At 66.4% G+C, this 56,058-nt stretch carries 55 protein-coding genes and 2 pseudogenes (2 of these 57 cut by a window edge); 26 read left to right on the plus strand and 31 right to left on the minus strand.

The window, feature by feature from the left end:
* From ahcY to ACW170_RS04010, 4 genes are all read left to right on the plus strand, one after another.
* Positions 1-677: the final stretch of an adenosylhomocysteinase gene (gene ahcY, locus ACW170_RS03995; RefSeq protein ID WP_492088396.1), read on the plus strand. Its footprint begins 715 nt before the window's first position; 677 of the gene's 1,392 nt are visible here — the last part of the coding sequence; its start codon lies off the left edge, out of view; its stop codon occupies positions 675-677.
* A 75-nt stretch (positions 678-752) separates the two neighbouring features.
* Positions 753-1,907 (plus strand): BaiN/RdsA family NAD(P)/FAD-dependent oxidoreductase, encoded by a 1,155-nt coding sequence (locus ACW170_RS04000; RefSeq protein ID WP_492089134.1) that lies wholly within the window; start codon positions 753-755, stop codon positions 1,905-1,907.
* Between the two features lie 206 nt (positions 1,908-2,113).
* The gene (locus ACW170_RS04005; protein WP_492088397.1) at positions 2,114-2,809 is read left to right on the plus strand and encodes a LolA family protein; all 696 of its coding nucleotides are present in this window, start codon (positions 2,114-2,116) and stop codon (positions 2,807-2,809) included.
* A gap of 235 nt (positions 2,810-3,044) precedes the next feature.
* Entirely contained in the window at positions 3,045-3,842 is a 798-nt protein-coding gene (locus tag ACW170_RS04010; protein WP_492088398.1) for an exodeoxyribonuclease III, read from the plus strand.
* A gap of 1 nt (position 3,843) precedes the next feature.
* Here the strand turns inward: ACW170_RS04010 and yczR are convergent, their stop codons facing one another.
* Entirely contained in the window at positions 3,844-5,289 is a 1,446-nt protein-coding gene (yczR, locus tag ACW170_RS04015; protein ID WP_492088399.1) for a MocR-like transcription factor YczR, read from the minus strand.
* Between the two features lie 60 nt (positions 5,290-5,349).
* Here yczR and yczE point away from each other — a divergent pair, with 60 nt between their 5' ends.
* Positions 5,350-5,946 carry a membrane protein YczE gene (gene yczE / locus ACW170_RS04020; protein WP_492088400.1) on the plus strand — a complete coding sequence of 199 codons (597 nt, stop codon included), beginning with the start codon at positions 5,350-5,352 and terminating at the stop codon, positions 5,944-5,946.
* 3 nt (positions 5,947-5,949) lie between these two features.
* On the opposite strand, the gene ACW170_RS04025 is transcribed toward yczE, so the two are convergent.
* Together ACW170_RS04025 and ACW170_RS04030 are read right to left on the minus strand one after the other, a co-directional pair.
* A complete protein-coding gene (locus tag ACW170_RS04025) occupies positions 5,950-6,636 on the minus strand; it encodes a response regulator transcription factor (RefSeq protein WP_492088401.1) in 687 nt (228 codons plus the stop codon).
* 80 nt (positions 6,637-6,716) lie between these two features.
* Positions 6,717-7,415 (minus strand): YggS family pyridoxal phosphate-dependent enzyme, encoded by a 699-nt coding sequence (locus tag ACW170_RS04030; protein ID WP_492088402.1) that lies wholly within the window; start codon positions 7,413-7,415, stop codon positions 6,717-6,719.
* Between ACW170_RS04030 and ACW170_RS04035 the strand changes: the two genes are divergently transcribed.
* Positions 7,414-8,055, plus strand: coding sequence for a thiamine phosphate synthase (locus tag ACW170_RS04035; protein WP_492088403.1), 642 nt, complete (start codon positions 7,414-7,416; stop codon positions 8,053-8,055). The two genes, ACW170_RS04030 and ACW170_RS04035, sit on opposite strands and share 2 nt — an antisense overlap.
* A gap of 40 nt (positions 8,056-8,095) precedes the next feature.
* Here the strand turns inward: ACW170_RS04035 and ACW170_RS04040 are convergent, their stop codons facing one another.
* Positions 8,096-8,488 carry an NtrZ family periplasmic regulatory protein gene (locus ACW170_RS04040; protein ID WP_492088404.1) on the minus strand — a complete coding sequence of 131 codons (393 nt, stop codon included), beginning with the start codon at positions 8,486-8,488 and terminating at the stop codon, positions 8,096-8,098.
* Between the two features lie 368 nt (positions 8,489-8,856).
* Between ACW170_RS04040 and ACW170_RS04045 the strand changes: the two genes are divergently transcribed.
* The 4 genes from ACW170_RS04045 to holA all read left to right on the plus strand — a co-directional run bounded on the left by ACW170_RS04045 (position 8,857) and on the right by holA (position 13,571).
* On the plus strand, positions 8,857-9,309 hold the full coding sequence (locus ACW170_RS04045; protein ID WP_271164932.1) for a DUF3576 domain-containing protein: 453 nt from the start codon (positions 8,857-8,859) through the stop codon (positions 9,307-9,309).
* A 184-nt stretch (positions 9,310-9,493) separates the two neighbouring features.
* Positions 9,494-12,043, plus strand: coding sequence for a leucine--tRNA ligase (gene leuS / locus ACW170_RS04050; RefSeq protein ID WP_492088405.1), 2,550 nt, complete (start codon positions 9,494-9,496; stop codon positions 12,041-12,043).
* On the plus strand, positions 12,043-12,522 hold the full coding sequence (lptE, locus tag ACW170_RS04055; RefSeq protein ID WP_492088406.1) for an LPS assembly lipoprotein LptE: 480 nt from the start codon (positions 12,043-12,045) through the stop codon (positions 12,520-12,522). The genes leuS and lptE overlap by 1 nt, the downstream gene beginning before the upstream one ends.
* On the plus strand, positions 12,519-13,571 hold the full coding sequence (gene holA, locus ACW170_RS04060; RefSeq protein ID WP_492088407.1) for a DNA polymerase III subunit delta: 1,053 nt from the start codon (positions 12,519-12,521) through the stop codon (positions 13,569-13,571). Before lptE ends, holA begins: the two co-directional genes overlap by 4 nt.
* A gap of 6 nt (positions 13,572-13,577) precedes the next feature.
* Here the strand turns inward: holA and ACW170_RS04065 are convergent, their stop codons facing one another.
* Complete coding sequence (locus tag ACW170_RS04065; RefSeq protein ID WP_492088408.1) at positions 13,578-15,989, minus strand: DNA translocase FtsK; 2,412 nt, start codon at positions 15,987-15,989, stop codon at positions 13,578-13,580.
* Positions 15,990-16,078: 89 nt separating this feature from the next.
* Positions 16,079-17,170, minus strand: a complete 1,092-nt coding sequence (locus tag ACW170_RS04070; protein ID WP_492088409.1) for an Acg family FMN-binding oxidoreductase — start codon at positions 17,168-17,170, stop codon at positions 16,079-16,081.
* A 129-nt stretch (positions 17,171-17,299) separates the two neighbouring features.
* On the opposite strand from ACW170_RS04070, the gene ACW170_RS04075 reads away from it, so the two are divergent.
* Positions 17,300-18,553, plus strand: coding sequence for a UbiH/UbiF/VisC/COQ6 family ubiquinone biosynthesis hydroxylase (locus ACW170_RS04075; protein ID WP_492089135.1), 1,254 nt, complete (start codon positions 17,300-17,302; stop codon positions 18,551-18,553).
* Here ACW170_RS04075 and ACW170_RS04080 read toward each other — a convergent pair.
* From ACW170_RS04080 to dapF, 5 genes are all read right to left on the minus strand, one after another.
* On the minus strand, positions 18,550-19,365 hold the full coding sequence (locus tag ACW170_RS04080; protein ID WP_492088410.1) for a transglutaminase family protein: 816 nt from the start codon (positions 19,363-19,365) through the stop codon (positions 18,550-18,552). The genes ACW170_RS04075 and ACW170_RS04080 overlap by 4 nt on opposite strands.
* Positions 19,362-19,793, minus strand: a complete 432-nt coding sequence (locus tag ACW170_RS04085) for a YraN family protein (protein WP_492088411.1) — start codon at positions 19,791-19,793, stop codon at positions 19,362-19,364. The genes ACW170_RS04080 and ACW170_RS04085 overlap by 4 nt, the downstream gene beginning before the upstream one ends.
* Positions 19,790-20,662, minus strand: a complete 873-nt coding sequence (rsmI, locus tag ACW170_RS04090) for a 16S rRNA (cytidine(1402)-2'-O)-methyltransferase (protein WP_492088412.1) — start codon at positions 20,660-20,662, stop codon at positions 19,790-19,792. Before rsmI ends, ACW170_RS04085 begins: the two co-directional genes overlap by 4 nt.
* 2 nt (positions 20,663-20,664) lie before the next feature.
* The gene (locus ACW170_RS04095) at positions 20,665-23,022 is read right to left on the minus strand and encodes an NADP-dependent malic enzyme (protein ID WP_492088413.1); all 2,358 of its coding nucleotides are present in this window, start codon (positions 23,020-23,022) and stop codon (positions 20,665-20,667) included.
* 142 nt (positions 23,023-23,164) lie between these two features.
* On the minus strand, positions 23,165-23,995 hold the full coding sequence (gene dapF / locus ACW170_RS04100; RefSeq protein WP_492088414.1) for a diaminopimelate epimerase: 831 nt from the start codon (positions 23,993-23,995) through the stop codon (positions 23,165-23,167).
* A gap of 40 nt (positions 23,996-24,035) precedes the next feature.
* Here dapF and ACW170_RS04105 point away from each other — a divergent pair, with 40 nt between their 5' ends.
* The 4 genes from ACW170_RS04105 to ACW170_RS04120 all read left to right on the plus strand — a co-directional run bounded on the left by ACW170_RS04105 (position 24,036) and on the right by ACW170_RS04120 (position 30,252).
* Complete coding sequence (locus ACW170_RS04105; RefSeq protein WP_492088415.1) at positions 24,036-24,827, plus strand: potassium channel family protein; 792 nt, start codon at positions 24,036-24,038, stop codon at positions 24,825-24,827.
* Positions 24,828-24,920: 93 nt separating this feature from the next.
* Positions 24,921-27,080: a prolyl oligopeptidase family serine peptidase gene (locus ACW170_RS04110; RefSeq protein ID WP_492088416.1), complete on the plus strand. Its 2,160-nt coding sequence runs from the start codon at positions 24,921-24,923 to the stop codon at positions 27,078-27,080.
* Positions 27,081-27,227: 147 nt separating this feature from the next.
* Positions 27,228-29,432 carry a prolyl oligopeptidase family serine peptidase gene (locus ACW170_RS04115; RefSeq protein WP_492088417.1) on the plus strand — a complete coding sequence of 735 codons (2,205 nt, stop codon included), beginning with the start codon at positions 27,228-27,230 and terminating at the stop codon, positions 29,430-29,432.
* 67 nt (positions 29,433-29,499) lie between these two features.
* Complete coding sequence (locus ACW170_RS04120; protein ID WP_492088418.1) at positions 29,500-30,252, plus strand: DUF1223 domain-containing protein; 753 nt, start codon at positions 29,500-29,502, stop codon at positions 30,250-30,252.
* Between the two features lie 79 nt (positions 30,253-30,331).
* Here ACW170_RS04120 and rplS read toward each other — a convergent pair whose 3' ends face one another.
* From rplS to ACW170_RS04135, 3 genes are read right to left on the minus strand one after another with little or no spacing between them, the layout of a single operon-like run.
* On the minus strand, positions 30,332-30,754 hold the full coding sequence (rplS, locus tag ACW170_RS04125; RefSeq protein WP_492088419.1) for a 50S ribosomal protein L19: 423 nt from the start codon (positions 30,752-30,754) through the stop codon (positions 30,332-30,334).
* 1 nt (position 30,755) lies between these two features.
* Complete coding sequence (trmD, locus tag ACW170_RS04130; RefSeq protein WP_492088420.1) at positions 30,756-31,481, minus strand: tRNA (guanosine(37)-N1)-methyltransferase TrmD; 726 nt, start codon at positions 31,479-31,481, stop codon at positions 30,756-30,758.
* 44 nt (positions 31,482-31,525) lie between these two features.
* Positions 31,526-33,373 carry a DUF885 domain-containing protein gene (locus ACW170_RS04135; protein WP_492088421.1) on the minus strand — a complete coding sequence of 616 codons (1,848 nt, stop codon included), beginning with the start codon at positions 33,371-33,373 and terminating at the stop codon, positions 31,526-31,528.
* Between the two features lie 186 nt (positions 33,374-33,559).
* On the opposite strand from ACW170_RS04135, the gene ACW170_RS04140 reads away from it, so the two are divergent.
* Complete coding sequence (locus ACW170_RS04140) at positions 33,560-33,697, plus strand: entericidin A/B family lipoprotein (protein WP_271164950.1); 138 nt, start codon at positions 33,560-33,562, stop codon at positions 33,695-33,697.
* 78 nt (positions 33,698-33,775) lie between these two features.
* Here the strand turns inward: ACW170_RS04140 and ACW170_RS04145 are convergent, their stop codons facing one another.
* From ACW170_RS04145 to ACW170_RS04165, 5 genes and pseudogenes are all read right to left on the minus strand, one after another.
* Positions 33,776-35,539 (minus strand): AmpG family muropeptide MFS transporter, encoded by a 1,764-nt coding sequence (locus tag ACW170_RS04145; RefSeq protein ID WP_492088422.1) that lies wholly within the window; start codon positions 35,537-35,539, stop codon positions 33,776-33,778.
* 34 nt (positions 35,540-35,573) lie between these two features.
* Positions 35,574-37,112, minus strand: a complete 1,539-nt coding sequence (locus tag ACW170_RS04150; protein WP_492088423.1) for a response regulator — start codon at positions 37,110-37,112, stop codon at positions 35,574-35,576.
* Positions 37,113-37,200: 88 nt separating this feature from the next.
* Positions 37,201-37,896: pseudogene (locus ACW170_RS04155) on the minus strand (ATP-binding protein); the annotation flags it as partial.
* Between the two features lie 571 nt (positions 37,897-38,467).
* Positions 38,468-39,064: a DUF6338 family protein gene (locus ACW170_RS04160; protein WP_492088424.1), complete on the minus strand. Its 597-nt coding sequence runs from the start codon at positions 39,062-39,064 to the stop codon at positions 38,468-38,470.
* Positions 39,065-39,115: 51 nt separating this feature from the next.
* Entirely contained in the window at positions 39,116-39,397 is a 282-nt protein-coding gene (locus tag ACW170_RS04165) for a DUF3892 domain-containing protein (protein WP_492088425.1), read from the minus strand.
* A gap of 622 nt (positions 39,398-40,019) precedes the next feature.
* Here ACW170_RS04165 and ACW170_RS04170 point away from each other — a divergent pair.
* A complete protein-coding gene (locus ACW170_RS04170; protein ID WP_492088426.1) occupies positions 40,020-40,526 on the plus strand; it encodes a hypothetical protein in 507 nt (168 codons plus the stop codon).
* Positions 40,527-40,962: 436 nt separating this feature from the next.
* Here ACW170_RS04170 and ACW170_RS04175 read toward each other — a convergent pair whose 3' ends face one another.
* Entirely contained in the window at positions 40,963-41,931 is a 969-nt protein-coding gene (locus tag ACW170_RS04175) for an IS1595 family transposase (RefSeq protein WP_492088427.1), read from the minus strand.
* Positions 41,932-42,042: 111 nt separating this feature from the next.
* Between ACW170_RS04175 and ACW170_RS04180 the strand changes: the two genes are divergently transcribed.
* From ACW170_RS04180 to ACW170_RS04190, 3 genes are all read left to right on the plus strand, one after another.
* Positions 42,043-42,396: a DUF6471 domain-containing protein gene (locus tag ACW170_RS04180; protein WP_492088428.1), complete on the plus strand. Its 354-nt coding sequence runs from the start codon at positions 42,043-42,045 to the stop codon at positions 42,394-42,396.
* Between the two features lie 303 nt (positions 42,397-42,699).
* Positions 42,700-43,308: a hypothetical protein gene (locus ACW170_RS04185; RefSeq protein ID WP_492088429.1), complete on the plus strand. Its 609-nt coding sequence runs from the start codon at positions 42,700-42,702 to the stop codon at positions 43,306-43,308.
* Positions 43,309-43,388: 80 nt separating this feature from the next.
* Complete coding sequence (locus ACW170_RS04190) at positions 43,389-43,691, plus strand: hypothetical protein (RefSeq protein ID WP_492088430.1); 303 nt, start codon at positions 43,389-43,391, stop codon at positions 43,689-43,691.
* 675 nt (positions 43,692-44,366) lie between these two features.
* On the opposite strand, the gene ACW170_RS04195 is transcribed toward ACW170_RS04190, so the two are convergent.
* Positions 44,367-44,618, minus strand: a complete 252-nt coding sequence (locus ACW170_RS04195) for a hypothetical protein (RefSeq protein WP_492088431.1) — start codon at positions 44,616-44,618, stop codon at positions 44,367-44,369.
* Positions 44,619-44,694: 76 nt separating this feature from the next.
* Between ACW170_RS04195 and ACW170_RS04200 the strand changes: the two genes are divergently transcribed.
* From ACW170_RS04200 to ACW170_RS04210, 3 genes are all read left to right on the plus strand, one after another.
* Positions 44,695-44,901 (plus strand): helix-turn-helix domain-containing protein, encoded by a 207-nt coding sequence (locus ACW170_RS04200; RefSeq protein ID WP_492088432.1) that lies wholly within the window; start codon positions 44,695-44,697, stop codon positions 44,899-44,901.
* 320 nt (positions 44,902-45,221) lie between these two features.
* Positions 45,222-45,824, plus strand: coding sequence for a hypothetical protein (locus ACW170_RS04205; protein ID WP_492088433.1), 603 nt, complete (start codon positions 45,222-45,224; stop codon positions 45,822-45,824).
* Positions 45,825-45,912: 88 nt separating this feature from the next.
* The gene (locus ACW170_RS04210; RefSeq protein ID WP_492088434.1) at positions 45,913-46,344 is read left to right on the plus strand and encodes a DUF3761 domain-containing protein; all 432 of its coding nucleotides are present in this window, start codon (positions 45,913-45,915) and stop codon (positions 46,342-46,344) included.
* A gap of 183 nt (positions 46,345-46,527) precedes the next feature.
* Here the strand turns inward: ACW170_RS04210 and ACW170_RS04215 are convergent, their stop codons facing one another.
* From ACW170_RS04215 to ACW170_RS04250, 8 genes and pseudogenes are all read right to left on the minus strand, one after another.
* On the minus strand, positions 46,528-46,698 hold the full coding sequence (locus tag ACW170_RS04215) for a hypothetical protein (protein ID WP_492088435.1): 171 nt from the start codon (positions 46,696-46,698) through the stop codon (positions 46,528-46,530).
* Complete coding sequence (locus ACW170_RS04220) at positions 46,695-47,135, minus strand: hypothetical protein (protein WP_492088436.1); 441 nt, start codon at positions 47,133-47,135, stop codon at positions 46,695-46,697. The genes ACW170_RS04215 and ACW170_RS04220 overlap by 4 nt, the downstream gene beginning before the upstream one ends.
* 70 nt (positions 47,136-47,205) lie before the next feature.
* Positions 47,206-48,126: pseudogene (locus ACW170_RS04225) on the minus strand (YifB family Mg chelatase-like AAA ATPase); the annotation flags it as partial.
* 56 nt (positions 48,127-48,182) lie between these two features.
* Entirely contained in the window at positions 48,183-49,139 is a 957-nt protein-coding gene (gene gshB / locus ACW170_RS04230; protein ID WP_492088437.1) for a glutathione synthase, read from the minus strand.
* Between the two features lie 83 nt (positions 49,140-49,222).
* On the minus strand, positions 49,223-49,417 hold the full coding sequence (locus ACW170_RS04235) for a Trm112 family protein (protein WP_183197330.1): 195 nt from the start codon (positions 49,415-49,417) through the stop codon (positions 49,223-49,225).
* 61 nt (positions 49,418-49,478) lie between these two features.
* Positions 49,479-50,135, minus strand: a complete 657-nt coding sequence (locus ACW170_RS04240) for an LON peptidase substrate-binding domain-containing protein (protein WP_492088438.1) — start codon at positions 50,133-50,135, stop codon at positions 49,479-49,481.
* A 16-nt stretch (positions 50,136-50,151) separates the two neighbouring features.
* Complete coding sequence (locus ACW170_RS04245; protein ID WP_492088439.1) at positions 50,152-51,060, minus strand: tetratricopeptide repeat protein; 909 nt, start codon at positions 51,058-51,060, stop codon at positions 50,152-50,154.
* A 631-nt stretch (positions 51,061-51,691) separates the two neighbouring features.
* Positions 51,692-52,216 carry a prolyl-tRNA synthetase associated domain-containing protein gene (locus ACW170_RS04250; RefSeq protein ID WP_492088440.1) on the minus strand — a complete coding sequence of 175 codons (525 nt, stop codon included), beginning with the start codon at positions 52,214-52,216 and terminating at the stop codon, positions 51,692-51,694.
* Between the two features lie 38 nt (positions 52,217-52,254).
* On the opposite strand from ACW170_RS04250, the gene ACW170_RS04255 reads away from it, so the two are divergent.
* A complete protein-coding gene (locus ACW170_RS04255; protein ID WP_492088441.1) occupies positions 52,255-53,022 on the plus strand; it encodes a DUF6065 family protein in 768 nt (255 codons plus the stop codon).
* A 25-nt stretch (positions 53,023-53,047) separates the two neighbouring features.
* On the opposite strand, the gene rph is transcribed toward ACW170_RS04255, so the two are convergent.
* The gene (rph, locus tag ACW170_RS04260) at positions 53,048-53,773 is read right to left on the minus strand and encodes a ribonuclease PH (RefSeq protein ID WP_492088442.1); all 726 of its coding nucleotides are present in this window, start codon (positions 53,771-53,773) and stop codon (positions 53,048-53,050) included.
* A 53-nt stretch (positions 53,774-53,826) separates the two neighbouring features.
* Here rph and hrcA point away from each other — a divergent pair, with 53 nt between their 5' ends.
* Positions 53,827-54,921, plus strand: a complete 1,095-nt coding sequence (gene hrcA, locus ACW170_RS04265; protein ID WP_492089136.1) for a heat-inducible transcriptional repressor HrcA — start codon at positions 53,827-53,829, stop codon at positions 54,919-54,921.
* Between the two features lie 44 nt (positions 54,922-54,965).
* Positions 54,966-55,553, plus strand: coding sequence for a nucleotide exchange factor GrpE (grpE, locus tag ACW170_RS04270; RefSeq protein ID WP_492089137.1), 588 nt, complete (start codon positions 54,966-54,968; stop codon positions 55,551-55,553).
* Between the two features lie 100 nt (positions 55,554-55,653).
* Here the strand turns inward: grpE and ACW170_RS04275 are convergent, their stop codons facing one another.
* Positions 55,654-56,058 carry the end of a S8 family peptidase gene (locus ACW170_RS04275; RefSeq protein ID WP_492088443.1) on the minus strand. It continues 1,680 nt past the right edge of the window, so 405 of the gene's 2,085 nt are visible here — the last part of the coding sequence; the start codon falls outside the window, past its right edge; it ends in the stop codon at positions 55,654-55,656.

Here is a 56,058-nt window from a genome sequence, read left to right on the forward strand (position 1 = left end):
GCACCGACGTCATGCTGTCGGGCAAGGTCGCCGTGGTCTGCGGCTACGGCGACGTGGGCAAGGGCTCGGCCGCCTCGCTGCGCCAGGGCGGCGCCCGCGTGATCGTGACCGAGATCGACCCGATCTGCGCCCTGCAGGCCGCCATGGAAGGCTATGACGTCCAGACCCTGGACGACGTCGCCGACAAGGCCGACATCTTCGTCACCGCCACCGGCAACAAGGATGTGATCACCGTCGATCACATGCGCCGGATGCGTCACAACGCCATCGTCTGCAACATCGGCCACTTCGACTCCGAGATTCAGGTGGCCGGCCTGAAGAACTTCAAGTGGGACGAGATCAAGCCTCAGGTCCACCACATCGAATTCCCCGGCGGCAACAAGATCATCCTGCTGTCGGAAGGCCGTCTGGTGAACCTGGGCAACGCCACGGGCCACCCGTCCTTCGTCATGTCCGCCTCCTTCACCAACCAGACCCTGGCGCAGCTGGAGCTCTGGACCAACAAGTCGGCCTATGAGACCAAGGTCTACACCCTGCCCAAGCATCTGGACGAGAAGGTCGCCGCGCTGCACCTCGGCAAGCTGGGCGCCAAGCTGACCGTGCTGAACAAGGAACAGGCCGATTACATCTCCGTGCCGCAGGAAGGCCCGTTCAAGCCCGAGCACTATCGCTACTAAGGCCCATATCCCGGAGCCGGTCTCGTGAGCCGGGCGTCTTTCGACGTCCTGGTGGTCGGGGCCGGCGCTGCGGGCATGATGTGCGCCGCCGAGGCCGGGCGGCGCGGCCGTCGGGTCCTGGGCGTCGATCACGCAGCCAACCCCGGCGAGAAGATCCGCATCTCCGGCGGCGGACGGTGCAATTTCACCAATCTGGGCTGCGGGCCGGCGAACTTCCTGGGTGAGAACCCCAGGTTCGCCACCTCGGCCCTGCGCCGCTTCACCCAGCACGACTTCATCAAGCGCGTGGACCGGGCCGGTATCGCCTGGCACGAGAAGACCCTGGGCCAGCTGTTCTGCGACGACAGCGCCAAACAGATCGTCCGCATGCTGACCGACGACATGGCGGCGGCGGGCGTGACCCTGAAGATGAAGACCGGCGTCGAGCGCCTGGCCAGGTCCGGCGAGGGCTGGACCATCGACCTGTCGGACGGAACCCAGGTCACGGCGGCGGCCCTGGTCGTGGCGACCGGCGGCAAGTCGATCCCCAAGATGGGCGCGACCGGCTGGGCCTATGAGGTCGCGCGCCAGTTCGATATCCGCCTCACCGACATCCGTCCGGCCCTGGTCCCCCTGACCTTCGAGGCGGGCCTGTTGGAGACCTTGACGCCGCTGGCCGGCGTGGCTGTAGACGCACGGGTCGCCTCGGGGCCCGACGCGAAAGCGCGCAAGGCGGCCTTTAACGAGGCCATGCTGTTCACCCATCGCGGCCTCAGCGGCCCGGCCATATTGCAGATCAGCTCCTACTGGCGCGAAGGCGAGGCCATCGTCGCGTCCATGGCGCCCGGCCGCGACGTCTTCAACGAACTGAAAGCGGCCAAGACCGCAAACGGGCGTCAAGCCGTGCATACGGCCCTGGGCCATGTGGTGCCGCGACGGCTGGCGGAAAGCCTGTGCGCGCGCGAGGGCGCGGCGGGCAATCTGGCCGATCTGTCCGACGCGACGCTGCGGCGGCTGGATCAGGCGGTCAACGCCTGGAGCGTCAAGCCGGTCGGGTCCGAAGGCTATCGCACCGCCGAGGTGACCCTGGGCGGGATCGACACCGCCGCCCTGGACCAGCAGACCCTGGCCGCCAAGGCGGTTCCCGGCCTGTATTTCATCGGCGAGGCGGTCGATGTCACCGGCTGGCTGGGCGGCTATAATTTCCAGTGGGCCTGGTCGTCCGGCTGGGCCGCCGGGCAGGTCTGCTAGATCGTCGGACATTGCCGATCAGTCGGTCGGGAACGGCTGGCGGGCGAGCCCGTTTATCCCGCCTCTGTCTTCCTAAGCTTCAGTATTGCGATGAACAGGGCTTCATCGGAGCGCCGGAATATGGTCAGGCTCGCGTCATTCCGACGCCAAGCCGGCCGGGCAAGACAGCAGGACCGCTGACCATTCCCGACTGGGAGACTGACTTGATGACCGAACGCACCCACTCCACGACCCAAGCCGCCGTCGCCGACGCTGCGGACCTTGACCGGCGCCGGCTGCTGCTTGGCGCGGGCCTCTTGACCGGGGTTGCGGCCCTCGGCCTGTTTGACGCGGCTGAGGCGCAATCCAGCCTTTCGGCCGAAGATCGCGCCGTGGTGCAGCAGGCCCAGGCCTATCTGCAGGCCCTGACGTCGGCCCAGGGCGGCTTCGTGGAGACGGGACCAGGCGGCCAGCGTCGCGAAGGCCGCTTCTATCTGCAGCGCCCCGGCAAGATGCGGTTCGAATACACCAATCCGGCCGGGCTGCTGGTCGTGTCGGACGGCTATAACGTCAAACGTTATGATCCGCGTCTGAACAATTTCCAGCAGGTCCCGCTGGGTCGGACGCCGCTGTCGACCTTCCTGGCGCGCAATGTCCGTCTGGATCAGGGCGTGCGGATCGATCGCGTCACCCGCATGAATGCGGGGGCATTTACGATCACGGCGCGGGATTCGGGACGGCCCACTGACGGGTCTGTGGTCTTGGCCTTCGCCGGCAGTCCGATCCGCCTGAGCGAGTGGACCATCACCGACGCCCAAGGGGCCCGCACCCGGACGCAGCTTAACAACTTGAGGCCGGCGTCCGGCCTGTCGGCCAGCCTGTTCCAGCTGCGCGATCCGACGCGTCGTCCGGGTCGCAACTGACGCGTTTTTCGCCGATCACGGGTATCTATCCGTTGCCGGATGATCACGGCCAAACGTCAAATATGACAATTTGACCTTTTCTGTCGGGCGTGACATCAAGAGCACAGGACGGCGGCGGCCGTTCTACCGCCTCGGATGCATCCCCCTCCCGGCGGCGAGAGAGACGATCACCTTCATAAGCCCGGCCCGTAGCGGCCGGGCCTTTTTTATGCGCCAAGGCCTGCTACAGCGGGGCATGACTCTTCGCCTCGCCACCTGGAACATCAACTCCGTCCGCCTGCGCATCGATCAGGTCGCCCGGTTCGTCGCCGAACGCGCGCCCGACGTCCTGATGTTGCAGGAGATCAAATGCACGACGGACCAGTTTCCGCGCGCTGATTTCGAAGCCATGGGCCTGCCGCACCTGCGGGTGGCGGGTCAAAAGGGGTGGCACGGCGTGGCCATCGCCTCGCGCCTGCCGTTGGAGGACAGCGACACCTTCCAGGTCTGCAAGCTGGGCCACGCCCGGTGCGTCTCGGCGCGGGTCGCCGGGATCGACGTGCAGAACTTCTACATCCCCGCCGGCGGCGACGTGCCGGATCGCGCGCTGAACCCGAAGTTCGATCACAAGATGGACTTCTACGAGCAGCTGACCGCCATCGTGGCCAAGCAGGACAAGGCGCGCCCCCTGGTCATGGCCGGCGACTTCAACATCGCCCCGGGCGAGGGCGACGTCTTCAACCATCGCTACATGTCCAAGATCGTCAGCCACACGCCGATCGAGGTGGAGACCCTGAACCGGCTCCAGGCCGTCGGCGGCTTCGCCGACGTGCTGCGGGACCGCTTCCCCGAGCCGCAGAAGCTGGCCAGCTGGTGGAGCTATCGCGCGGCGGACTTCCGCAAGTCCAACCGCGGCCTGCGCCTGGACCACATCTGGACATCGCCCGGCCTGACCCCCGCCGTGGTCAAGGACACCGCCCGGATTCACGACGACGTCCGCGAATGGGACCGCCCGTCGGACCATGCGCCCGTGACGGTCGATCTGGACGTCTGAGTTAATAGACGGCGACGGGCTTGCTCGCGACCGGCGCTGTTGATTTGCGCCGGCCCAGCGCCTTCGCCGCCTTCGCGAGTCGGTCTACAGCCGCATCTAGTTCACTCTCCGGCAGGGTGTAGGGCAGGCGGAGGCGGCGTTCGAAGGCGCCGTCCACGCCGAAACGCGGGCCGGCGGCCAGGATCAGGCCTTGCGCCGCCTGGGCGGTCAGGCTCGAACTGATCGGTCCCGGCAGCTTCACCCAGAGTGACAGGCCGCCGGCCGGTCGGGGACAGGACCAGTCGGGCAGGCGCTGCGCCAGTTGCGCCCGGAGATGATCCCGTCGCGCCCGCAACAGGGGGCGGCGCGCCGCCAGCGCCGCGCCGCCGTCGTTCAACAGTTCCACGGCGGCGAGTTGCTCGAGGATCGGGACTCCCAGATCGAAGCTGGCGCGGCTTTGGGCCAGGCGCTGGATCACGGCCCGGTCGGCGCGAATCCAGCCGATGCGAAGACCGCCCCAGACGCTCTTGGACATGGAGCCCAGCCGCACGACGCGTGGGGCGTCCACCGCCGAGGCGGTGAGCGCCGGCGGGCCGCTGAGCGTCAGCTCGACCAGGGTCTCGTCCAGCACCAGCAGAGTCTCCGAGCCCTTCAACCCGGCCAGAAGTCGGGCGCGGTCCGGGGCGCGCATCATCCGGCCGGTCGGATTGTTATGGTCCAGCACCAGATAGGCCATCGGCGCGCTGCTGCTGCGGCAGGCCGAGACCAGACTGTCCACGTCCCAGCTGTCGCCGTCGTCGGGCAAGGCGACCGGCGTCGGCCGCCCCCCAGCGGCCAGGATGGCGTCGATCGCTTGAGGATAGGTGGGGTGATCAAACACCACCGGGGCGCCGGGCCGAACGGTCAGGCGCAACAGATGAACCAGCCCGTTGTGGGCGCCGTGGGTGATCAGGATCTGACCCGGCGACGTCGCCAGGCCCCGTCGTCGATAGCCCTGGGCCACGGCCTCGCGGAGTTCCTCGAGGCCCTCCGGCTCATAGCCATGGCCGGGCAGGTTGGCGGGAAGTCGCTCCAGCGCCCGCACATAGGCGGCGTGGACATTGGGGTCGGCGGGAAGGACGGCCGCCGTCAGATCGATCATCCCCGGCTTTGGCGACCCGTCTGGCTGCGGCTGGCGAGGGGCGGGCCCGGCCGGGAGACTAGTGCGCGCCGCCTCCCCCTGTCCGCCGACCAAGAACCCGTCATCCCGGAGTCGTCCATAGGCGGCCGATACGGTCGTACGGCTCAAACCCAGGGCCTGAGCCACTTCGCGCTCGCCCGGCAGGCGGGCGGCGAGCGGCAGACGCCCGTCGAGGATCAGAAGTCGTACCGCTGCGGCGAGCTGCCGGTAGGCTGCGCCCGCCCCCGACGAACGCCAGACGCCGAGATGGCGGACAAGGGGGCCTAGGCCAATGGAGCGAGGGGACATGAGGCCAGAATGCCATAACTGGCCCTTTTTTGCGCGTCCAGTTATGCGCAAACCGTCGAAATGATCCGCCGCCTTCTCCAACTCTTCGCCGGCCTCGTCCTCTACGGCCTGTCCATCGCCCTGATCGTTCGCGCCGATCTGGGGCTGGATCCCTGGGATGTGCTGAACCAGGGCGTGTTCGAGCGGTTCGCCGGCCAGGCCGGAATCAGCTTCGGCCTGGTGGTCAATCTGATCGGTATGGCCGTGCTGCTGCTATGGATTCCCCTGCGCCAGCGGCCTGGAATAGGGACTGTGGCCAATGTTCTGGTGATCGGCACAGTGGCGAACTTCGGTCTGGACTGGATCCCGTCTGACCTGGGCCTACCGGTCCGGGCGGGCCTGTTGGGCGCGGGCATCGTGCTGAACGGCGTCGCCAGCGGGGCCTATATCGGCGCGGGCCTGGGTCCGGGTCCGCGCGACGGCCTGATGACGGGCATCGTCGCGCGCACCGGTTGGCCGGTGAAATGGGTCCGAACGGCGATCGAGCTGAGCGTCATCGCCTTGGGCTGGCTGCTGGGCGGCTCGGTCGGCGTGGGCACGGTGCTTTACGCTTTGACCATCGGCCCGCTGGTCCACCTGTTCCTGCCGATGCTCACGATCCCTGCGACGAAGCGCTGACGTCTAGGGCTGCAGTCGATACCCGCCCGCGTCGGTCAGCAGCAGGCGGGCCTGGCCGGGCTCGGGTTCGATCTTCTGGCGCAGGCGATAGATGTGGGTTTCCAGCGTGTGGGTGGTGACGCCGGCGTTATAGCCCCAGACCTCGGTCAGCAGCTCCTCGCGCGACACGGGCTTGGCGCCGGCGCGGTAGAGGTATTTCAGGATGTTGGTTTCCTTTTCGGTCAACCGCACCTTCTTGCCCTTGGAGTCCATCAGGACCTTGGCGGCAGGACGGAACTCATAGGGACCGATGGAGAAGACGGCGTCTTCCGACTGTTCGTGGCTGCGCAGATGGGCGCGGATGCGGGCCAGCAGGACGGCGAACCGGAAGGGCTTAGTGACATAGTCGTTGGCGCCGGCGTCCAGGCCCAGGATGGCGTCGGCGTCGGCGGATTGGGCCGTCAGCATAATGACCGGGGTCGAGACCCCGTCCTTGCGCAGCAGGCGGCAGGCCTCGCGGCCGTCCATGTCCGGCAGATCGACGTCCAGCAGAATCAGGTCGGCGCGGATTTCGCGCCCCATGCGGACGCCCTCCGCTGCGGTTGCGGCCTGCTGAGTCTTGAACTCCTCGTGGAGATTCAACTGCTCGGCCAGGGCCTCGCGCAGGTCGTCGTCGTCGTCGATGATCAGAATGGTCTTGGGCGTGGGCATGGACAGACAATGGCGAGGCTTGGCCCCCGCGCCAAGGCTTGGGGGTGCGAATTCACGTCGGGTTACGGCCTAGAGGGTGTTTAAGGACGATTTCGTTCCCCGAACAACGCCGTTCCCACCCGAACATGGGTGGCGCCGCAGCGAATGGCGGACTCGTAGTCGCCGCTCATCCCCATCGACAGGACTGAAAGTTGGTTTCTGTCAGCGATCTGCTTCAGCAGGACGAAATGGGGCGTCGGGTCTTCATCCGCCGGCGGAATGCACATCAGGCCGTCGACCTTCAGGCCGTAGGTTTCGCGTGCGGCCTGGATCAGGGCATCGGCGTCGGTTGGCAGAACCCCCGCCTTCTGGGGCTCTGCGCCGGTGTTGACCTGGATCAGGAGCCGCGGCGCGCGGTTGAGCTTTTTCGCCGCCTCGGCCAGGGCGCACGCCAGTTTTTCGCGGTCAAGGGTCTCGATTACGTCGAACAGGGCCACGGCGTCCTCGGCCTTGTTGGTCTGCAAGGGGCCGATCAGACGCAGTTCCAGGTCGTTCAGATCGGGGAGACGCGCGGTCCAGCGCCCTTGCGCCTCCTGCACCCGGTTTTCACCGAACACCCGCTGGCCGGCCGCCAGTATGGCGTCGATGGACTCGGGCGGCTGGGTCTTGGACACGGCGGTCAGGGTTACGGCGGGGGGATCCCGTCCGGCCGCGCGGCAGGCCGCGTCGATTCGCGCGCGAACCTCGGCCAGGTTTTCGGCGATGGACGCGGACGAGGAAGCGGGGGAAGTAGGGGTCATGATCCTGTCGGCCGATTACAGCGATGATGCGCGCGCGCTCTGGGATGCGGCGACCGCTCTAAACCGCGCCGCCGCCGCTGTCAGCCCGCGCGCCGCCGGTTTGCCGCCGCTGTTGTTCTTTACCGACCCGGATCGCACGCCCCGGCCTTGGGAGACCGCGGCGCGCTTGCCGGCCGGATCGGCGGTCGTCTATCGCGCCTTCGGCGTCGAAGATGCGGCCGAGACGGGGGCGAAGCTGCGGCGCGCCACCCGTGATGCGGGCGTGAAACTGCTGGTCGGGCGGGACCAGGTCCTGGCCGAGGCCGTCGAGGCGGACGGCCTGCACCTGCCCGAGCGCGAGGCGGCGCGGGCGGCCTCGGTCCGCCGGGCCCATCCCGGTTGGCTGCTGACGGCGGCCTGGCATGGCGGAGGCCATCAGACCCAGGATCTGAACGCCCTGGTGCTGTCGCCGATTTTTCCGGCAGGCGGGGCGTCAGTGGTCAAGCCGCCTATGGGCGTCGAGGCCTTGCGCCGATGCGCGGACGCGGCGGACCTGCCCGTCTATGCGCTCGGCGGCGTGGATGCGCAGACGGGTCCAGATCTGATCGGCTCAGGCGCGTGCGGCCTGGCGGGCGTCGCCGCGATCCAGTCCGCGTTTTGATGACGCCCGTCGCGCTCGGATTTGATCCGAACGGCGAAGGTCAGAACTTGAAGATGGTTTCGAGCCGGACGCGGGGCTGGGCGCGGCCGTTCGTTTCGGGCGCGCGAGCCGGGTCAGCCTCGGGCGAGGCCACCGCCGCCGCAGCGCCGACACGCAGACGGTCGTTCAGGCGGTAGTAGGCGCCCGCCTCGACGTCGCCCCAGTCGGTTTCACGGCCCACCGGCTGGTTCAGATTGAAGTCGAGGCCCCAGCGGCCGTTGTCATTGAGGCGCAGGCCCCGGCGTTGTTGAGCCGGGGCGTTGCGCTGTGCAGCCTGAGCCTCTGCCAGAGAAACGGTGGGCGCGCGCGAAGGCGCGGTCTGGGCAAGCGCGGGGGCGCCGACGGCGAACGCCATCGCTGCAACCACCACCACGGAAAAATCGCCGAGACGCATCCTGCACCCTTTAGACGCCTTCGATTGAAGACGTCTTAACCTGAACCGACCTTTTTGGTCGTGAACGCCGCGATTAGACACCGGGGGTCCTCCCGGTCAACGCAACGTGGTCCAGATCACCCGGTTCCTCGCATTGTTGCGGTGCGATGTGGCTCAAGCGTCACGGGAATTGGCGAAAAACGACCCTCGCTGTCAGCGCTCTGTCACAGAACGCTGACAGCCGTATCGTCTTCGTCGGGCGGTTCGCCTTGTCATCGCCCCTTTTGCCCGTGTTATAGAGCCACGCAGCGTCGCCCCCCGAAGGCGAAATGTCGTTCGCGCGTGTGGGCGAGGGCCCCCACGTCCCTGAGTTTACGGAGACTTCCTTGATGAGCCTCAACAAGGCCCTGGTTCGCGGCGTCGCTGTCGCCCTGGTCTCGGGCGTCGCCCTGAGCGCCTGCTCCAGCATTCCCTTCGTCGGCGGCGGCGACAAGACGCCCAAGACCGACGTGCAGCAAGGCATCGGCGTCAACGGCTATCTGTGGCGCGCCTCGCTGGACACCCTCAGCTTCATGCCCCTGCTGACCGCCGATCCGTGGGGCGGGGTCATCAACTATGACTGGTACACCAACCCCCAGACGCCGAACGAGCGCTTCAAGGCGACCGTCTTCATCCTGGACACCCGTCTGCGCGCCGATGCGCTGAACGTCACGGTGACCAAGGAAGTGAAGGGCGCCGATGGTCAGTGGACCGCCGCCCCGGTCGCCGCCCAGACCGAGGCCGATCTGGAAAACGCCATCCTGACCAAGGCGCGCCAGCTGAACCTGTCTAACGCGGGCTAAAGCAGGCGAACGCCTGCTTTAGCTTTCCTTGTAGGTGCTACCGCCCTTCGGGCGCTTGGCGCCGTTTGGCTTAGACTCAGCCGCCGTTCTCGGACAGCCGAGACGCATTACTTCTTGGGCGCTGTCGTCCTTCGGGCTAGTTGAGCACGGAGGGCGGCAGCGCCCTTTTGACTTCAGGACGACCGTGGCCCGTTACGAACCCAAGACCGCCGAACCCCGCCAGCAGGCTCGCTGGGCGGACGCCTCCGCCTTCGTGACGAAGGACACCGGCAGGCCGAAATACTATGTGCTTGAAATGTTTCCCTATCCGTCGGGGAACATCCACATGGGCCACGCCCGCAACTATGTGATGGGCGATGTGGTGGCGCGGTCCAAGCGCGCCCAGGGCTATGACGTCCTGCACCCGATGGGCTGGGACGCCTTCGGTATGCCGGCCGAGAACGCGGCCATGGAGCGGGGCATCCACCCCAAGGGCTGGACCTACGACAATATCGCCCAGATGCGGGACCAGCTGAAGCTGTTAGGCCTGTCGCTGGACTGGTCGCGCGAGTTCGCGACCTGCGACCCGGAATATTACGGCAAACAGCAGGCCTGGTTCCTGGAGCTGTATCGGCGCGGCCTGGTCTATCGCAAGGACGGGGTGGTCAACTGGGACCCGGTCGACAACACCGTCCTGGCCAATGAGCAGGTCATCGACGGGCGTGGCTGGCGCTCGGGCGCCGTGGTCGAGAAGCGCAAGCTGAACCAGTGGTTCCTGCGTATCACCGACTATGCCGACGACCTGATCGACGGCCTGAAGACCCTGGAGCGCTGGCCCGAGAAGGTCCGGCTGATGCAGGAGAATTGGATCGGCCGCTCCAAGGGTCTGCAGATGACCTGGCAGTTCGCAGGCGCGGTCCCAGAGGGGTACGAAGCCGGCGTCGAAATCTACACCACCCGGCCCGACACCCTGTTCGGCGCCAGCTTCCTGGGTCTGGCCCCGGATCACCCGATCTCGAAACAGCTGGCCGAGGCTGATCCGGCGGTGGCGGACTTCGTCGCCAAATGCCGCGCGGGCGGCACGTCCCAGGCCGATATCGACCAGGCCGAGAAGATCGGCTGGGACACGGGCCTGAAGGCGGTCCATCCCTTCACCGGCGCCGAGGTTCCGGTCTGGATCGCCAACTTCATCCTGTCGGAATACGGCACGGGCGCCATCTTCGCCTGCCCGGCCCATGACCAGCGCGACCTCGACTTTGCCCGCAAATACGGCCTGCCGGTGATCCCGGTGGTCCGTCCCGAAGGCGCCGGCGACGACTTCGCCGTGGGCGACGAGGCCTATACCGGGCCCGGCTCCATCTTCCATTCCGACTTCCTGGACGGCCTGGACATCGAGGCGGCCAAGGCTGAGGCGGTCCGCCGCATCGAGGCGGCCGGCACGGGCCAGGGCGCGACCATCTATCGCCTGCGCGACTGGGGCGTTTCGCGCCAGCGCTACTGGGGCTGCCCCATCCCCATCATCCACTGCCCGTCCTGCGGCCCGGTTGAGGTTCCCGCCGACCAGCTGCCGGTCGTCTTGCCTGACGACGTCACCTTCGACATTCCCGGCAACCCGCTGGACCGTCACCCCGGCTGGAAACACGTCAAATGCCCGTCCTGCGGCCAGGACGCGACGCGCGAGACCGACACGCTCGACACCTTCGTCGACTCCAGCTGGTATTTCGCCCGCTTCACCGACCCAACGGCGGCCGAGCCGATCAATAGCGAGGCGGCGAACCGCTGGCTGGCGGTGGATCAATATATCGGCGGGGTCGAACACGCGGTCCTGCACCTGCTGTACGCCCGCTTCATCACCCGCGCCCTGTCGGACGCCGGCATGCTGTCGGTCAAGGAGCCGTTTGCCGGCCTGTTCACGCAAGGCATGGTGGTTCACGAGACCTATCGTCGTGAGAACGGCCAGTGGGTCGAACCCACCGACGTAGATCTGACCAATGACAACGGGGTGCGGTCCGCGCGCCAGCTGTCGACCGGCGAGACCCTGATCATCGGCGACATCGAGAAGATGTCCAAGTCCAAGAAGAACGTCGTCGCCCCCCAGGAAATCCTGGAGAGCCACGGCGTGGACGCTGGCCGTCTGTTCGTCCTGTCCGACAGCCCGCCCGAGCGGGACGTGCAATGGACCCCCGGCGGGGTCGAGGGCGCCAGCCGGTTCGTGCAGCGGACCTGGACCCTGTTTGACGCTTATGACGCGGGCTTCGCCGGCGAGGACAAGGCCAACACCGAGCTGCTGCGCGAGACGCACAAGGCGATCAAGGCCGTGTCCGAGGGGGTCGAGGGCTTCCGCTTCAACTCGGCCATCGCCAAGCTGTACGCCTTCGTCGCCACCGTCCGCGACAGCGCCCAGGCCGGCGGCGACGCCAAGCGTCAGGCCCTGTCGGCCCTGGCCCGCCTGATCGCCCCCTTCACCCCGCACCTGGCCGAGGAAGCCTGGACGCGGCTGGGTGAAGACGGGATGGTTCTGGACGCGCCGTGGCCCGTGTGGGACGCTGCACTGGCGGCCGACGACGAGGTGGTCCTGCCCATCCAGATCAACGGCAAGCGTCGCGCGGAAATCCGCGTGCCGCGTGGCATGGAGCCCGCCGAGGTCGAGGCCCTGGTTCTGGCCGACGAGACCGTGCAGGCGCGTCTGGAGGGTCTGAGCGTGAAGAAGATCGTCGTGGTCAAGGACCGGATCGTCAATCTGGTGGCCGGCTGATGCGCGGTGCAGCGGTTCTGGCGGTCCTGGGCGCGCTGGCGGTCTCCGCCTGCGGCTTCACCCCCATGTACGCCGAGCCGGCCGTGGGCTCGCCCCTGCGCCGGATCGCCGTCTCGGTTCAGGACGACCGGCTGGGCTATCGGTTGCGCGAGCAACTGGAGGACGCCCTGGGCTGGGATCGTTCCGCTGCGCCCCTGTATCGCCTGACGACGCAGGTCGAGCAGGAGCGGCGCTCGCTGGGCCGCCGGATCGACGACACCGCCACCCGCTATGAGCTGACGGTCAAGGCGACCTGGACCCTGACCCCCGTGGCCGGCGGCGCGCCCGTCACGGGCGCGGAGACGGTGACCACTACCTACGCCTCGGCCGACCAGCCCTATGCCGCCATCTCGGCCCAGCAGGACGGCGAGGAGCGCGCCGCCTCCGAGCTGGCCCGGCGGATCCGCCTGGCCCTGATGCAGGCGCTGTCGAACCGGTGATCCTCGCCAAACGCCCAGAGATCGATCGCTTTCTGAAGGCGCCCGATCCGGCCATCCGGGCGGCGGTGATCCACGGCAAGGACCGGTCGGGCGTCGCCGAACGGGCCGAGATCCTGTGCAGGGCCATCACCCCCGATTTGAACGACCCGTTCAACGTCACCGTCCTGACCGACAGCGACATCGACAGCGACGAGAGCAAGCTGGAAGAGGCCCTGACGGCCATGTCCCTGATGGGCGGGCGTCGTCTGGTGCGGATCCGGCTCTCGACGCTGAAACCCGGCGTGGACAAGGCCGTCGCCGCCGCCGTGAAGATCCATGCCGAGGGCGGCTATAATCCCTACGCCATGCTGGTGGTCGAGGCCGACCAGCTGGGCCGCGACTCCGCCCTGCGCAAGACGGCGGAGAAGGAGAACGGGGCCGTCGGCATCGTCTGCTACGAGGACGAGACCGGCGATGTCGCGCGCATGACCCGCGAGGCCCTGGCCGTCGACAAGGTGGGCCTGACCGCCGACGCCCTGGATCGGTTCGTCGGCCGTCTGCCGCGCGAGCGGGGCCTGATGCGCCAGGAGATCGAGCGCCTGGCCCTGTTCATCGGCCCCGGCTCGGGCCGGACCATCGATGTCGAAGAGCTCGAGCAGCATCTGGGCGTCGAACCGGACGCCTCCCTGTCCGATGCGGCGCTTCAGGCTTTCGGCGCCCGGCCCGGTCCCGCCCAGTCGGGTCTGAGGCGCGCCTTTGCAGAAGGCGAGTCCTCGGTCCTGGCCGTGCGGTCCGCCGCCCTGCATCTGGGCCGACTGCGGCGGATCAATATCCTGCAAGCCAATGGCGCGGGGGCCAAGGAGGCGGCCAAGGCGGCCGGGGTCTTCTGGAAACAGGAGGCGGAAATGCTGCGTCAGGCCCGCGCCTGGCGTCTGGAGGCGCTGGACGAGGTGCTGGACAGCATCAACACCGCCGACGTCGCTACCAAGACGACGGGAATGCCCGATCAGCTGATCGCCGAACGCCTGTTGCTGGAAATCGCCGGGCGGGCCCGGCGACTGGGGCTTTAACGCGCCTCAGACCATCGGCGGCGGACCGGCCAGGACGTCACGCTTGCCGGCGTGGTTAGCGGGGCTGACCACGCCTTCCTGCTCCATCCGTTCGATCAGCGATGCGGCGCGGTTGTAGCCGATCTGCAGACGACGCTGGACGTAGGAGGTCGAGGCCTTGCGGTCGCGGGTGACCACGGCCACCGCGCGGTCGTACAGATCGTCACCCGAACCGCCGCCCCCGTCATCCATCGCACCGTCGGCGTCGCCGTCCGGTTCGTCGGTGATCAGGTCCAGATAGTCGGGCTCGGCCTGGGCCTTCAGGTGTTTGCAGACGTCCTCGACTTCCTTGTCGTCGACGAAGGGGCCATGCAGGCGGGTGATGCGGCCGCCGCCGGCCATATAGAGCATGTCGCCCTGGCCCAGCAGCTGTTCGCCGCCCTGTTCGCCCAGGATGGTGCGGCTGTCGATCTTGGAGGTGACCTGGAAGCTGATCCGGGTCGGGAAGTTGGCCTTGATGGTGCCGGTGATGACGTCCACCGACGGGCGTTGGGTCGCCATGATCAGGTGGATGCCGGCGGCGCGGGCCATCTGTGCCAGGCGCTGGACGGCGCCTTCCACGTCCTTGCCGGCGACCAGCATCAGGTCGGCCATTTCGTCCATGACCACGACCAGGAAGGGCAGGGGCTCGGGCCGGATCTTCTCGGACTCATAGACCGGGCGGCCCTGGTCGTCGAAGCCGGTCTGGACCGTGCGTTCGAAATGCTCGCCCTTGGCCTGGGCCTCGCGGGCGCGCTCGTTGTAGGAGGCGATGTTGCGCACGCCCAGTTTGGACATGCGGCGATAGCGATCCTCCATCTCGCGCACCGTCCATTTCAGGGCGACGACGGCCTTCTTCGGATCGGTGACGACGGGCGCCAGCAGGTGCGGGATGCCGTCATAGACCGACAGCTCCAGCATCTTGGGGTCGATCATGATGAAACGGCATTCGGCCGGGCTGTGGCGATACAGGATCGACAGGATCATGGCGTTGACCCCCACCGACTTGCCCGAGCCGGTCGTGCCCGCGATCAGCAGGTGGGGCATGCGGGCCAGGTCGGCGACATAGGGCTCGCCGCCAATGCTCTCGCCCAGGGCCAGAGGCAGAAGATGGCCCTTCTTGTCGTATTCGGCGCTGGACAGCAGGTCGCGCAGATAGACGGTCTCGCGCTTGGCGTTCGGCAGTTCGATGCCGATGGCGTTGCGGCCCTGGACCACCGAGATGCGGCAGGCGCGGGCGGACATGGACCGGGCGATGTCGTCGGCCAGAGCCACGACGCGGCCGTGCTTCACGCCGGGGGCGGGCACCAGTTCGTACAGGGTGACGACCGGGCCGGGGCGGATCTGGTCGATCACGCCGCGCACGCCGAACTCTTGCAGCACGCCTTCCAGCATCTTGGCGTTCTGCTTCAGCGAATCCTCATCGACCGCACCCACGCGCTGAGGGGGCTTGGTCAGTATGCCCAGCGGCGGCAGATCGAAGGCGCCTTCCGGGCGGTCGAAGACGAAGGCCTGTTGGTCGGCGTCTTCCTTGCGGGGCTTGGGCGCCTTGACCGCAGCGACGCGCGGTTCGACCGAACGAGGCGCGGCGCGGGCGGCGGGGGCGGGCTCCTCCTCCCACGGCGGCAGGTCGTCATAGGCCGTCTGGGGACCGTCGGAGTCCTGATCCGGCGCGAAGGCGGCGTCCATGACGGGCGCGGGCGTACGAACCTCAGGCTTAGCCTTGGGCGGAGCCTTGGCGCGCGGCTTTTTGGCCGCCGGAGCCGGTGCGGCGACGGGCGCACGCAGCGAACGGCTCCAATGGAGCGTATCGACGAAGTCCATGGCGCGCAGGCCGATGGCGAAACCGGTCAGCCATAGGCCGCCCCCCAGGAAGACCACGCCCGCGATAATCCGCCCGCCCGGGATGCGCAGGGCGGCCAGGCCCTGGGCGGTCAGACCGGTGAAGGCGTCGCCCCACAGGCCGCCCAGACCGGCGGCCAGCGGCCAGGCGGCCGGCGCGGCCAGCGCGGCGAGGGCGCCGGACAGCAGCAGGGTTCCGGCCGTGGCCGCCAGGGCCTTGATCGGGCTGGGTTTCAATCTCTGCTGGATGGCGTCGCCGACCGCGCGGGCCAGGCCGAAGGCCACCAGCAGCAGGGCGGCGGGCCAGGCGGCGAGGCCCAGCGACTGCATGAACAGGTCCGCGAACAGGGCGCCGTTGGCGCCCAGCCAGTTGGTGGTCGGCAGGCTGGAGGCGGCGTTCAGACTGGCGTCCGCCGGGTTCCACGAGACCAGGGCGACCAGCAGCAGGGTCGCCAGCAGGGCCTGAAGCACGCCCCGGAACCGCACGACAAAGGGCGCCTCCCACAGGATGCGGGCGCTGATCCAGGCCTGACGGCCGATGGCGAGGGCGGTGGACATGAAAGGCGGACCTTCCGGGCGGGTGACGTTCGACCGTCCTTGTCGCACCTTCAGGGTTAAGATGTTGTTTACCAGCCCTGTCCGGACCCTCAGATGATCACCGACTCGATGGAGCGGCGCGGGGACAGAGGCAGGGCCGGGCCGTAGCCGAGCCTGAGCACCAGATTCGGGCGCTTGCCGCTCTCCCCGACCAGGGCGGCCAACTCGGGGCGCAAGGCCGCCACCTCGACCGGTTGATTGACGAAGGCGTGGCGAAGGCCCAGGCCCGTCGCGGCCAGCATCAGCCTTTGGCAGGCCCGACCGACGGCGATCCAGTGGGCCGGGTCGGACCGTTCCGCCACGAAGACGGCCACGGCGGCGGATGAGGCGATCTGGGCCTGATAGCGGGCGTTCTCGCTCGCGGCGGTGAAGAACTGATCGAAGGCGAGCCCGCCCAGGGCGTCGGGCAGGACGGGGCTGCCGCTGGCCGCCGAAAACAGGCCGTCGCCGTGGCGAAGCGCCGAGCGCGGATTGAACCGCAGCCACTGTTTCAGCTCGGCCATGAAGGCCGGATCCGCCATCTGGGCGCTGTTGCCGGCGACGACCAGTTCGCGGACGCGGTCCAGACTGGGCCGGTCGATCAGAAGATGGACGGCGACACCGGGCGCCGTCGCGGCCTGACGCAGACTCGCCAGCGCGCTCGCGGGTATGGGGCGGCCGTCATAGAGGGTGCGGCCGGAGCGTCGGGCTGGTATGGCGGCGAACAGGGGGTCCGGCTGGGCGGCGTCGGAGGTGAAGCTATAGCGCAGGCTCTGTCCGTCAGCGCCTACGGTGAGTTCGCCGGGGCGGCCTGTCGCGGCGGCGGCGATCCGCAGGTTTTCGGCTGCGCAGCCCAGGCTGACGAAGAGATGGTGGTCATCCGGATCAACCGCAGGAGTCCGCCGCGACAAGTCCGGCAGGATGTCGATGGCGCCGTCGGAGAGGCGAAACCGCCAGGGCTGGGTGTTGTGACCGCTGGCCGCCAGGGCCGCATAGCGGATCAGTTCGGTCAGGGGCGGCGCGTCTGTCAGGGGGGCGCGGAACCCGGCGGTCAGACGGTCGTAGTCGCCGCGCGATCCGGTCGAGGCCCGCCAACCGACGCCGCCGACCGCGCCCAAGGCGAGCGTAGCGCCCGCGCCGATCAGAATCCGTCGCCTGTTCACCGTCAGTCTCCTGCTCCCGACAATCTTGCGGCCGTCATCCGGTGATAGCCTTGACCTCGGTCAAGGTCCGTGGGGGCTGTGACGATTTCCAGTCTGGACCTTTACGTCATCGAGCGCGACAAGCCTGTCATGGCAGACACTGACCGCTACGACATCATCATCGCCGGCGCGGGCTTAGCCGGGGCGGCCTTCGCCCTGGCGGCGACGCAGGGCGGGCTGAAGGTGGTGCTGGTCGATCCGCAGCCGTTCAGCGCCCAGCTGGCGCCGACCTTCGACGGCCGTTCGACCGCCGTGGCCTTTTCGACCTTCCGTATGCTGGACGCCTTGGGACTGGGCGAGGCGCTGCGGCCGCAAGCCTGTCGGATGGATCACATCCTGGTGACGGACGGCCGCCGGCCGGGGGCGGCCAGCCGGGCGGCGTCGCCGGCCTTCCTGCGCTTCGACGCCGACGAGATCGGCGGCCGCACCGGCGGCGAGCCGCTGGGCTATATGGTCGAGAACCGGCGGATCCGCGCGGCTCTTGCCGAGGCGGTGACGGCGGCGGGGATCGAGGTGCGGGCGCCGGCCTCTGTGGCGTCGGTGGAGACCGACACGGGAAAGGCGACCGTGACCCTGGCCGACGGGTCGATCCTGACCGCCGCCCTAGTGGTGGGGGCCGAGGGGCGCGGCTCGACCGTGCGCCGCGCCGCTGGGATCGAGACCGTGGGCTGGGGCTATGGCCAGAGCGGTGTGGTGGCCACGGTTCGGCTGGGTCGCGATCACGGCAATGTCGCCCACGAATATTTCCTGCCCAGCGGCCCCTTCGCCATCCTGCCCCTGACGGACCAGCGCGCCAGCCTGGTCTGGACCGAGACGACACGTCGGGCCGAGGCGTTGCGCGACGCCTCGGACGCGGCCTTCCAGTCGCATCTGATGCGGCGGTTCGGGGAGTTTCTGGAGGGGGTGTCGGTCGAGGGGCCGCGCTTCGTCTATCCGTTGTCGCTCAGCCTGGCCGAAAAACTGGTCGCGCCGCGCATCGCCCTGATCGGCGACGCCGCCCATGGGGTGCATCCGGTCGCCGGCCAGGGGCTGAACATGGGGTTGAAGGACGCCGCCGCCCTGGCGGAGGTGCTGGCCGAGGCCGCGCGGCTGGGCGAGGACCTGGGGGCCGAGACGGTGCTGGAGCGCTACGCCCGCTGGCGCCGGTTCGACAACGCGGCCCTGGCGGCGGGTTTCGACGCCTTCGTGCGCCTGTTTTCCAACGACATCGCCCCGGTGCGGCTCGCTCGCGATCTGGGGATGGCGGCGGTGAACCGGATCGGGCCCTTGCGCCGGGCCTTCATGCAGGAGGCCGGCGGGGCGACCGGGGATCTGCCGCGGCTGCTGCGCGGCGAAGCGTTCTAGTTCAGCTGCAACCGCACGCGGTCAAAGGTCGTCGATCGCCGCGCCTCTTCGACGCCGTCCAGGCCGTGGGCGCGGGCCAGGGCTTCCAGTGAGCCGGCTAAAGCCCCTTGCTTCTCGCGCGCCGCAGCGACGTCCAGCCAGGGGCGGTGGTCGTCCGGGTCCAGCAAGGCGCGACGCAGGGCCGAGCGTTCGGCGGCGTCATAGTCCCGACTGCGAATGGCGCGGCTGAACAGCAGGTTTTGCAACCGGATCAGCGACTGGCGGTCCGTCACCGGGGCCATCAACAGATCCAGGCGGTCCGCGACATGTGGCGTCAGGCCGGCCCGCAGGGCACGCCGGGTCAGTTCGCTGGGCAGGACCAGCCGTCCCTGACTGAAGGGGTCAAGGGCCACCGGCCCCTCGGCCGTCTCGACCCGCACCAGGAAATGGCCCGGGAAATCGACGCCCGCCGCCTTGAGCCCGGCCGCACGGGCCGCATGGAGGTAGAAGACCGCCAGGGCCGCCGACAGGCCGCGCCGACGCTCGGCCACGTCGATGATGTCGGTATTGGCGGGATGGTCCGAGTGCAGCAGGTCGCCGTTCAGCTGCAGATCGGCGGACAGGGTCTCGGACAGGGCCTCGTCGGGGCCTTCGCCGCCGATCCGCTCCTTCAGCCGTTCACAGGCGCTGCGGGCCAGGGTGCGAACGGGTTCGGGATCGCGGAAAGGATAGTCGTGGATGGCGCAGGCGATCGCCGCCTCCAGCAAGGGGAAGCTGTCGTCGCCGCCTTCTCCGGCCGACGTCAGGATGGCCTCGGCCTCTTCCCGCGTCATGCGATCCCTTCAGCGCCCTGTCTCTGAACGCCGCGAAGATGACGCGGAAACCGTCCTGGAGCCAGCGCCACCATATCAATTCTCAATTCAAGCGGTTGCAGGGCCGGGCGATTGCGTCGGACGGCCTCGCCCGCCGCGATCAGCCGATCATGCTGGGCGGGCTTCAGCGCCAGGACGGCGAGGTCGAGCCTGGTGCGGCGCTTGACCTCGACCACCGCCAGGATAGGGCCACGTCGGGCCAGGAGATCGATCTCGCCGGAGCGGGTCTTCAGTCGGAAACCCAAGACCTGATAGCCCTTTAGCATCAGCCACAGGGCGGCGATCCATTCCGCCGCATGGCCGGCCTTGAAGGCGGCGCCGCCCTTGGCCTGACGCCACGCCGCCTTGGGGCGTCGGTTCGGCGCCGGGCGGGGCAGGCGGGGGCTCACTTGCCCTGAAGCTCCAGGGCGCGGCGGTAGAGGGTCTTGCGGTTCAGTCCCAGGGCCCGGGCCACTTCCGAGGCGGCCTCCCCGGTCGAAAGCCGCGTCAAGGCGTCGGTCAGGGCGGCGTCGGCGTCGGCCTGGGTCGCTTCTTCCGCCTCGCCGGGGCCGATGACCACGACGATCTCGCCCTTGGGCCCGTCAAGGCGCGGATCGACCGCCAGTTCGTCCAGCGATCCCCGCACGCATTCCTCGTACAGCTTGGTCAGTTCGCGGGCCACGGCGGCCGGACGGGGACCCAGGACAGCCGCCATGTCGGTCAGGCTGTCGCGCAGGCGCGGCCCGCTTTCGAAGAAGACCAGGGTCTGACGCTGGCCCTTCAGCCCTTCCAGGGCGGCGGTCCGGCCGGCGGTCTTGGGCGGCAGGAAGCCGGCGAACAGGACGCGGTCGGCGGGCAGGCCGGCGATGCAGAGGGCGGCCAGCAGGCTGGACGGGCCGGGGATCGGGTGGACCGGCAGGCCCTCGGCGATCACGGCGCGGGCGACGACGAAGCCGGGGTCGGAGACCAGGGGCGTGCCGGCGTCCGAGACCAGGGCCACGACCTCGCCGGCCCGAAGGCGCTCGATCGCCTGTTCGGCGGCCCGGCCTGAGGCGTGGTCGTCGCAGCGCTCCAGCTTCGCCTTGAGCCCATAGGCGGACAGAAGCTTGGCGGTGACGCGGGTATCCTCGGCCAGGACCAGGTCAGCGGCGGCCAGGACGTCCAGGGCCCTGAGCGTCATGTCGCGCAGGTTCCCGATCGGCGTCGCCACCAGATAGAGACCCGGCTCCACCCGCCGGGGCGGGGGGGCGGTGGGCGGGAAGGGGCCGGGTTCGCTCATGATCAGACGGTGGGGGGCACCGCAGTGCTCGGCTTTTCGACCACGGCGGCGGGCGGGCGCGGCGCCGAGGTCAGGCCCGACCCCTGGAAGGCGGGGCCGGCGTCATAGGCGGAGAAGGTGGCGGCCGTGATGATCTCGCTGACCGAGGCGCCCAGCGACACGATCTGCACCGGCTTTTCGAGACCGACCAGAAGCGGGCCGATCACGGTGGCGCCGCCCAGGGCCTGAACCAGTTTGGTCGAGATGGCGGCTGAATGAATGGCGGGCATGACTAGGACGTTGGCCGGCTTGGTCAGGCGGTTGAAGGCGTAGGCCGGGTGGCCCTTGGGATCCAGGGCGACCTCGGGCGGCATTTCGCCCTCGTATTCGAAATCGACGCCCTTCTTGTCCAGGATGCGGATGGCCTCGCGCACCTTCTCGGCCCGGTCGCCGGGCGGATTGCCGAAGGTGGAATAGCTGAGGAAGGCCACGCGCGGATTGCGGCCCAGTTTGCGCACCGTCTCCGCCGCCTTGATGGCGATGTCGGCCAGTTCCGCCGCGTCCGGCAGTTCGTGGATGGAGGTGTCGGCGACGAACAGGGTCCGGCCCTTGGCCAGCAGGATCGATAGGCCGATCAGGGTGTCCTCGACGTCCAGCACGCGCTGGACCTCTTTCAGGGCCATGTTGAAGTTGCGGGTCACGCCCGCGACCATGGCGTCGGCCCGGCCCTTGGCGACCAGGGTGGCGGCGAAATAGTTTCGGTCCTGGTTGATCATCCGCGCCACATCGCGGCGCAGATAGCCCCGGCGTTGCAGCTTTTCGTACAGCCAGTCGGTGTCCTCGACATTGTGTTCGGAGACGCGGGCGTTGGTGATCTCTATGCCCAGGTCGTCGAAGTTCAGCCCGGCCTCGGCGGCGTTCTGACGGATCAGATCCTCGCGGCCGACCAGGATCGGCGTGCCCAGATCGGCCTGTTTGAAGCCCCAGGCGGCGCGGATCACGGCCAGTTCTTCACCCTCGGCGAAGACGACCCGCTTGTTCGCCCCACCGCGCACGGCCGAGCTGATCTTCTGCATCAGGGCGGCGGATGGATCGACACGCGAGCGCAGGGCGTTGCGATAGACGTCCATGTCCTCGATCTGGACGCGGGCCACGCCGGTATCCATGGCGGCCTGGGCGACGAAGGGCGGGATGTACCAGATCAGGCGCGGGTCGAACGGGGTCGGGATGATGTAGTCCGGGCCGAATTTCAGCTTGCGGCCGCGATAGGCGGCGGCGACCTCGTCCGGCACGTCCTCGCGGGCCAGGGCGGCCAGGGCCTGGGCGCAGGCGACCTTCATCTCATGGTTCACGCGCCGCGCGCGCACGTCCAGGGCGCCCCGGAACAGATAGGGGAAGGCCAGGACGTTGTTGACCTGGTTCACATAGTCCGAGCGGCCGGTGGCGATGATGGCGTCCGACCGCACCGACTTGACGTCTTCCGGCGTGATTTCGGGATCGGGGTTGGCCATGGCGAAGATGATCGGATTGGGGGCCATGGAGGCCACCATTTCCTTGGTGATCGCGCCCTTGGCCGAGAGGCCCAGCACCACGTCGGCGCCGACCATGGCCTCGGCCAGGGTGCGCAGCGGGGTGTTGGTCGCATGGGCGGCCTTCCACTGGTCCATGCCGTGTTCGCGGCCCTGGTAGACCACGCCGTCCTTGTCGCAGATGACGGTGTTCTCGGCCTTGACGCCGGCGGCCTTCATCAGGGCGATGGACGACAGGCCCGCCGCACCGGCTCCGGCCAACACCACCTTGACCTCGTCCAGCCGCTTGCCGGCGACGTGGCAGGCGTTGATCAGGCCGGCGGTCGAGATGATGGCCGTGCCGTGCTGGTCGTCATGGAAGACGGGGATGTCCAGCAGATCCTGAAGCTCGCTCTCGATGACGAAGCACTCGGGGGACTTGATGTCCTCCAGATTGATGCCGCCCCAGGTGTCGCCGATGTTCTTGACGACGGTAATGAACTCGTCCGGATCGGTGGTCTTCACCTCGACGTCGAAGCTGTCGACGTCGGCGAAGCGTTTGAACAGGACCGACTTGCCCTCCATCACCGGCTTGGAGGCCATATGGCCCAGATTGCCCAGGCCCAGGATGGCGGTGCCGTTCGAGATGACGGCGACCAGATTGCCCTTGGAGGTGTATTCGTAGGCCTTGTCCGCATCGGCGGCGATGGCCAGGACCGGCACGGCCACGCCCGGCGAATAGGCCAGCGACAGGTCGCGCTGGGTCGCCATCGGCTTGGTCGGGGCCATGGAGATCTTGCCCGGGGTCGGGAAGAGGTGGAAGTCCAGCGCCTCCTGGTCGGAGAAGGTCTGTTTTTCGGTTTGATCGGGCATCGGGGCGTCCAGGGCGTCGGCGGGGCTGTAACCGTTCGTGTCCTAGAGTGTGGGAAGGGCCGCGCCAAGCCTTGACCCCCCGGAAGGCGTACAGACCTGTTCCGAAGCTTCCGTTCGCGTCAGCGTCAACCGGCAGCGCCGCCTAGAAGGTCAGAGCGCCCGTGCGTTCGATCTCGACCGGGCCGGTCATCAGGACATGGTCGGTCGCCGCGTCCCAGTCGATCACCAGTTCGCCGCCATCGACGACGACGGTGGCCTTGCGATCGGTCAGGCCGCGCCGGGCCGCCGCCACCTGGGCCGCGCAGGCGCCTGTGCCGCAGGCCTTGGTCAGGCCGGCGCCGCGTTCCCAGACGCGCAGACGGATATGGTCGCGGTCCAGCACATGGGCGAAGCCGACATTGACCCCCTGGGGAAACAGCGGGTGATGTTCGACCAGGGAGCCGGAGCCGGTGACGAAGCCGTCGTCCTGTCGATCGGTGAAGAAGACGACGTGCGGATTGCCCATCGAAACGGCGCCCGGCGTGTGCAGCAGGGGGGCGTCGATGGGGCCGACCTGAAGCTCGATGCCGCGGGTGTCCATTTCCTCGGCCAGGGGCACCTGGGTCCAGTCGAGCCGGGGCTTGCCCATATCGACCGTGACCCGGCGGTCGCCGGCCCGCGTGGCGGTGGTCGGGCCGGCAGCGGTGTCGATCGTCACCCTGTCGCCGCCGCCTGCCTCCATCAACAGCCAGCCGACGCAGCGCAGGGCGTTGCCGCAGGTCTCGACCATCGAGCCGTCGGCGTTCCACACCCGCATGAAGGCGTCCGCCGTGTCGGACGGCTCCATCGCGATCAGCTGGTCGAAACCCTCGCCCGAGGCGCGGTCGGCCAGGGCGCGGATCTGGTCCTCGGTCGGACGAAACGGCGTTTCCAGCGCGTCGATGACGATGAAGTCATTGCCGGCGCCGTTCATCTTGATGAAAGGACGGGTCATGCAGGCCATATAGGCCTATCCCTGTCGTCCGGAAACCACTGTGTCCCAGAGCGAAACCGACCCCAAGGACGGCCTGAGGCTGCGCGCGCGGCTGCGATACCTGTATCACGGCGGCCAGCCGGCGGCGGTGAAGTTTCGGCTGACGGTCATCGTCATCGACTTCGCCATCATCGCCTTCTTCCTGGCGGCCCCGATCCTGAAGAACATGGGCTGGGCCTTCTATGTGCTCGACTATCTGATCGCCGCCCTGCTGGCGGTCGATCTGGCGGCGCGGGCCTATGCTTATTCCGACGTTCGAGACTGGCTGAAGAAGCCGATCGTCTGGCTGGATCTGTTCATCCTGGCGACCCTGCTGTTCCCGGCCTGGCTGTTCAATCTCGGCTTCCTGCGGATGCTGCGGCTGTGGACCTTGCTGAACTCCGACTTCTTCTGGCGCACCGTCGGCGCCCGTTTCGACGACACGCGGGTCGAGGGGATCGTGCGCGCGCTTTCGGGGCTGGTCACCTTCGTCTTCGTCGTGACCGGCTTCGTCTATGCGACCTTCCGGGGGCATGACGGGATCAGCGGCTATATCGACGCCCTCTATTTCACCGTCGCGACCCTGACGACGACCGGGTTCGGCGACGTCACCCTGCCGGGGCCGCTGGGCAAGCTGTTGTCCATCGCCATCATGCTGGTCGGCATCACCCTGTTCCTGCGTCTGGCCCAGGCTCTGATCAAGCCGCACAAGGTTCGTTTCCCTTGCGACCGCTGCGGCCTTCAGACCCACGACCCGGACGCGGTCCACTGCAAGGCCTGTGGGAACCTGATCTGCATCCCCGACGAGGGCTGAGACAAAGATGACAAAACCGTAAGGGCGGATTCGTCGCCTTGCCGCAGGGCGGGTCGCCGTTAAGGTGCCCGTCTTCAATTCCGGGGACTGTCCATGATCCGCTCATCCGCCGCCGCGCTCGCGGCTCTTCTCGCCTCCACCAGCCTGACGTCGGTATCCATGGCCCAAACCGCCCCCTCCGCCCCCGCCTTCGCGACCAGCGAGGCGAGCGACCCCTATGTCTGGCTGGAAGACGTCGAAGGCGAGCGGGCCATGGCGTGGGTTAAAGAACACAACGCCCATTCGCTGGGCGTGCTGCAGGGCGACCCCCGCTATGAGCCCCTGCACCAGCAGGCGCTCGCCATCGTTCAGGCGCGCGACCGGATCCCGTCGCCCGGCTTCACCCATGATGGCCATATCGACAACTTCTGGCAGGACGCCCAGCATGTGCGCGGCGTCTGGCGGCGCACGACGCTGGACTCTTACAAGACCGCCGAGCCCCAGTGGGAGACGGTGCTCGACATCGACGCCCTGGCCGAGGCCGAAAGCGCCAACTGGGTCTACAAGGGTTCGACCTGCCTGGCCCCCGAAGAGCGCTACTGCCTGATCAGCCTGTCGAACGGCGGCAAGGACGCCGTGACCCTGCGCGAATTCGACAGCGTGACCCGCAGCTTCGTCGAAGGCGGCTTCTTCCTGCCGGAGTCCAAGGGCGGCGCGACCTGGCTGAACAAGGACACCCTGCTGATCTCGCGCGATTTCGGCGCCGGCACCCTGACCAACTCCGGCTATCCGATGGTGGTCAAGCGGATGACGCGCGGCCAGTCGCTGGATCAGGCCGACGTCCTGTTTATGGGCGAGCCGACCGACGTCTCGGTGTCCGGCTATACGCTGCGCGACGCCGACGGGGTGCTGAAGGCGACCCTGATCAACCGGGCGATCGACTTCTATTCGTCCGAGACCTATCGCGTGACCGACGACGGGGCGGTGGTCAAACTGGCCCTGCCCGCCAAGTCGGACATCACCGGCCTGGTGGCCGGCAAGCTGGTGGTGTCGCTAAAACAGGACTGGACCGCGCCGTCGGGCCAGGATTTCAAGAGCGGCGACCTGATCGCCTGGCCGCTGGACGCCTGGCTGGAAGACCAGGCCACGCCCGCTGTCCTCGTGCTGCGCCCGACCGAGCGTCAGGCGGTCGAGGGGGTCAACGCCACCCGCAACACCCTGGTCGTCGCCCTGTACGACAATGTGCGCGGTTCGGTGCGGGTCTATCGTCCCGGCGACAGCGAGTGGACCTATTCGACCCTGGACCTGCCGCAGAACGTCTCGGTCGGCGTCGGCTCGGCGTCTGAGGTGGACGACAAGGTCTTCGTCAGCGTCACCGGCTACCTGAACCCGTCCAGCCTGTGGCTGGCCGATGCGGCGACCGGGGCGGTGGATCAGGTCAAGTCGATGCCGGCCAAGTTCGACGCCGCCGGCATGACGGTGGACCAGCACGAGGCCCGCTCGGCCGACGGGACCATGATCCCCTATTTCGTGGTCCATAAGGCGAACATGCCGCTGGACGGGTCCAACCCCACGCTGCTGTACGGCTATGGCGGGTTCGAAAGCTCGTTGCTGCCCGGCTATTCGGCGACGGTCGGCAAGCTGTGGCTGGAGCGGGGCGGGGTCTATGTCATCGCCAATACGCGCGGCGGCGGCGAGTTCGGTCCCCGCTGGCACGAGGCGGCCCTGCAACAGAACCGCCAGCGCGCGCACGAGGACTTCCAGGCCGTGGCGCTCGACCTGATCGCGCGCGATATCACCAGCCAGCCGAAGCTGGGGATCATGGGCGGCTCCCAAGGCGGTCTGTTCATGGGGGCGATGCTGACTCAGCGGCCGGACCTGATCAACGCGGCCGTCATCCAGGTGCCCCTGTTCGACATGCTGCGCTTCCACAAGCTGCTGGCCGGCGCCTCATGGATCGGGGAATACGGCAATCCCGATGTTCCGGAAGAGCGCGCCTGGATCCAGGCCTATTCGCCCTATCAGAACCTGCGGGCGGGCCAGCCCTATCCCGAAGTCTTCATCCACACCTCGACCAAGGACGACCGGGTCCATCCGGGCCACGCCCGCAAGGCGGCGGCGCGTCTGGAGGAGCTGGGCTATCCGGTCCTGTTCTATGAGAACACCGACGGCGGCCATGCGGCGGGGGCGAACCTGCGCGAAACGGCGCGGCGGTTGGCGCTGGAGTACACCTATCTGTCGCGGCGGCTGATGGACACGCCGGCGAAGGAATAGATCTCCTTATCCGCTCATCCCCGCGAAAGCGGGGACCCAGTGCTTTCGCAAGGTTCGGCGGCTGGGATCGAGTTCAGTATGAATGGGCGACGCCGAACGCCCAAAGGTCTGGGTCCCGGCTTTCGCCGGGATGAGCGGAGTTTTTAAATGCGTCACCTGATCCTGTCCGCCGCCATTCCGGCCCTTCTGATGGGGGCGACGCCCGTGTTCGCTCAAGCCGCCGCGCCGATGCAGCAGGCCGAGCGCGCGCCTCCGCCCCACCTTCCCCGCGACCTGACCCCCGCGGGCGTCGCGGCCGCGGACTATCATCTGGCGCTGGAGCAGGTGGACGGAGCCGAGGCCATGGCCTTCGTCGCCGATGAGAACCGCAAGTCTCTGGCCGTCCTGACCGGCGATCCCCGCTATGAGACCTTTCGCGCAGAAGCCCAGGCGATCCTGACCGCCACCGACCGGATCCCCGGCCCGTCCTTCCTCGGCGACGGGATCGGTAATTTCTGGCAGGACGCGACCAATCCCAAGGGCGTCTGGCGGCGCACGACGCTGGACTCCTACCGCACCGCGACGCCGCGGTGGGAGACCCTGCTGGACATCGACGCCCTGTCCAAGGCTGAGGGCAAGGACCGGGTGTTCAAGGGCGCCGACTGTCTGGCGCCCGACGAGACCCGCTGCCTGATCAACCTGTCCGATGGCGGCAAGGACGCGGTGGTCGTGCGCGAGTTCGACCTGACGACGAAACAGTTCGTGGACGATGGTTTCAACCTGTCAGAGGGCAAGCACCGCATCGAATGGCTGGACCGCGACACGCTCCTGGTCGCGACCGACTTCGGGGCCGGGACCATGACCGAGTCCGGTTATCCCTTCATCGTCAAGACGTTGAAGCGTGGCCAGACCCTGGCCCAGGCGGTCGAGGTCTATCGCGGCGAACAGGGCGACGGCGGCTATGGCGTCAGCCCGGCCGTCTATCGCGACAAGGACGGCAAGGTCACAGCCGTCATCATCACCCGCCCGCTGGACACCTTCCGGTCGGAGACCTGGGCCATGGCCCACGACGGTTCGACGGTGAAACTGGCCCTGCCGTCGCGGGTGTCGATTTATGGCGTCATCGGGTCCCGGCTGGTCGTGTCGAACGACGAGGCGTGGCGCTGGGGTTTGCGTGAGGTGACGGCGGGCTCGCTGCTGGCCGTGTCGCTGGACGAGCTGAAACGCGGAAGCGGCGGCCTCTATCCCGACACCGATCCCGAGACCATCTTCACTCCGGGGCCGCGCCAATCGCTGCAGTCGGCCGCAGTGATGAGCGATTCCGTCCTGGCCACCCTGTCGGACAATGTCGCCGGTCGCCTGACCCAGTTCAGCTTCGGGCGGGACAATCGCCCGGTCTGGAGCGGCGCCTCCATCGCCGTACCCGACAATGTGGCCGTCAATCTGGGCGACTCCTCCAAATCGCGCGGCGAGGCGTTTGTCTCCTTCCAGGGGTTCCTGACGCCTCCGACCCTCAGCCTAGCCAGAGTGGACACCGGCGCCCTGACCGAACTGAAATCCGCCCCGGCCAAGTTCGACGCCTCGACCCATGTGGTGGAGCAGTACGAGGCCACCTCGACCGACGGGACCAAGATTCCCTATTTCATCACCCGGCCGCGCGACATGAAGCTGGACGGGTCGAACCCGACCATCATGCTGGGTTACGGCGGCTTCCAGGTCAGCCTGAACCCCGCCTACAAGCCCGAGATGGGCAAGCTGTGGCTGGAGCGGGGCGGGATCTTCGTCCAGGCCAATATCCGTGGCGGCGGCGAGTTCGGGCCCGACTGGCATCAGGCGGCCCTGGACGGAAACCGCCAGCGCGCCTTCGACGATTTCGCCGCCGTGGCGCGTGATCTGGAACAGCGCGGCGTCACCAGCCCGCGCCGCCTGGGCATCTATGGCCGGTCGAACGGGGGGGTTCTGACCAGCGTCTCCATCACCCAGCATCCGGAACTGTTCAATGCGGCGGTGATCGAGAGCCCGCTGGTCGACATGCTGCGCTATCACGAGCTGCCGGCCGGCGCCTCGTGGATCGGCGAATACGGCGACCCGCGCATTCCGGAAGAAGCCGAGTGGATCGCCCGATATTCGGCCTATCAGCAGCTGCGGCCGGACGTGGTCTATCCCCGCGTCTATCTGACCACCAACACCCGCGACGACCGGGTCCACCCCGGTCACGCCCGCAAGTTCGCCGCCCGTCTAGGCGATCAGGGCCACGACCATCTCTATTATGAGGACACGGCCGGCGGTCACTCCAACGACGCCGATCCGGTGGCCAACGCGCGTCGCTGGGCCCGGCACTATGTCTATCTGTCGCAACAGCTGATGGATTGAGAGGGGGCGCGGGCGGCTCACGGACTTATGACCGCAGGCAACGTCCGCGACGTCTAAGAACATGGCCATGAGACACAGGATCGGGGTCATAGCAGCGACGGTCATTGCGGGCGCAGTCCTGTCCGCAGGCTCGGTCGCCCAGCCTGCGAGGCCGCACGTCAAGCCTGTGCGTCACGCCGTGAACGCCGGCCCGCCGGTCGTGGTCGAACTGTTCACCGCCCAGGGCTGCGGCGGCTGTATCGAGGCCAATGCGGTGTTCGAGCGGGCGGCGGGGGAACCCGGCGTCATCGCCCTGACCTATGGCGTCGACTATTGGGACTATCTGGGCTGGACCGACACCTTCGCCCGGCCCGAGTTCACCCAGCGCCAGCGCGATTATCGCGTCGCCCTGCGCCAACGCGGGGTCTCGACGCCCCAGGTGGTGATCGACGGTCGGCGTCAGGTATCCGGCGCGCGTAGTCAGGAGCTTGAGACCGCCATCGTCGAGGAAGCCGGTCGTCAGGTCTGGCCGCCCGAAATCGAGTTCCGCGAGACTGGCGACCGGGTCGGCATAGGTTCGGGCCGCGCCCCCGCCGGGGGCGCCGAGGTCGTCGCCGTCACCTATACGCCCGGCCCCCAGGTGGTCGAGGTCAGCCGCGGCGAAAACCGGGGCCAAACGGTGCGCCACGTCAATGTGGTGCGCGACATCGCCCGGTTGGGCGAATGGCGCGGCCGCCCCATTCTGTTCGACCTGCCCCAGACGCGCGACGAGGAGGCCGTGGTGGTGATGGTTCAGGCCAAGACCGACCACCGCATCATCGGCGCTGCAGTCAGGCAATAGGCCGGCCGATCCGGCGCAACAAAAAAGGCCCCGGCGCTGACGCCGGGGCCTTTTCCTTGACTGATCTTCAAACCTGAAATCAGGCCTCGTCGCCCTTGTCGGCGGCGCCCGTCTCGGGGACCACGGCGCCCTTGGCGGGACGGACGGTCTGGCGTTCGGCGATCCGGGCCGACTTGCCGCGACGATCGCGCAGATAATAGAGCTTGGCGCGACGCACGACGCCGCGGCGCTTCACTTCGATCGACTCGATGTTCGGCGACAGAATGGGGAATTTGCGTTCGACGCCTTCGCCGAACGAGATCTTGCGGACCGTGAAGGTTTCGCTGATGCCGCCGCCGTCACGGGCGATGCAGACGCCTTCAAAGGCCTGGACGCGCTCGCGCTCGCCTTCCTTGATCTTCACGTTGACGCGCAGGGTGTCGCCGGGCTGGAAGACCGGGATCTTGCGTTCGCCCAGGACGCGGGCTTTTTCTTCGGCGTCCAGCTGTTGAACGATGTTCATTTTATTTCTCCTCGAGCTTTGCGCTCTTTGCCTGTGATTTGGCGAGATGCGCTTCCCAGAGGTCTGGTCGCCGCTCCCGCGTGGTCTCTTCCCGCTGCGCCTCGCGCCATTTGGCGACCTTCTTGTGGTCGCCCGACAGCAGCACCTCGGGTATCTCAAGCCCCTCGAACGTCCGCGGTCGCGTGTACTGCGGGTGTTCCAGAAGCCCGTCCTCGAAACTCTCGGACGACAGGCTGTCTGCCGCGCCGAGCACTCCGGGGATCAGTCTTACGCACGCCTCGATCACGACCATGGCCGCCGCCTCGCCGCCGGCGAGCACCGCGTCTCCGACCGAGACCTCCTCGAACCCGCGAGCGTCCAGCACCCGTTGGTCCACCCCCTCGAAACGGCCGCACAGCACGACGATTCCGTCTGCTTTCGCCCATTCCTTGACGCGCGCCTGGGTCAGGGGCCGACCCCGGGCGCTCATGTACAAAAGCGGCCGTTTTGGTCCCGGCAGACTATCGACCGCCCGAGCCACTACGTCCGCCTTAAGCACGGCTCCCGGGCCGCCACCCGCAGGGGTGTCGTCCAGGAAGCCGCGCGTATCTGTGGAAAAGGCGCGAATGTCAACCGTATCCAGGTCCCACAAGCCCTTCTCACGCCACGCCGTGCCGATCAGCGACACGCCGAGCGGGCCGGGAAAGGCCTCGGGAAACATGGTCAGGACGGTCGCGGTGAAGGGCATGGCGCGCGCCCTTTACCGCCCTGTGACCGGAAAGGCGAGCCGGGTCAGGTCGTCGGCGCCCCGCCGCCTGCCGCGATCCAGCCATCGACCTGGTCTTCCAGCACGTCCAGCGGCACCGAGCCGGAGCCCAGGACCACGGCGTGGAAATCCTTGATGTCGAACCGGTCGCCCAGGGCCGCCTTGGCGCGGTCGCGCAGTTCCTCGATCTTCAGCTCGCCGATCTTGTAGCTGGTCGCTTGGCCGGGATTGGTGATGTAGCGCTCGACTTCCTTTTCGATGTCGCGCTCGGACAGCAGGGAGTTCTGACGGAAATAGTCCATCGCCTGTTCGCGGCTCCAGCGTTTGGCGTGCAGGCCGGTGTCGGTCACCAGACGCACGGCGCGCCACAGCTCGGTCGAGAGCCGGCCGAAGTCGGAATAGGGGTCCTGATAGAAGCCCATCTCCTTGCCCAGCTGCTCGGCATACAGTCCCCAGCCCTCGGCATAGGCGCCGTAACCGCCGAAGCGGCGGAAGCGGGGCAGGCCCTCGATCTCTTGCGCATAGGCGATCTGGAAATGGTGGCCGGGCGCGCCCTCATGATAGCTGATGCCCTCGATCTGGGGCTTCAGCACCTGGGTCATGTCCGACAGGTTGACGTAATAGATGCCCGGTCGCGACCCGTCCGGCGCCGGCGAATTATAGAAGGCGATTGAAGCCGTCGCCTCGCGGAACGGCTCGACCGCCCGCACCTCCAGCGCCGCCTTGGGCAGGGTCGAGAACCACTGCGGGGCCGCCGCCATCACCTGGGCGATGAAGCCGCGCGCGTCGGTCAGATACTGTTCCTTGCCCTGCGGCGTATTCGGATATTGGAAGCGCGGATCGGTCTTCAGGAAGGCGAAGAATTCCTGCAGCGTGCCGGTGAAGCCGACCTGGGCCTTGATCACTTCCATCTCGGCCTGGATGCGGGCGACCTCGTCCAGGCCGATCTGATGGATCTGGTCGGCGGTCAGGTCGGTGGTGGTCGAGAGCTGGAGCCGGGCGTTGTAGTAGGCCTCGCCCTGCGGCAGGCGCCACACGCCGGCGTTGCTGTCGGCCAAAGGCTGAACCTCGGCCAGGGCCGTCAGCACGGTGTCGAACCCGGCCTTGTACGGGCCCGTCAGGGCGGCGCGGCCTTCGCCCAGCAGCCGGTCTTTGGTCGCCTGATCCACGTCCAGCGCCGCGACCTTCTTGTTGAAATCGGCCCAGACCGGATTGTCCGCGCCGTCGTCGAACGGCGCGCCGGAGATGACGTTGCGGGTATTGGCAATGGAGGGCTCGAACACGAAGCGGGGCGACACCACGCCGGCCGCCGCGCGCTGACGCAGCTCGTCGGCGACCTGGCCCATCTGGACCTGGGCGGCGCGCAGCCGGGCGACATAGGCTTCGGCGTCGGCGACGCTGGAGACGCGGTGGTTGTTGATCAGGAAGACCGGCAGGCTGGTGGTCGGATTGCCGTTGGCGGCGAACTGAAAGCCCCAGTCGCGCCACTGGTTCGACAGCCGCGCCTGTTGGACGCCGTATTCGAACATTCGCCACGACAAACGCGCCTGAGGTCCCAGCTTCTGCAGATCGAACTCGGCCTCCATCCGGGCCAGCTGGCTTTCGGACAGGGCCAGGGCGCGGTCGGCGGCGACGTCTGAGACATCGTCCAGCCTATCGTAATCGGTCTTGATCCCCAGCGACGTCATCTGTTGCGGGCTGAGGGCGATGCGGGCCTGAAAAGCCTCTTCGAAGAAGGCGTTCAGCCGCGCGTCCTCGCTCTGGGCTTGGGCAGACGGCGCGGCGGTCGGTGCGGCGCTTGGCGTCTGGGCCAGCGCCGGCACGCCAGACAGCACCGCCAGGACGGCGGTGGACGAGATCAGAAAACGACGCATGAACAACCCCTCGAAGACCAAGCGTTCACCTTCGGGGCGTCGCCCGTCCGACGCAAGCGTCAGCGCAGCGGCGCTACGCGATACGTCAGAGATCAACCAAATCGCGATATGGCGCCGCTTGATGCAACCTATGTTCAAGTGCGGCGTTTGGGGGACAGCTTGACCATAACATCTGGGGTTTTCAGCATGCGCAAGATCATCGTCCTCTCCATCGTCGCCGCCGCACTGGCCGTGTCGGCCTGCAACACCATCTCGGGCGTCGGCCGCGATGTCTCCGCTGCCGGCTCGGCCGTTAGCTCCGGCGCCGAAAGCGCCAAGAACTAAGTTTCAGCTTAAGCGAAGTTTGAAGGCCCGTCGGTTCGACGGGCCTTCGTCGTATCCGGCGCAGTCTTCAGGACGGCGTCAAGAAGGCTGACCTTCTGTGGCTGCGACGGCGGCATCTTGCTCGACTTCAGCCTTCTGGCGCGCCTGGAGCGCGGTCTGTTTGCCGGCGACGACGAAGGCTAGGACGATGCCGAACACGCCAATGATCGCCGAATACAGGAAGAAGGCGACATAGCCGGCGCCCAAGGCGGCGGGGGTGACGCCGCTTGTCGCCGCGCCAGTGGTCAGAACCCCCTCCTGCAGGTTGGCGAACAGGCTGCGTAGACCCGCAAACGGGCCGTTGCCCTCGGCCGCCCGGGCCGAGGCCTCGACGATCCGGCCGGATTGCGAGGCGATCAGCTTGCCGGGCAGGGCGTAAAGCGAGGTGAACAGGGCGTATTGGGTTGCGGTGAAGCCGATCGAGGTCAGGCTCGACATATAGGCGATCAGGGCCGTGCCGGCGTAGCCGCTGGAAATGTTGTCGACGCCAATCGCCACAGTCAGGGCCGACAGGCTGTGTCCCTGGGTCGCCAGCCAGGCGAAGATTAGGTTGGAGACCGGGCTCATGAAGGCGCCGATGACCATGGTGCGGATCAGGCCCAGTCTGGCCACCGACCAGCCGCCGATGAAGACGCCGAGCGTCGTCATGATCACGCCGAACACCTTCCGCACCTCGGCCAGCTCCGTCTTGGTGAAGCCCAGGTCGATATAGAAGGGCGGCATGATGTTCAGCACGAAGTCGGCAAGGCGATAGACGCAGATCAGGGCGAGGATCAGGGTCGCCACGCCTGAGAACCGCTTGTAGAAGTCGGCCAGGGGCTGGCCGAAGGAACCGGCCAGATAGGCGCCGGGGCGGGTTTTCAACCCTGGCAGGGGCCAGCAGGCCAGAACCATGACGGCCAATCCCAAAAAGACCGAGATGAACTGCAGATAGACGCCCTCCGGCTTGGCCGACAGGGCCGCCGCCACCGCCGCCTTGCCGTCTGCGCCTAGACCGAACAGCCCGAACAGGGCGTTCAGCGGCGCGGACTGGCCCGTCAGGCCCGAGCCCAGGAACATGGCCGCCACGCCGATGACCGCCAATCGGACGACCCATTCGACCACTTCCAGCTTCGGCCTCGACGGCACGTCGCCGACCGGGATGGGCCGGATCGAATGCACCTTCTCGCGTGGGGCGAACAGGACGCCGACGATGCCGAAGCCCATGAGGGCGGCCATGACCGCGTAGGAGAGGTTCCAGTTGTAGAGGTCGGCCAGGACTAGGGGCACGGCGCCGGCCACGATCATGGCGACGCGGTATCCCATCTGATAGGCGGCGGCCATGGCCCCATGCCGGCTGTCGTCGGCCGCCTCGATACGCCAGGCGTCGATGACGATATCCTGGGTGGCGCCGAAGAAGCCGACCAGGGCCGCGAAGCCGGCGACGGCGATCAGGGCGTTGGCCGGATTCAGGGTCGAGATCGACCACAGGCCGAAGACAATCACCGCCTGAGTCACCAGCATCCAGGCCCGCCGGTGCCCCAGCAGGGGCGTCAGCAGGGGGACGGCGGTCCGGTCGATCAAGGGCGCCCAGACGAACTTCAGCGAATAGGACAGGGTGGCCAGGGCGAAGAAGCCGATCACCTCCAGCGTCAGGCCGCTCTCGCGCAACCAAGCGGTCAGAGTATCGAAGATCAGCAGATTCGGCAGGCCGGCCGAAAAACCCAGCAGCAGCATGATGAAGACGCGCCGTTCGCCGTAGACGGCAAAGCCGCCGAAACGGCCGGCGGATTTCGCTTTTACGGGCGAGGCTTGGTCGGTCATGCACGGCTCCGGCAGCGGCCGGGAACGCGGTCGCCTAAACGGGGGCGACCTTGGCGCGGATGTCGCGCTTCGTCCAGCGGGTCAGGGCGGCGCGAAGGGCGTCGGCGTCCAGGGGCTTGACCAGATGGTCTTCCATTCCGGCCTCGAGGCACAAACGGCGGTCTTCGGCAAAGGCGTTGGCGGTCAGGGCCAGAATGGGGGTGGCGTCGCCCGTGGCGCGGATGGCGCGGGCGGCGGCGGGGCCGTCCATGCCGGGCATCCGCATGTCCATGAAGACCAGATCGTAACGGGCGCGGGCCAGGGCGGCGACGGCCTCGGCCCCTGTGGCGGCGGTCTCGACCGTACAGCCTTCGCGTCGCAGCAGGGTGCGGGCCAGCAGCGCCCCGACCGGATTGTCCTCGGCCAGCAGGACGCGGACCCCGGCGAAGCGGGCGGTCGCGACCCGGTCGTCCTCGGGCGGAAGCAGGCCGGGTGGCGCGACAGAATCGCCAGCGCCGGCGGCCGCCAGCACCCGTTCGGCCAGGGAGGCCCGACGCAGGGGCTTGATCAGATAGCCGTGGAAGCCTGCGGTCCGATAACCGGGGATCAGGTCGCGTTCCGACGGCTTCAGCAGAACGACGCCGCGCCCCCGGTCCGGCGCGGCGACCAACTCGCCGGGCGCCGCCTCGGCATGGTCGATCAACCACACGGGTGCATTGTCTGTGATCTTGCCGCCGGACGCCTCGATCTGGGCGGCGGCGGCGGCGCGAACAAAGGGGTCAGGCGAGCGGAGGGCGACCTTCTGGCCCCGCAGCCGCTTCTTGCGGGGCGCAGCCACGGCCTCGAAATCAGCCTCGAAACGGAAGCGGGCCCCGCCGCCGGGGCGGTCCTCCACACCCACCGTTCCGCCCATGGCCGTGGCCAGTTTGCGCACGACGGCCAAGCCGAGGCCGGCGCCGTCATGGCGCACCGCGTCGGACGAATCGGCATGGCCGAACTCCTCGAAAATACGAGTCCGCGCCTCGATCGGCACGCCAGGCCCGGTATCATCGACGATGAAAGCCAGGCGTACGCGCTTGTCCTTGGCGGCGGAGCCGACTTCAGGCGCACGCTCGACGGACAGCCAAACACCGCCCGTCTCGGTGAACTTGACCGCATTGCCGGCGAGGTTGAACAGCACCTGCCGTAGCCGGCCCTCGTCGGCCAGGATGTCGGAGGCGTCGGCCGCGACCGACCAGACGATCTCCAAGCCCTTGTCGTGAGCGCGCGGGCTGAGCAGTTCGGCGACGCCGCGCACCAGACCTTCCAGGTCAACCGGGGCCAGATCGAACTCCAGCGATCCGGCCTCCAGCCGGGCGTAGTCCAGCAGGTCATTGACCAGGCCCAGCAGATGCTCGGCCGACTGGCGCGCATTCTCGGCATAGGCCCTTTGGGCGCCGTCCAGGCGGGTGCGTTGCAACAGATTGATCATGCCCAGAACCCCGTTCAGGGGCGTGCGCATCTCGTGGCTCATCAGGCGCAGGAACTGCTGCGCCGCCTCGACGGGGGGCGTCGGCTGGGTCTCGGTCCGTTTCGTCGCCGTCCGTCGCGCCATCAGGGTCTCCGCAAGCCTGGGAGCATAGGCGCGCCGGGTTAAGGATTGTTCTTCTCTCCTGACGGACCGGGCGGTCCGGATGACGGCCTCACGAATAGAGGAAGGGCGCCTGGTCCGGCGCCGCCTCGCGGATGTCAGAGGCTTCGCCGCGATGGGCCCGACGTCGGCTGAAGTCGGCCTCGGCCCCGACGGTGTTGCGACGATAGATCAGGGCCTCGGCGATATGGCGGCGCAGCACCCCGTCGCAGCCGTCCAGATCGGCGATGGTGCGGGCCAGCCGCAGGGTCCGGGTCCAGCCCCGCGCGGTCAGCCCCCCGGCCTCGCCCGCCCGCATCAGCAGCATCCGCCCCGCCTCATCAGGAGTGGCGAACCGGTCCAGGGTGTCGCCGGAGGCGCGGGCGTTCAGGCCCTGGGCCGGGTCCAGCCCCGCCCCGCGCACCCGGTCCTCTTGCTGGGCGCGGGCGGCGGCGACGCGAGCCCTGGCCTCGGCCGTGCCTTCGGGCGGGGGCGGCAGGGTCATGTCGGCGGCCGTGACCGGCGGGGTTTCGACCGTCAGGTCGATCCGGTCGAACATCGGGCCGGACACCCGGTTCTGATAGTCGCGCTGGCAGCGGGGAGCCTTGCCGCAGGCGCCCCGCCCTGCCCCGCCCATGCCGCAGCGACAGGGGTTCATCGCCGCCACCAACTGGAACCGGGCTGGATAGCGGATATGGGCGTTGGCGCGGGCCACCGCGATCTCGCCCGTCTCCAGCGGCGCGCGCAGCGAATCCAGGGCCTGAGCGCTGTACTCCGCCATTATGGAGCAGAAACACCTAGCGCGGGGAGACGCCCCGCAATCTCCCTTGAATAGTTCTATTTCGACTTAGCCGGGGGAGGCTTGAGTGCGCTGCCACTCGTTGGGGGATTGGATTGTTTTGACGACGGGCCGATGTATCCGGTCATGGCTTTAGGGCCGGCACCGGCCATGTAGCCGTTGACGATGATCCTCGTGGGGGGCTTGGCCATCGCGCTACTTCTTCGCTGGCGGTGGCTTGATAGCCGATCCGCTGGTGGGTGGCTTTGTGCTTTCCGCCGCAGGCCCCTTGTAACCCTCGCTGAGGTTCTTGTTCTGAGGCGGCATATATCCATCGTTCAGATGGACCCGCTTCGGGGGTTCTTTTGACAATGTGTCCTCCGTCACTTCTTGGGCGGCGTAATGCTGCTACCAGTGGTCGGCGGAGCGCTCTGGCTCCCGGTCGGCCCTTGGTAGCCACCTCGAACTTCTCCGCGACTGGGCGCTGGAATATAGCCTTTCGTGATTTCACGCTGGCGCGAAGGCGCAGGTGAAGCTGTTGTAGGCGTTTTCTTGTCGGTCATTAGGTCGTCCTTACGAGTTCAATGGCACGAATATCTTTGCCGCAGAGTAGAATGCTGCGGCGATCGGTTGGCTTTGTCCAAACTCCTTTGTCGCTGACGTCCCAAACTTCCTCGATTAACAAATCTCGTTCCGCAGTGCTTGAGGAAGCGAATGATTTCTGGCCGTAATGCCCGTAAACACGGGAGCCATCGTTCAAGGTTACAATGAGATAGGTTTGCCCGCGAAGGCGGCTAAAGGCGTAGTCCCATGCAGCGGGTGTGTGATGGTTGGGAGATGCGCCAGTCTTTCGAATGAGGCCTCCAACCAGATCATGGGCCGCACTGAGCGCCAGAAGCGCTCCGATTGCGAGCGGGACGATCACATATTCAAAAGTGTCCGACGTCCAAGACGGCCAACCAAGTCGGTTGTCGAGGAACACGAAAAGCGGGACTGAAACTGCGTAGTAAACGGTCGAGACGCCTGCGTAGGCCACGACCCTTTCTTGAAATGGCGGGTTAGGGCCAGCAACAAACCACTGCCGAACCCAGAGGATCAGCAGCCCCGGAGCGAGGACGGAGATCAACGTCTTCAGTTTTTCGGCGTCCAACGATTCCATGGTGTCCTAGCAAAAAACGGGGGACGCGAGCCTAGCTCGCGCCCCTAAAGCCTAACGACAGGTCGGTAGCGACAGCAGATTGTTTGGCTCGATCCCATCGGCCGTCGTCTTGAGATACTTGCGTCGGCTGCTTGTTCGAACCGCAACGATCACGTCGGCGCGATTACCATTTACTGAGGTCCAGAAGGACCATTTGCCGGCTTCGATACCGCTAATGGCCTCGTCGATGGGGAGGGACCATCCACCCCCGTCTGTCCCGCCGATAGCATCTATGCGCTGATCGGAGTCTGTGCCGTCTGGTTTGATGCACGTCACTTGGTGGCTGGTAGCCATGGTTGTCGTCTTTCATGCGAACGGCGTTCGCATCCGACGGCCTGCTGTGCAGGTTGATTCGGTTGGGTAGATGATTCTACTCTCTACGAATCATCGGAGCGAAGGCCCTGATGGTGAAAGAGGGGAGGGTCGGGTTTCCTCGGCGCCAAACTTTGGAACCGACCTCTCCTCTCAGTTGTCTCGACGTTGGCCGCATCACGCTAGCCTAGTTCGAGTGCGCTCCTCATTTTTTCCGAGGCTCGGACACCGTTCCCTTCGGGTTACGGACGGCGGTTCTCGTCGTCACATACTTCCCCGAAGAGGCGGAACGGTGCGGCCCCTTGGGCGGCGGTTTGCTGGCCATCCCAATCTCCTACACTGGCGTTACGCGGCCATACCCCGCGCTGGCACCCATTACCGTGATCTGCCAAAAACGATTCTACAACCCTTATCTTGTGGGTAGATTGGAAAATCTCACATCATCTAGTGGACGGCGAATCCGAACACGGCTTTAGTAGGTGTTGAATGGCTTGATTTGCCGGTGACTCGCAAGGGCGATGTTCCGCAGACGTTCCGCAATCCACAGGTTTATTAACTAATTCCCATCACGCGATCTTATCGCTCGCACTGCGAGCAACGCCTGATGGCCAGACAGCACGCAGCGACCCAACTCGAAGACAAATATGCCCGGCTCATGGGTGCCCTACAGGTGATCGATCACGAGGTAGAACCGGTGATTGGCGTTGCCGCGATCATCGAAAAGCAGCTTGAGATTGAGGCACGTAAGCGAAAGATGCTGGCCGAGGCCCGCGCAATCACAGCCTCAATCCGCCTCTTCGAGCCGGACTGGGACCCCGAGAAGATCAAGGCAATTGTCACCACGCCGCGTATTCGACAACACGGTCAGGGGGCTCGGGCGGTATATCGGCTGCTAAAACGGGCGGATCAGCCGCTCACGGCGTGGGAGATCGGCAAGGCGATCGCGCCGGAGATCGGGCTTCCGTCCCCAGATCGTCGCGAATTATTGCGGCTGATGAGCATCGCAAATGGCACATGCAAAAGGGCTCTCAAGCGCGGCTTGGTCGAGCTTCACGTGGGCAAGCCCAACAAATGGGCTGCCAAACGCAACACCCTCGGAGCGGTACAATGAGTGATGGTTCGGTCGCGGAGACATGGAACCTCCGACTGGCGACCCTTGCAACCGTTGGGGCAGCGTCTGGCTACCTATTGCTAGGCGCCGGGATAGTGCAGTCGGATTCTCCAAGGGTGGCTGCGTGCATCGTAGCTGGCGGCATGGGCCTGATGTCCTATGCGGCAATGCTCGGGGGCATGGGCCTGTTCGCAAGTTGGGCGCTTGCCGTAACTCCTCGCGATCGATCCATTCTCTGGGAATCCAAGCGGAAGCTCAGATTTCTACCCCGAGGCAGAATCACGACTGCAAATTTCCGAGGCACGCTTATGATGCTGGCAGTGATCGGAATCGCTTGCAGCATGGTCACCACTCTCGGCACCATGGTCGCGGGAACTAGTGTGTCGCACCAAGTGGCGAATGGGAAGTGCACGCCATCCTCGGTTCCGTCGCGAGGCTAAGCGGCTTGGTGCCGTTGCCAGTAGCCACACCACCGCCTAGATACGGACAGGACAGCAGCGGCGCCGAGGACTTGGGCGAACTGTCGGCCGTTATCCACGCGCCTGAAGTCCTCGCGCCACGCGCACTCCTGCGCATAGGCGTCGAGATATAGGCCGGATATGCGGTGGTGAACGCCGCGCTCTGCCCGCCGAAGGCGGGAGTTGTAGCTCTCCGCCCAGTTCGTGTGGATGCCGCCGGGTTCGGCGTAGCGCTGGGAGTGATTGATCGCGCGCACGTCGTGGAAGTGCAGGTTGAGCGCCATCCAGTGGGCCGCCTCATCGGTGCGGATTTCTGCCGATGCGTCCACATGATGCAGCACGGCGGCTATGGCATCGGACTCCTGCTTTACGACCACCGAGATTGAACGTCCTCCCGGCCGTCGCTCGCGCATCACGACTACCGATCGACGTTTCGGGTTTGATCGACGCATATCTTTGCGGCCAGACTTCTCGTTGGCCTTCTTCAAGTGGCCACCAACCCAGACGCCGTCGATCTCGACCACACCGGTAAGTTTTCTGTCAGCCACCATCGACGCCATGGCATCCCGAAGTTTGTGCGCGAGAACGAATGCCGTCTTGTAGGAGACGTCCAGTTCTCGCCCTAATCGCAGCGCGCTGACGCCGTTGGCGCCGTTTACAAAGATGGCGATCGCCAAAAGGATGTCGGCGAAGAACAGCTTGCGGCTGTTGAAGAGCGTGCCCGAGGTCATCGAGAACTGGCGTTCGCAGCGCTTGCATTTGAAGATCGGACGGCTGGCGTATTCAAGCACAGCATCGCACTTGCAGTGGGGGCACACAGGCCTTCCACCGCTTTCGGCGAACCGAACTGCCTTAAACGCCTCGCGAGCTTGATCTTCGGTCATCCGAGCGACCTGTTTCAAACTCAGCGATCTCGCCTTTGCAGAAAGGAGAAAATGCTGCGACAACGACAATCAATGCAAACGCATCAAAACTGATGCGAGAGCACCAAAAGCGATGCGCGCGTCATTGTCAATGCGTTCGCATCAATTTTGATGCGTTGGCACTAAGGATGTGACATGGATGAAGACGCCCTCACCCGCTGGCTTGTGGGATTTGTCCGAGCACAAATGGCCCAGCAGGGGCTCGGCTACGCTGACCTTCAACAACGGTTGGCGGCCGTCGGCGTCGAAGAGAACGAGCGCAATCTCCGCAACAAGGTCATGCGGGGCACATTCAACGCCGCCTTTTGGATTCAATGCCTCGTCGCGCTTGGTGTGCGATCAATACCGCTCGAACCGGGCGTGATGGGGTTCACGGGCCAAGCGGCTCTGCCTGCGGGAATTGAAGACTGGCAGAAGCCCGAGATCATCGCTGAAATCTATAAGGTGCTCGGTACTGGCAGCGATCCAGAAGAATCCACTGACAATTAGGGCTGCCCACAACCGCCGACGCGCTCAGTTCGCAGCGCCGTGGCATGTTCCCGTCACGAGGGAGAAACCAATGCAGCGCTTTCTATTCGACCTGTGCGCCCAGTTGACAGACGGCACCGTGGAGCGACGGAGCCCGTGGATCAGCGATGAATGGTTGGCGAGAGAACTCGCGGAAAATCCCCGCCTCGATCGGTTGGTGGATATCCCAGAGGAGTATGTAAGAGACGGCGTGACACATCCTCTGCCCTACGAGGCGACTTAACGTCACTTATCGGCGCGCATTATCATTTTTGGTGGATCAGCATGGGCGAAGCGAAACGCCGAAAAATGAAAGGAGTCGTCATCGACCATGAACCCAAGCCCGCGCTTCCAGCGCAGAACTGGAACCTGACCGAGGCTATCCGCGCGCTCTACGCTGTGGCTTCGCCGAAGATCACGACCCCTACGAAGCCTCTTCGTCATACTATCACGAAGTTCTGCAAGACGATCAGTCTTGATGCTCCTGTGTTCCTGCCTTTCACGAACGTCAGCGCCGACTATAAGGCAGGCTTCTGCCACAACAACGTCCTCGAACAGGTTCGGCGGGCTGGTGGTCGTCGCATCTGCGGCTGGATGATCTGGGACAATGGAAAATATACGGAAGCCGAGTTCCACAGTGTGTGGGCGGCAGAGAATTCCCAAAACCTCATCGATCTGACACCTCGGATCGATGGCGAGGACGAAATCCTCTTTCTTTCGGACAGCGTTACAAAGATCGTTCGTGCGGGTGCCTACGACCTCTTTCCGAACAGCCGGACGTCCGTTTCCAAATGCCCGTATGTCAGCCGAGGACGGCCTATGAGCCATCCAACATCACAGGCTCTAATCACCGCAGACACCTCACCGTTCGGTTTTCTATCCGTCGCCACATAGACACTCGTTGGCCCCGTCGGACTGCAATCAGCACGATTGTTGGTAACCGGGAATTAGGCGTCGTGTGATCAAGATGCTCTATGACCGCATATCTCGTCAGCTATGACCTTACCGGAAACAGAAACTACGCCGCCATAAAAGCGGCGTTGGCAGAGCACGGGCACGCAACTCGGGTTCTCTTATCGACGTGGTTGTTGGAAACCACATCGAGCCCAGGCCAAGTGGTGAACACCCTGCTGAAAACAGATCATGACAAAGACGACAAATGGATGGTCGTCGAAGTGAGCGGAAACTGGTCTAAAGGAAAAGGGCTTCATCCTGAAGCAGACGAAATCTTAGTCGAACGCTTACTCGGTAGCCCGGAGTTCACGCCAGTTCAATAATCCTTACGGCACTTGTCGTAAGTCGCGCCGAAGCACCACCCTTCCTTGCAGATCACTTGCACATCAAGTGCCTTGCAAATCCAATGCAAGACCTGCTGGCGCCATGGCATGGCGCGCCATCTCATGTCCATCTCTTCACCTGTTTTGAAAACGAGATTACCGTCTCGCAACGGCCGGCCCATGCGCCGATCTAAATCGCCGAAGGCGATAGGCACGCATCGTAACAAATACCGATGAATTGTCAAGAATTGCGCCATCTCGCTGGCCGGTGGGAGTCTCCTCCTCACCTGTCAGCGCAGTCTCTGTGTTCGGGGTGGGCCGAGCAGACCGTCTCCTTGATGCTCCGGATGATCTCCTCAGAAGACCGAGGCGGGGGCGGATTCAAGATTGCGTTCAAACGCTCTCGCGACTCCTCCGGCGAAATGATCCGGCTCTGTTCGGCGATATAGCCGGCGCAGCCTGAGGAGACCCACGTCGAGTCCGTCGGGCTCAGATCGCGCTCGAACCATCCTGATCTCTGTTTGAATATCGTGCGAACAACACGGGCGCCCGAGCGACCGTGACCGCACGTCACCACGGCATCGCGTCCTTGGAATGTGTAGTAGGCCATCGTGTCCTGCGCCGCTGCTGGCGGAGGAGAGAGGGATACAGCTGCGATCAGCGCCAGCGTGCTCCTCATTGGTAGAGCCCCCTACTCACACCCGCGCCGAGATACTGGCGCGCCATCGGCGAATCCGCTGGGATCATCGTCGGAGCCTTACAGGCCCGGCAGTAGCTGTCCTTCCGACCCATCCGCCACAGCGTGTAGAGAAGGCCGGGGAAGATGAAGCAAAGCCAGAGAATGATCTCGATCGCGCTACTGCCGCGATTACGCACTCTCGGCTTTCCGACCGTGCCGCACGACGTGCAAAGGAACTGACCAGCCATCAAACCCTCCCGAATGGATCAATAGGACATCTAATGTCCTTGGATTGATGGCCATTTCGTTAAACCCATCGCGCGGATGGGCTGGGCACAAATCATCGGCGGGAACGTCCGCCGTCTCCGCAAGGAGAGAGGTTGGACCCAAGAAGGACTCGCGGCTGAAACCGATCTCGACGTCCGGCAGATCGGCCGCATCGAACGCGGACAGAGCTACCCCAGCGTCGGGCTGCTGGTGCAGCTATCCGAGCTATTCGACGTTGAGCCGGGACGCTTTTTCGACCGTTAGATCGACAGCCCAGAACAGGTAGGGGCTCGTAGATCGGCGCTACGTCAAGCGTATTGCATACCGGCGGGCAACCGGAGATAGTTGGCCGTGCCATACTATGTGAAAGTCATCCCGCCCTCCAAACGCGCGCGCATTCATGCGGGTGAGTGCAAGCATTGCCGAAATGGGCTGGGTCAGGAAAATCAGCAGAAGGGCAATGGTCCGACCTACTGGTCTCCGCCCTTTGAGACATTCGAACAAGCCGACATGTTCATGAAGTCTCTTGGTCCTCGGTATGACAACGTCGGACCTTGCGCAGATTGTAGGCCAACATCACTGCCGTGACCGCCCTAACCGTTTCAATTGCGCCCGCGATCGCCTCATCATTTGCGGCGATTGTGGTGGCGTATGTCGCTTGGCAACAGTGGCGCACCGCGAAGCACAAATTGGCTGTCGATCTGTTTGATCGACGGCTTGCAGCCTATCTCGCGCTCAACAACGCCATAGGCACCCGGCACAGTGAAATACTCGCTTTGACTTTTGAACAGGTCACCCGTGACCCGCCGACAGCGGCATTGAGGGAGTTCTGGGCAGCCAAGACCGATGCTTATTTTCTCTTTGGCCCACGCTTTCATAAAGCCTCAGAGACTGTGGAGGACCGGCTTCGCTCATTGTTGCAGGCTAAGACCACCTTCATGATGGATCGAGACGCACCACCATCCAAATATGTGGCGGTGATGAAGGCGTCGGCGAATGTCTTTGGCGCACAAGACCAGCTACTTGGGGCTGCAAAACCCTACATGATGATGGGCTCGGTTGGCGCGGCAAAATCTCTTAGATGGCGCCGCGAGAAGTTAGCATCAGGGACTGAATTGGCGGGTCCAAAGGTAAATGAGGACCTGATCAAAGGCCTAGCTTTCGGCACCCACAAGCAATCTGAGTAAAGTGAGCGGCATCCCCACTACTACACCGTCGAGTGCTCGAAGCTGGCTGGCGAACGCTTGGTGGCTACCACTCGTCGTGGGTGTTATTATGTGGTTCTTGGCGCTCGTAGTGCTGGCACCACTTAATGGACCTGCACGATGTCGAGACGGTTGGGCATCTCCATCGATTGGAAGACCCGGCGCTTGCTCATGGCATGGCGGAGTGAAGCGTGGCGGGTCTTGGACATGGCTTGGAGCCATCGGCGTCGGGATCGCATCTGGCTACGCCGTAACGGTGGTGATGACGAAGCTTGCTCCGACACCAACGCCTCCACCTTCACCACAGCCATCAGCGTTGCCAGCGCCGCTGCCTACGCCCAAGCGTCCCGCGCCGCCGGCAACGCCTGTTTCCGGGGTCACTTGCCCACGCTGTAAAAACCGGATGACTCCGCGCGCAGCTAAGCGAGGCCGCAATCGCGGCAAGCTATTCTGGGGCTGTTCACAATATCCGCGATGCTACGGGACCCGACCCTACGGCTAGTCGTCTGCATAGAACTGGAACATCAGCCCGCTCTCGACCTCGGTGGCGTCGAACACTCCTAATCCCGGCACCTTCACAACGACACCGATTCGACTAGAAGATTCAGCACTCGTTCGAATACGGCGTCGTTGAGAATCGAGGGTTCCGCTTCGACGATCTGATGGATGAGGTCTAACGCGTCAGTCATGCCGGTCTCCAAGCCATAGTCATCAATATGATCCGCATCACGGACGGCCGATCCTGTGCCGTCGCCACGACCCGGCCGTCGCACAGGCCGATGAACCCGCCGCCTTCGTGCGCCGGAGCGATCTGATACAGGCGCTGTCCGCGCCAGAACCTCATGGGCGCGTTCATCGGGCCAACTCCCACAGCTTGTAGAGTCCAGTCCCCGGCACGTTGCGGACGTAGCCATCCGCCCGCAGCTTTGTCAGGCAGGCGCCGACCCGCTTACGCATGATGACGACCGTCGCGTCATCCGCGTTGAGTCTCCGTTCTTTGATCTGGATATGCACGAGGTCGAGTGCCGTAAGCGGGTGGTCGCTCGCCCGCAGAGATCGGACAACCAGCCTCACAACCTCCCCCTTCTTGGCGCGGTGCTTCGTCGGGTAGCGGACGATACGGTCGGTGTCCGCTGCCGGATCAAAGAGCCGGATCGCAGCGTCCACATGATCCAGATCGCAGACGACCTTCTTCTCTTCGGCGCGTAGAAGCTTGAGGCGCTTGGCCAGTTCGCCCCGCTTCTCAACGAGGCCGGCGACGGTGTTCGGCCGTTCAAGTTTGACGTTTTCCATACGGAAGAACGTAGCAAGAACAGCTACTTAGTCAGCCCAGCGCTAGGTGTAAATGCTCCATAATGGCGCTGTACTCGGGCAGTTCGTCGAGGAAGAGGACGCCGTTGTGGGCCAAAGAGGCTTCGCCCGGCTTGGCCCGCAGCCCTCCGCCGGTCAGGGCGGCCATCGAGGCGGAGTGATGAGGGCTTCTGAACGGTCGGTCCCGGGTCAGAGCCCCCCGTTCGATCAGGCCGGCGACCGACCAGACCATCGAGGTCTCCAGTAGCTCCTGCGAGGTCAGGGGCGGCAGGAGGCCGGGCAGGCGTTGCGCCATCATCGACTTGCCCGACCCCGGCGGGCCGATGAACAGCAGGTTGTGGCCGCCGGCCGCCGCGATCTCCAGCGCCCGCTTGGCGCCCTCCTGGCCCTTGACCTCGCGCAGGTCGGGCACGGCCTTGCCGCTGGCCAGCGGGCCGGGCTCGGGCGCGCGCAGGACCTGGGTTCCCTTGAAGTGGTTGACGAGGGCGATCAGCGACCGGGGCGCCAGGATGCGGGCCCCGCCGGCCCAAGCCGCCTCTGGCCCCGTGGCCTCGGGGCAGATCAGGCCCAGGCCCATGGCGTCGGCGGCCACGGCGGCCGGCAGGGCGCCGCCCACCCGTGCGATCTGCCCGTCCAGACCCAGTTCGCCGATGGCGGCCCAGCCGTCCAGGGCGTCGGGGGCGATCACCCCCATGGCCGCCATCAGGGCCAGGGCGATGGGCAGGTCGAAATGACTGCCCTCCTTGGGCAGGTCGGCGGGGGCCAGATTGGCGATGATCCGCCGCGACGGCAGGGCCAGGCCTATGCCGGCGAAGGCTCCGCGCACCCGTTCGCGGCTCTCGGCCACAGCCTTGTCCGGCAGCCCGACGATGTTGAAGACGGTCTGCTGATCCTGGCCGACCAGCTGGACCTCGACGTCCACGCGCCGAGCCTCGACCCCGTCAAAGGCGACTGTGACAACCCGCGCGACCATGGCGTTCCCTCCGCTGGAGAGAACGAAGCATGAACCCTGCTCTAGCGCAAGGGGTGTTACGCAACCTGCGCGGCGCGCTTCTTCTCGATCACGTCCCACATCAGGGCCGTGGCGTCGACGCCCGTGAAGGTCTTCAGCTGCTGGGCGCCGGTGGGGGAGGTGACGTTGATCTCGGTCAGATAATCGCCGATCACGTCGATGCCGACGAAGATCAGTCCGCGCTCCTTCAGGGTCGGGCCGATGGCGGCGCAGATCTCCAGGTCGCGCGGGGTCAGTTCGACCGGCATGGCCGTGCCGCCGACGTGCAGGTTGGAGCGGACGGCGCCGGCCGCCGGCACGCGGTTGATCGCGCCCACCGGCTCGCCGTCGATCAGCAGGATGCGCTTGTCGCCCTTGGACACGGCAGGGATGAATTTCTGGATCACCAGCGGATCGCGGCTGCCGACGGCGTGGATCTCGATCAGGGCGTCCAGATTGGGGTCGTCGGCGCGCAGCTTGACCACGCCCGAACCGCCGTTGCCGTGCAGAGGCTTCAGCACGACCTCGCCGTGCGTCTTGTGGAAGGCGTCCAGGGCGACGGGGTCGGCCGAGATCAGGGTCGGGGGCTGAAGCCCGGGGAAGGCGGTGACCAGCAGCTTCTCGGGCGCCGAGCGCACCTGGGCCGGGTCGTTGACGACCAGGGTCTTCGGATGGACCGTCTCCAGCAGATAGGTGGCGGTGACATAGGCCATGTCGAACGGCGGATCCTGGCGCATCAGGATGACGTCCACGTCCTCGGCCAGGTCCAGCTTCACCCAGTCGCCGAAGTCGACGTGGTTGCCGACCTCGCGCCGCACGGTGATCGGCCGGGCGCGGCAGTAGAGGCGGCCCTCCTCAAGGGCCAGGGTGCGGAAGTCATAGACCCACAGCCGGTGCCCGCGCGCCTGGGCCGTCTCGGCCATCAGGAAGCTGGTGTCCCCGGCGATGTCGACGGCCTCGATCGGGTCCATCTGGATGGCGACTTTGAGTGTCATGCTTGGGCCTATCGCGCTTCGCGCTACTTGAGGCCCGTTTGGCGCGCCGCGCTCAGGGCCAGTGAAGGGTCGCCGGCTAAGGCTCAGTCCAGCGGACGGGCTTCCTCGGCCAGCATGATCGGCACGCCCTCGCGGATCGGATAGGCCAGTTTGGCGCCGGCCGAGATCAGTTCGCCCGCATCGCGGTCGTAGGTCAGCTTGCCGCGCGTGACCGGGCAGACCAGCACCTCAAGCAGGCGGGGATCGACCGAAACAGGGGTGTTGAAGGCGTCACTCATTTTTTGGGCCTATCGCGCTGGCGCTACTTGAGGCCGTTGTAGGGTGGCTCGTCGCATTGCGCTACTGGATCGAAGGCGCGGCGTCGTCGCCGGCGTCGGCGGCGTCGATGCGGAGCAGGGCGGTCAGGGCCTCGGCGCGGGGCATCAGACCCATGGCCTCCAGCAGGGCCTGTTTCTCGGCCGGCTCGAACGGCAGGGCCATCGACAGGCTGTTGACCAGGGCCTCCATCGGCGCGGTCTCGGCCGTCTCCCAGTCGATGTCCAGCAGGCGGTGGGCCATATAGGCGCGCAGGGCGTCGAGGAAGGCGTGGCGGTCGAAGTCCGGTTCTTCCGGCGGGGGCGACAGATCGTCCTCATAGGCGTCGAAGGCCGCGCGCACCTGGCGATAGGGCGCCTTGGACGGCAGTTCGGCGGCGATGCGGAACCGCGACACCCCGGTCAGGGTGATCAGATACCGGCCGTCCGAGGTCTCGGCGAAACTGGTGATCCGCCCGGCGCAGCCGACCGGCGACAGGCCGGGCTGGGCCGGGTCGCCGCCCTTGGGCTGGATCAGGCCGATGATCCGGTCCCCGGCCATGGCGTCGTCCACCATGTTCAGATAGCGCGGCTCAAAGATGTTCAGGGGCAGTTGCCCGCGCGGCAGCAGGATGGCGCCGCCCAGCGGGAAGACCGGGATCACCTGCGGCAGGTCGAGCGCCCTGACATAGCCCTGGGGCATGAAGACTCCGGTGCGCTTAAGAGAACAGGATGGACGACAGGCGACGCCGGCCGTCCTTGGACACGTCGGAACTGACGCCGGCCGCGTCGAAGATGACCAGCAGCTGTTTGCGCGCCGCCTGGTCGTTCCATTCGCGGTCGGCCTGGATGATGGCCAGCAGATTGTCGACGGCGCCCTTGAAGTCGCCGGCCGCGCTCTGGGCCTCGGCCAGGTCAAACCGGGCCTGGTGGTCGGTCGGATCGGCGGCGACCTTGGCCTCCAGTTCGGCGAAAGCGCCGGTCGGGGCCTTGGCGGCCAGGGCCAGCTGGGCGCGCACGCTCTGGACCGTCGGCTCCTTGGAGTCCTGGGGGGCCATGGCGATGGTCTGCAGCGCCTGCTCAGGGTCGCCGTTGGCCAGATAGACCCGCGCCATGCCGGCGATGGCCTTCTCGTTCTCGGGCTCGATCGACAGGACATGGGCGAAGGCCTGGGCCGCGCCGCCGAAATCGTTCAAGCCCAGCGACTCCTCGCCCAGTTCCAGCAGTTGCGTCGTCTCGGTCGAGCCCCCCTGACCGCCGGTCAGCTTGTCGATGAAGGCCTTGATCTGGCTGTCGGGGATCGCGCCCTGGAAGCCGTCCACCGGCTGGCCGTTGACGAAGGCGTAGACGGTGGGGATCGACTGCACCCGCAGCTGGCCCGCATAGGCCGGATTGGCGTCCACATCGATCTTGACCATCTTCACCGCCCCCTTGGCGGCGCGCACGCCCTTCTCCAGCGCCGGACCCAGGGTCCGGCACGGCCCGCACCAGGTGGCCCAGAAATCGACGATGACCGGCTGATGGCGCGAGGCCTCGATGACGTCGGTCATGAAGGAGGCGTCCGTGCCCTCCTTGATCAGGTCGTCGCCGGAGCGGCCGGGGGACAGGGTCGGGTCGATCAGGGTCATGGCTAAGTCCGTGCAGGCTCGAGGGTCGTAACGGACCAGATGGCGTCGGGATGCCCCGGCATCAAGCGGCGAATTGGTCGCGCTGTGACGGAGCGCGCCTGAGGGCCGAAATAGACGGAATCCACTCGAAAAAAATGGAGTCTATTTTCGTCTATTCTTCGCGGGGCGCCTGTTCTGGCGCGAATGGCGCGAAAACACCGTGCCAAGGCGCCAAACCTGCCAAACATGGCGAGGCGGGGGTTGGTGGGGGCTGTGGCGTCGGTTCTCATGCCGGAATGATCTCACGCCGCCGGCCACCGGTAGGTCGCTGGGCGCCAGATATCTGCAAGTCATTGGAATTGTTTGAGTCGGGCCAGCGTCATTGTGCGCGCAACGCTTTCTCTTTCGTCATTCCGGGCGAAGGGCCGCTTGGCCCGAAGACCCGGAACCCAGCGGCGCGCGAGAGCGCGAAACTGTCGCGGATTAGATCTTGAGACATTGTGCGGCGGATAGATTTCGCCTTCGGCGCCGCTGGGTTCCGGGTCTTCGCTACGCTTCGCCCGGAATGACGAAAGAAGGGCGGCGTCACCTCTCCTCGCCGGAAGGCGCGTGGGGAGGGGCAGCGTAGTTTAGATGTTCACGCGCCCCGCCTTCACCCCAGCGCCCCGAAATCCACCACCACCGGCTCGCGCCCCAGCAGCGCCAGCACCCGTCGGAACGCCGTCTGCTCCAGGGCCGTCGTCGCCGTATTGGTCAGGGGGTGGAAGTTGACGATGTCGGCGTCCCACAGGCGGCGGTCCAGGACGAAGGTCACGCGGCGGTCGGCGTCGTTGATCAGGGCCAGGGCGGTGACCGAGCCGGGGCGGACGCCCAGGGTTTCGAACATCAGGGTCTCGTTTCCGAAGGAGAGACGGCCCGAGCCCATGGCGGCGGCGGCGCGTTTCAGGTCGATGACGGTGTCCTGGCGGGCCGAGATCAGCCAGAGGCGGCCCTTGTGGTCCTTCAGGAACAGGTTCTTGGTGTGGGCGCCGGGCAGGTCGGCCTTGAGGTCCAGGCCTTCCTCGACGCGGAAGACGGCCGGGTGGTCATGGGTGGTGTGGGCGACGTCGTTCTCGGCCAGCCAGGCGGTCAGGGCGTCACGGTCGAAGGCGGGGGCATGGACGGAGTCTGGCGTCATGGTTGAGCAGTCGCGTTTGCGGCGTTAGGAACGGTTCCATGGTCGATACCGTGCAGACGCGCCCGCTGGAACTGGAATGCTATCCGATGACGGCCCGGCCGCCGGATCTCGTGCCCGGCCGCCAGTCGCGCAACTGGATGGACGCCTTCATCAGCCGCCACCCCTATCGGTGCCTGCCGCTGAACATGGCCAACACCACGGGGTGGGAGATCCTGTGCCCGTTCGGCTTCTCGGCCGAGTGGAACGGCGGGCCGCGCCAGGAAGACATCGTCATCACGCCGGATCGGCCCCAGCACGACCTGGCGCATTTCGTCACCTCGCACTTTTCGCGCGGGGTCCTGACCATGCACCCGCAGTATCTGTTCCGCACGCCGCCGGGCTGGGGGATGATGTGTTCGGGGTCGCCCAATCACCTGAAGGACGGGATCCAGCCGCTGGTCGGCCTGATCGAGACCGACTGGCTGCCCTTCCCCTTCACGATGAACTGGATCTTCACCCGGCCGGGCCGGATCAGCTTCGAGAAGGGCGAGCCCTTCTGCTTCATCAATCTGATCGAGCACAAGAAGGTCGAACAGTTCCAGCCGGTGATCCGCACCCTGGAATCCAATCCGGTGATGAAGGGCCAGTTCGAGGCCTGGAACCGCGCCCGCACCGACTTCAACCAGCGGCTGGCCGGCGGCGATCCGGACGCGGCCAAGGAGGCCTGGCAGCGCTACTACTTCAAGGGCGAGGTGCCCGAGGACCTGGGGGCGGCGCCGCCCACCCATTCGAACAAGCGCCGCCTGAAGACGCCCCGCGTCGGCTGACGCGGGTGCGAAGAGGTCGGTGCGCTTAGCGGCGCACCGCCTCCAGCGCCGCCTTTTGCAGGGCGAACAGTTCGGTGCAGCCGATCTCGGCCAGGGAGAAGAGGCGGTCGAACTCGGCGCGGGAGAAGCCGCGCTTCTCGCCGGTGGCCTGGACCTCGACGATCTGGCCTGCGCCGGTCAGGACGAAGTTGGAATCGGCTTCGGCCTCGGAATCCTCTTCGTAGTCCAGGTCCAGCACCGGCACGCCGTCGCAGACACCGCACGACACCGCCGCCACCTGGTCCAGGATCGGGTCGGACTTCAGCACGCCTTCGTCGCGCAGATAGTTGAGGGCCGAGGCCATGGCGACCCAGGCGCCGGTGATGGAGGCGGTGCGGGTGCCGCCGTCGGCCTGGATGACGTCGCAGTCCAGCACGACCTGACGCTCGCCCAGGGCCTTCAGATCGACGACGGCGCGGAGCGAGCGGCCGATCAGGCGCTGGATCTCTTGCGTCCGGCCCGACTGTTTGCCGGCGGCGGCCTCGCGGCGGCCGCGGGTGTGGGTGGCGCGGGGCAACATGCCGTATTCGGCGGTGACCCAGCCCTGGCCCTTGCCGCGCATCCAGCCGGGAATGCTTTCCTCGACCGAGGCCGTCACCAGAACCTTCGTATGGCCGAAGGTGATCAGGCACGAACCCTCGGCATAGCGGTTGACGCCGGTCTCGATGGTCACGGGACGCAGTTGATCGTCGGTGCGTTTCGAATGGCGCATTGAGATGAATCCTTGGAAGCTGAGGCGGCGGTGCTTATCCTGAAACCGTGAGCCTGTATGCCCCCAAAACCCCGCCGTTCGACGGCGCCCAGTCCTTTGCGGGGCTGGCGGGGCTGGACGCACGGGCGCGCGACATCTTCCGGCGCATCGTCGAGTCCTATCTGGAGACGGGCGAGCCGGTCGGGTCGCGGACCCTGTCGTTGGGCGGGATCGCCCTGTCGCCGGCTTCGATCCGCAATACGATGCAGGACCTGACCCTGGCGGGGCTGCTGGCCGCGCCGCATACCTCGGCGGGGCGGATCCCGACCCATGCGGGCCTGCGCCTGTTCGTCGACGGCCTGCTGGAGATCGGCGACCTGACCCAGGAGGAGCGGCGCGAGATCGACGGGCGGCTGGCCGGGCGGGGGCGGAATTTCGAATCCGCCCTCGACGAAGCGTCGAACCTGTTGTCCGGCCTGGCGGGGGGCGCGGGCGTGGTGTCCAGCCCGGTGCGCGAATCCGGGGTCAAACATGTGGAGTTCGTGGCCCTGGGCGGGGATCAGGCCCTGGCGGTCATCGTCGCCGACGACGGCACCGTCGAGAACCGGATCATGACCCTGGCGGCCGGGGTCACGCCCTCGACCCTGGTCGAGGCGTCCAACTTCCTCAACGCCCGCCTGCGCGGCCGGCCCTTCGCCGACGCCAAGCGCGAGATGACCCAGGAGCTGGAGATCGCGCGGCGCGAACTGGACCAGACCGCCGCCCGCCTGGTCGAGGACGGGTTCGCCGCCTGGTCCGGCGGTCCGGACCGCGAGCGCGCCCTGATCGTGCGGGGCCGCGCCAACCTGTTGCAGGACGGCGAAGGCCTGGCGGATCTGGAGCGGGTGCGGGTCCTGTTCGACGATCTGGAGCAGAAGGAACAGCTGATCGGCTTGCTGGACGGGGTGGACGCGGCCCAGGGGGTGCGAATTTTCATCGGCGCCGAAACGCGGTTGTTTTCACTTTCGGGTTCCGCCGTGATCGCTGCGCCCTATATGAGCGGCCGACAGCGGGTTCTGGGCGCCATCGGCGTCATAGGGCCCGCAAGGTTGAACTACGCCCGTGTCATTCCGTTGGTGGACTATACCGCCCGGGTGCTGGGCCGGATGCTGGACGGGAACGACAAGTGAGCGACAAGCCCCTTAACGACGAATTCAACGAACTGGACGCCGACATGGCGGAAGCCAACGCCGAACACGGCCTGGACGCCGATCCCTCGGACAATCTGGCGCCGCTGGACGCCGTCATCGCCGAGCGCGACGAGTGGAAGGACCGCGCCCTGCGCGTCGCCGCCGAGATGGAGAACCTGAAGCGCCGCGCCGAGACGCAGCAGAACGACGCCCGCGCCTTCGCCATCCAGCGCTTCGCCAAGGACCTGCTGGGCGTGGCCGACAATCTGGAACGCGCCCTGATGGCGGCGCCCAAGGACACCGACGGCCCGACCGTCGCCCTGGTGACCGGTCTGGAAATGACCCAGAAGGCCCTGCTGCAGGCGTTCGAGACCAATGGGCTGAAGCGGGTCGCGCCCGAGGCCGGCGAGGCCTTCAACCCCCATCTGCACCAGGCCATGATCGAACAGCCGTCGGACACGGTTCCGGGCGGCGCCGTGCTGCAAACCATGCAGTCCGGCTTCGAACTGTTCGGCCGCACCATCCGCCCGGCCATGGTCGTGGTGGCGGCCAAGGGGTCGGGCGCGCAGGCCGCCAATCCCTATGGCGCGGCGCCCGAGGCCGAGACTCATGCCTTCGACGGCAAGGCCTGATGTCAGGACGTGAGTGGTGATTGGTGACGGGTGAATAGTGAGCTGCGGTGTCTCCGCAAGCCGCTCACCCCTCGCTACCACTCACGATTCACCAGCCCCCTCAGAACTGACGCCGCCACCCGCCGATCAGGGCGAACTCGGGCGCAGCGTCGGCGACGTGGCGCGGTTCGCGGCTGGCGACGGCCTGGAGCGACAGGCTTGAGCCGTCCCACAGCCGACGCTCGCCGCCCAGGATGAAGTCGATCTGACGCCCGCTGGGCGCCGCCGAGAAGCTACGGCGGGAATAGGTCAGGGGGTCGAAATATTCGACCGGGACATCGGCCAGCCAGGCCGAGAAGGTCCCGCGCTCGATCCGCAGCGGCTGTGACACGGTGAAGCTGATCCGGTCGCACAGGGCGGTGCAGCCGGTCAGCAGGGCCAGCCGCCAGTTGGAGCTGATCGCCGCCCCGTCCGTCGTCAGGAAACGGCCTTCGGTCTCGGTCGAACCGAGGCCGGCCTCGCCGAT

Source organism: Brevundimonas sp. FV2ps16, assembly GCF_058681075.1.

Bases quoted from the DNA above. Each gene is read 5' to 3' on its own strand.
- ACW170_RS04195 (WP_492088431.1), bottom strand. From the start codon at position 44,618: ATGGCTGGTCAGTTCCTTTGCACGTCGTGCGGCACGGTCGGAAAGCCG.
- ACW170_RS04190 (WP_492088430.1), top strand. From the start codon at position 43,389: ATGACCGCATATCTCGTCAGCTATGACCTTACCGGAAACAGAAACTAC.
- ACW170_RS04080 (WP_492088410.1), bottom strand. From the start codon at position 19,365: ATGACGCGGGAAGAGGCCGAGGCCATCCTGACGTCGGCCGGAGAAGGC.
- ACW170_RS04165 (WP_492088425.1), bottom strand. From the start codon at position 39,397: ATGGCTACCAGCCACCAAGTGACGTGCATCAAACCAGACGGCACAGAC.
- ACW170_RS04075 (WP_492089135.1), top strand. From the start codon at position 17,300: ATGGCAGACACTGACCGCTACGACATCATCATCGCCGGCGCGGGCTTA.
- ACW170_RS04215 (WP_492088435.1), bottom strand. From the start codon at position 46,698: ATGAACGCGCCCATGAGGTTCTGGCGCGGACAGCGCCTGTATCAGATC.
- yczE (WP_492088400.1), top strand. From the start codon at position 5,350: ATGATCCGCCGCCTTCTCCAACTCTTCGCCGGCCTCGTCCTCTACGGC.
- gshB (WP_492088437.1), bottom strand. From the start codon at position 49,139: ATGACACTCAAAGTCGCCATCCAGATGGACCCGATCGAGGCCGTCGAC.
- ACW170_RS04210 (WP_492088434.1), top strand. From the start codon at position 45,913: ATGTGGTTCTTGGCGCTCGTAGTGCTGGCACCACTTAATGGACCTGCA.
- yczR (WP_492088399.1), bottom strand. From the start codon at position 5,289: ATGTCCCCTCGCTCCATTGGCCTAGGCCCCCTTGTCCGCCATCTCGGC.
- ACW170_RS04170 (WP_492088426.1), top strand. From the start codon at position 40,020: ATGGCCAGACAGCACGCAGCGACCCAACTCGAAGACAAATATGCCCGG.
- ACW170_RS04180 (WP_492088428.1), top strand. From the start codon at position 42,043: ATGGATGAAGACGCCCTCACCCGCTGGCTTGTGGGATTTGTCCGAGCA.
- ACW170_RS04235 (WP_183197330.1), bottom strand. From the start codon at position 49,417: ATGAGTGACGCCTTCAACACCCCTGTTTCGGTCGATCCCCGCCTGCTT.
- ACW170_RS04150 (WP_492088423.1), bottom strand. From the start codon at position 37,112: ATGGCGCGACGGACGGCGACGAAACGGACCGAGACCCAGCCGACGCCC.
- ACW170_RS04140 (WP_271164950.1), top strand. From the start codon at position 33,560: ATGCGCAAGATCATCGTCCTCTCCATCGTCGCCGCCGCACTGGCCGTG.
- ACW170_RS04065 (WP_492088408.1), bottom strand. From the start codon at position 15,989: ATGTCCACCGCCCTCGCCATCGGCCGTCAGGCCTGGATCAGCGCCCGC.
- grpE (WP_492089137.1), top strand. From the start codon at position 54,966: ATGGCGGAAGCCAACGCCGAACACGGCCTGGACGCCGATCCCTCGGAC.
- ACW170_RS04040 (WP_492088404.1), bottom strand. From the start codon at position 8,488: ATGCGTCTCGGCGATTTTTCCGTGGTGGTGGTTGCAGCGATGGCGTTC.
- ACW170_RS04160 (WP_492088424.1), bottom strand. From the start codon at position 39,064: ATGGAATCGTTGGACGCCGAAAAACTGAAGACGTTGATCTCCGTCCTC.
- lptE (WP_492088406.1), top strand. From the start codon at position 12,043: ATGCGCGGTGCAGCGGTTCTGGCGGTCCTGGGCGCGCTGGCGGTCTCC.
- ACW170_RS04145 (WP_492088422.1), bottom strand. From the start codon at position 35,539: ATGACCGACCAAGCCTCGCCCGTAAAAGCGAAATCCGCCGGCCGTTTC.
- dapF (WP_492088414.1), bottom strand. From the start codon at position 23,995: ATGACCCGTCCTTTCATCAAGATGAACGGCGCCGGCAATGACTTCATC.
- ACW170_RS04025 (WP_492088401.1), bottom strand. From the start codon at position 6,636: ATGCCCACGCCCAAGACCATTCTGATCATCGACGACGACGACGACCTG.
- ACW170_RS04115 (WP_492088417.1), top strand. From the start codon at position 27,228: ATGCGTCACCTGATCCTGTCCGCCGCCATTCCGGCCCTTCTGATGGGG.
- ACW170_RS04000 (WP_492089134.1), top strand. From the start codon at position 753: ATGATGTGCGCCGCCGAGGCCGGGCGGCGCGGCCGTCGGGTCCTGGGC.
- ACW170_RS04010 (WP_492088398.1), top strand. From the start codon at position 3,045: ATGACTCTTCGCCTCGCCACCTGGAACATCAACTCCGTCCGCCTGCGC.
- ACW170_RS04200 (WP_492088432.1), top strand. From the start codon at position 44,695: ATGGGCTGGGCACAAATCATCGGCGGGAACGTCCGCCGTCTCCGCAAG.
- ACW170_RS04240 (WP_492088438.1), bottom strand. From the start codon at position 50,135: ATGCCCCAGGGCTATGTCAGGGCGCTCGACCTGCCGCAGGTGATCCCG.
- ACW170_RS04245 (WP_492088439.1), bottom strand. From the start codon at position 51,060: ATGACCCTGATCGACCCGACCCTGTCCCCCGGCCGCTCCGGCGACGAC.
- ACW170_RS04220 (WP_492088436.1), bottom strand. From the start codon at position 47,135: ATGGAAAACGTCAAACTTGAACGGCCGAACACCGTCGCCGGCCTCGTT.
- ACW170_RS04135 (WP_492088421.1), bottom strand. From the start codon at position 33,373: ATGCGTCGTTTTCTGATCTCGTCCACCGCCGTCCTGGCGGTGCTGTCT.
- trmD (WP_492088420.1), bottom strand. From the start codon at position 31,481: ATGCCCTTCACCGCGACCGTCCTGACCATGTTTCCCGAGGCCTTTCCC.
- ACW170_RS04045 (WP_271164932.1), top strand. From the start codon at position 8,857: ATGAGCCTCAACAAGGCCCTGGTTCGCGGCGTCGCTGTCGCCCTGGTC.
- ACW170_RS04035 (WP_492088403.1), top strand. From the start codon at position 7,414: ATGATCCTGTCGGCCGATTACAGCGATGATGCGCGCGCGCTCTGGGAT.
- ACW170_RS04120 (WP_492088418.1), top strand. From the start codon at position 29,500: ATGAGACACAGGATCGGGGTCATAGCAGCGACGGTCATTGCGGGCGCA.
- rph (WP_492088442.1), bottom strand. From the start codon at position 53,773: ATGCGCCATTCGAAACGCACCGACGATCAACTGCGTCCCGTGACCATC.
- ACW170_RS04005 (WP_492088397.1), top strand. From the start codon at position 2,114: ATGACCGAACGCACCCACTCCACGACCCAAGCCGCCGTCGCCGACGCT.
- ACW170_RS04255 (WP_492088441.1), top strand. From the start codon at position 52,255: ATGGTCGATACCGTGCAGACGCGCCCGCTGGAACTGGAATGCTATCCG.
- ACW170_RS04110 (WP_492088416.1), top strand. From the start codon at position 24,921: ATGATCCGCTCATCCGCCGCCGCGCTCGCGGCTCTTCTCGCCTCCACC.
- rplS (WP_492088419.1), bottom strand. From the start codon at position 30,754: ATGAACATCGTTCAACAGCTGGACGCCGAAGAAAAAGCCCGCGTCCTG.
- ACW170_RS04185 (WP_492088429.1), top strand. From the start codon at position 42,700: ATGGGCGAAGCGAAACGCCGAAAAATGAAAGGAGTCGTCATCGACCAT.
- ACW170_RS04030 (WP_492088402.1), bottom strand. From the start codon at position 7,415: ATGACCCCTACTTCCCCCGCTTCCTCGTCCGCGTCCATCGCCGAAAAC.
- ACW170_RS04095 (WP_492088413.1), bottom strand. From the start codon at position 23,022: ATGCCCGATCAAACCGAAAAACAGACCTTCTCCGACCAGGAGGCGCTG.
- rsmI (WP_492088412.1), bottom strand. From the start codon at position 20,662: ATGAGCGAACCCGGCCCCTTCCCGCCCACCGCCCCCCCGCCCCGGCGG.
- ACW170_RS04250 (WP_492088440.1), bottom strand. From the start codon at position 52,216: ATGACGCCAGACTCCGTCCATGCCCCCGCCTTCGACCGTGACGCCCTG.